This window comes from Dialister sp. i34-0019-2H8 (assembly GCF_042846925.1).
Lineage (GTDB): Bacteria > Bacillota > Negativicutes > Veillonellales > Dialisteraceae > Dialister.
In genome coordinates this window covers 1-57671 of sequence record NZ_BAABYQ010000002.1, presented here as the reverse complement: position 1 = coordinate 57671, position 57671 = coordinate 1, and the positions used below count along the sequence as shown (strand labels likewise).

The 57671-nt window shown below is 39.9% G+C and carries 58 protein-coding genes (1 of these 58 running past the window's edge); 24 read left to right on the top strand and 34 right to left on the bottom strand.

Features of this window, described 5'->3' with window-relative positions; genetic code table 11:
• The 24 genes from ACGG9R_RS11190 to ACGG9R_RS11075 form a co-directional block, all read right to left on the bottom strand.
• Positions 1-139, bottom strand: partial view of a hypothetical protein gene (locus tag ACGG9R_RS11190; protein ID WP_390155329.1) — the start only. The gene continues 179 nt to the left of window position 1, outside the view; only the first 139 of its 318 coding nucleotides appear in the window; it begins with the start codon at positions 137-139; its stop codon lies off the left edge, out of view.
• Positions 140-141: 2 nt separating this feature from the next.
• Complete coding sequence (locus ACGG9R_RS11185) at positions 142-2247, bottom strand: type IV secretory system conjugative DNA transfer family protein (RefSeq protein WP_390155326.1); 2106 nt, start codon at positions 2245-2247, stop codon at positions 142-144.
• A gap of 412 nt (positions 2248-2659) precedes the next feature.
• Entirely contained in the window at positions 2660-3085 is a 426-nt protein-coding gene (locus ACGG9R_RS11180; RefSeq protein WP_390155323.1) for a M23 family metallopeptidase, read from the bottom strand.
• A gap of 22 nt (positions 3086-3107) precedes the next feature.
• Positions 3108-3584 carry a prepilin peptidase gene (locus ACGG9R_RS11175; RefSeq protein WP_390155320.1) on the bottom strand — a complete coding sequence of 159 codons (477 nt, stop codon included), beginning with the start codon at positions 3582-3584 and terminating at the stop codon, positions 3108-3110.
• 2 nt (positions 3585-3586) lie between these two features.
• Positions 3587-3964, bottom strand: a complete 378-nt coding sequence (locus ACGG9R_RS11170; protein ID WP_390155317.1) for a hypothetical protein — start codon at positions 3962-3964, stop codon at positions 3587-3589.
• Positions 3965-3990: 26 nt separating this feature from the next.
• Positions 3991-4917 (bottom strand): phage tail protein, encoded by a 927-nt coding sequence (locus tag ACGG9R_RS11165; protein ID WP_390155314.1) that lies wholly within the window; start codon positions 4915-4917, stop codon positions 3991-3993.
• Complete coding sequence (locus tag ACGG9R_RS11160; protein WP_390155311.1) at positions 4917-5771, bottom strand: phage tail protein; 855 nt, start codon at positions 5769-5771, stop codon at positions 4917-4919. Before ACGG9R_RS11160 ends, ACGG9R_RS11165 begins: the two co-directional genes overlap by 1 nt.
• A 33-nt stretch (positions 5772-5804) precedes the next feature.
• Positions 5805-6662, bottom strand: a complete 858-nt coding sequence (locus ACGG9R_RS11155) for a phage tail protein (protein WP_390155308.1) — start codon at positions 6660-6662, stop codon at positions 5805-5807.
• Positions 6663-6675: 13 nt separating this feature from the next.
• Positions 6676-7497: a hypothetical protein gene (locus ACGG9R_RS11150; protein WP_390155305.1), complete on the bottom strand. Its 822-nt coding sequence runs from the start codon at positions 7495-7497 to the stop codon at positions 6676-6678.
• A gap of 106 nt (positions 7498-7603) precedes the next feature.
• Entirely contained in the window at positions 7604-8383 is a 780-nt protein-coding gene (locus ACGG9R_RS11145) for a hypothetical protein (RefSeq protein WP_390155302.1), read from the bottom strand.
• A gap of 97 nt (positions 8384-8480) precedes the next feature.
• The gene (locus ACGG9R_RS11140) at positions 8481-9077 is read right to left on the bottom strand and encodes a hypothetical protein (RefSeq protein WP_390155300.1); all 597 of its coding nucleotides are present in this window, start codon (positions 9075-9077) and stop codon (positions 8481-8483) included.
• A gap of 381 nt (positions 9078-9458) precedes the next feature.
• A complete protein-coding gene (locus ACGG9R_RS11135; RefSeq protein ID WP_390155297.1) occupies positions 9459-9926 on the bottom strand; it encodes a type II secretion system protein in 468 nt (155 codons plus the stop codon).
• Between the two features lie 23 nt (positions 9927-9949).
• Positions 9950-10381 (bottom strand): type II secretion system protein GspG, encoded by a 432-nt coding sequence (locus tag ACGG9R_RS11130; protein WP_390155338.1) that lies wholly within the window; start codon positions 10379-10381, stop codon positions 9950-9952.
• Positions 10382-10444: 63 nt separating this feature from the next.
• On the bottom strand, positions 10445-11527 hold the full coding sequence (locus tag ACGG9R_RS11125) for a type II secretion system F family protein (protein ID WP_390155294.1): 1083 nt from the start codon (positions 11525-11527) through the stop codon (positions 10445-10447).
• Positions 11528-11530: 3 nt separating this feature from the next.
• On the bottom strand, positions 11531-13105 hold the full coding sequence (locus ACGG9R_RS11120; RefSeq protein ID WP_390155292.1) for a GspE/PulE family protein: 1575 nt from the start codon (positions 13103-13105) through the stop codon (positions 11531-11533).
• A 5-nt stretch (positions 13106-13110) separates the two neighbouring features.
• On the bottom strand, positions 13111-15099 hold the full coding sequence (locus ACGG9R_RS11115; RefSeq protein ID WP_390155290.1) for a type II secretion system protein GspD: 1989 nt from the start codon (positions 15097-15099) through the stop codon (positions 13111-13113).
• A 14-nt stretch (positions 15100-15113) separates the two neighbouring features.
• A complete protein-coding gene (locus ACGG9R_RS11110; RefSeq protein ID WP_390155287.1) occupies positions 15114-15674 on the bottom strand; it encodes a hypothetical protein in 561 nt (186 codons plus the stop codon).
• On the bottom strand, positions 15649-16188 hold the full coding sequence (locus ACGG9R_RS11105; protein WP_390155285.1) for a hypothetical protein: 540 nt from the start codon (positions 16186-16188) through the stop codon (positions 15649-15651). The genes ACGG9R_RS11110 and ACGG9R_RS11105 overlap by 26 nt, the downstream gene beginning before the upstream one ends.
• The gene (locus ACGG9R_RS11100; protein ID WP_390155282.1) at positions 16188-16721 is read right to left on the bottom strand and encodes a hypothetical protein; all 534 of its coding nucleotides are present in this window, start codon (positions 16719-16721) and stop codon (positions 16188-16190) included. Before ACGG9R_RS11100 ends, ACGG9R_RS11105 begins: the two co-directional genes overlap by 1 nt.
• A complete protein-coding gene (locus tag ACGG9R_RS11095) occupies positions 16708-17607 on the bottom strand; it encodes a hypothetical protein (protein WP_390155279.1) in 900 nt (299 codons plus the stop codon). The genes ACGG9R_RS11100 and ACGG9R_RS11095 overlap by 14 nt, the downstream gene beginning before the upstream one ends.
• Before the next feature lie 334 nt (positions 17608-17941).
• Entirely contained in the window at positions 17942-18688 is a 747-nt protein-coding gene (locus ACGG9R_RS11090) for a TrbI/VirB10 family protein (RefSeq protein WP_390155276.1), read from the bottom strand.
• Between the two features lie 3 nt (positions 18689-18691).
• Positions 18692-19552, bottom strand: a complete 861-nt coding sequence (locus ACGG9R_RS11085) for a hypothetical protein (protein WP_390155273.1) — start codon at positions 19550-19552, stop codon at positions 18692-18694.
• Positions 19549-20643 carry a TrbG/VirB9 family P-type conjugative transfer protein gene (locus tag ACGG9R_RS11080; RefSeq protein ID WP_390155271.1) on the bottom strand — a complete coding sequence of 365 codons (1095 nt, stop codon included), beginning with the start codon at positions 20641-20643 and terminating at the stop codon, positions 19549-19551. The genes ACGG9R_RS11085 and ACGG9R_RS11080 overlap by 4 nt, the downstream gene beginning before the upstream one ends.
• Positions 20643-21335, bottom strand: a complete 693-nt coding sequence (locus ACGG9R_RS11075; protein WP_390155268.1) for a VirB8/TrbF family protein — start codon at positions 21333-21335, stop codon at positions 20643-20645. Before ACGG9R_RS11075 ends, ACGG9R_RS11080 begins: the two co-directional genes overlap by 1 nt.
• Positions 21336-21763: 428 nt before the next feature.
• Between ACGG9R_RS11075 and ACGG9R_RS11070 the strand changes: the two genes are divergently transcribed.
• From ACGG9R_RS11070 to ACGG9R_RS11020, 11 genes are all read left to right on the top strand, one after another.
• Positions 21764-25102, top strand: coding sequence for a MobA/MobL family protein (locus ACGG9R_RS11070; protein ID WP_390155265.1), 3339 nt, complete (start codon positions 21764-21766; stop codon positions 25100-25102).
• A 40-nt stretch (positions 25103-25142) separates the two neighbouring features.
• Positions 25143-27251, top strand: a complete 2109-nt coding sequence (topB, locus tag ACGG9R_RS11065) for a DNA topoisomerase III (protein WP_390155263.1) — start codon at positions 25143-25145, stop codon at positions 27249-27251.
• Positions 27252-27345: 94 nt separating this feature from the next.
• Positions 27346-27564: a hypothetical protein gene (locus tag ACGG9R_RS11060; RefSeq protein WP_390155260.1), complete on the top strand. Its 219-nt coding sequence runs from the start codon at positions 27346-27348 to the stop codon at positions 27562-27564.
• A 74-nt stretch (positions 27565-27638) separates the two neighbouring features.
• Positions 27639-29330 carry an ArdC-like ssDNA-binding domain-containing protein gene (locus tag ACGG9R_RS11055; protein ID WP_390155257.1) on the top strand — a complete coding sequence of 564 codons (1692 nt, stop codon included), beginning with the start codon at positions 27639-27641 and terminating at the stop codon, positions 29328-29330.
• 99 nt (positions 29331-29429) lie between these two features.
• The gene (locus ACGG9R_RS11050) at positions 29430-29798 is read left to right on the top strand and encodes a hypothetical protein (RefSeq protein ID WP_390155255.1); all 369 of its coding nucleotides are present in this window, start codon (positions 29430-29432) and stop codon (positions 29796-29798) included.
• Positions 29799-29834: 36 nt separating this feature from the next.
• Positions 29835-30617 carry a hypothetical protein gene (locus ACGG9R_RS11045; RefSeq protein WP_390155252.1) on the top strand — a complete coding sequence of 261 codons (783 nt, stop codon included), beginning with the start codon at positions 29835-29837 and terminating at the stop codon, positions 30615-30617.
• Positions 30618-30631: 14 nt separating this feature from the next.
• Positions 30632-31297, top strand: a complete 666-nt coding sequence (locus tag ACGG9R_RS11040; RefSeq protein WP_390155249.1) for a transglycosylase SLT domain-containing protein — start codon at positions 30632-30634, stop codon at positions 31295-31297.
• Positions 31298-33292: 1995 nt separating this feature from the next.
• A complete protein-coding gene (locus tag ACGG9R_RS11035; RefSeq protein WP_390155246.1) occupies positions 33293-33829 on the top strand; it encodes a hypothetical protein in 537 nt (178 codons plus the stop codon).
• A gap of 162 nt (positions 33830-33991) precedes the next feature.
• Positions 33992-34495, top strand: a complete 504-nt coding sequence (locus ACGG9R_RS11030; protein ID WP_390155243.1) for a hypothetical protein — start codon at positions 33992-33994, stop codon at positions 34493-34495.
• 681 nt (positions 34496-35176) lie between these two features.
• Positions 35177-35251, top strand: a complete 75-nt coding sequence (locus ACGG9R_RS11025; RefSeq protein WP_390155335.1) for a putative holin-like toxin — start codon at positions 35177-35179, stop codon at positions 35249-35251.
• Between the two features lie 180 nt (positions 35252-35431).
• Positions 35432-36016: a recombinase family protein gene (locus ACGG9R_RS11020; protein WP_390155240.1), complete on the top strand. Its 585-nt coding sequence runs from the start codon at positions 35432-35434 to the stop codon at positions 36014-36016.
• 175 nt (positions 36017-36191) lie between these two features.
• On the opposite strand, the gene ACGG9R_RS11015 is transcribed toward ACGG9R_RS11020, so the two are convergent.
• The 3 genes from ACGG9R_RS11015 to ACGG9R_RS11005 all read right to left on the bottom strand — a co-directional run bounded on the left by ACGG9R_RS11015 (position 36192) and on the right by ACGG9R_RS11005 (position 37762).
• On the bottom strand, positions 36192-36437 hold the full coding sequence (locus ACGG9R_RS11015) for a hypothetical protein (protein WP_390155237.1): 246 nt from the start codon (positions 36435-36437) through the stop codon (positions 36192-36194).
• 50 nt (positions 36438-36487) lie between these two features.
• Positions 36488-36787 (bottom strand): hypothetical protein, encoded by a 300-nt coding sequence (locus ACGG9R_RS11010; protein ID WP_390155234.1) that lies wholly within the window; start codon positions 36785-36787, stop codon positions 36488-36490.
• Between the two features lie 75 nt (positions 36788-36862).
• On the bottom strand, positions 36863-37762 hold the full coding sequence (locus tag ACGG9R_RS11005; RefSeq protein WP_390155231.1) for a M48 family metalloprotease: 900 nt from the start codon (positions 37760-37762) through the stop codon (positions 36863-36865).
• A gap of 1304 nt (positions 37763-39066) precedes the next feature.
• Here ACGG9R_RS11005 and ACGG9R_RS11000 point away from each other — a divergent pair.
• The 13 genes from ACGG9R_RS11000 (at position 39067) to ACGG9R_RS10940 (ending at position 49122) form a co-directional block, all read left to right on the top strand.
• A complete protein-coding gene (locus tag ACGG9R_RS11000) occupies positions 39067-39264 on the top strand; it encodes a hypothetical protein (protein ID WP_390155229.1) in 198 nt (65 codons plus the stop codon).
• Positions 39261-39758, top strand: coding sequence for a hypothetical protein (locus ACGG9R_RS10995; RefSeq protein ID WP_390155226.1), 498 nt, complete (start codon positions 39261-39263; stop codon positions 39756-39758). Before ACGG9R_RS11000 ends, ACGG9R_RS10995 begins: the two co-directional genes overlap by 4 nt.
• Positions 39759-39829: 71 nt before the next feature.
• Positions 39830-40609, top strand: a complete 780-nt coding sequence (locus ACGG9R_RS10990; RefSeq protein WP_390155223.1) for a DUF3560 domain-containing protein — start codon at positions 39830-39832, stop codon at positions 40607-40609.
• Between the two features lie 126 nt (positions 40610-40735).
• Entirely contained in the window at positions 40736-40930 is a 195-nt protein-coding gene (locus ACGG9R_RS10985) for a hypothetical protein (RefSeq protein ID WP_390155220.1), read from the top strand.
• 12 nt (positions 40931-40942) lie between these two features.
• Entirely contained in the window at positions 40943-41149 is a 207-nt protein-coding gene (locus tag ACGG9R_RS10980; RefSeq protein WP_390155217.1) for a hypothetical protein, read from the top strand.
• A gap of 126 nt (positions 41150-41275) precedes the next feature.
• A complete protein-coding gene (locus ACGG9R_RS10975; RefSeq protein ID WP_390155214.1) occupies positions 41276-41665 on the top strand; it encodes a single-stranded DNA-binding protein in 390 nt (129 codons plus the stop codon).
• Between the two features lie 184 nt (positions 41666-41849).
• A complete protein-coding gene (locus ACGG9R_RS10970; RefSeq protein ID WP_390155211.1) occupies positions 41850-42485 on the top strand; it encodes a ParA family protein in 636 nt (211 codons plus the stop codon).
• A 2-nt stretch (positions 42486-42487) separates the two neighbouring features.
• The gene (locus tag ACGG9R_RS10965) at positions 42488-42931 is read left to right on the top strand and encodes a helix-turn-helix domain-containing protein (protein WP_390155208.1); all 444 of its coding nucleotides are present in this window, start codon (positions 42488-42490) and stop codon (positions 42929-42931) included.
• Positions 42932-43449: 518 nt separating this feature from the next.
• A complete protein-coding gene (locus tag ACGG9R_RS10960) occupies positions 43450-44538 on the top strand; it encodes a replication initiation protein (RefSeq protein ID WP_390155206.1) in 1089 nt (362 codons plus the stop codon).
• Positions 44531-45406: a hypothetical protein gene (locus tag ACGG9R_RS10955; RefSeq protein ID WP_390155203.1), complete on the top strand. Its 876-nt coding sequence runs from the start codon at positions 44531-44533 to the stop codon at positions 45404-45406. Before ACGG9R_RS10960 ends, ACGG9R_RS10955 begins: the two co-directional genes overlap by 8 nt.
• A gap of 16 nt (positions 45407-45422) precedes the next feature.
• Positions 45423-45944 carry a hypothetical protein gene (locus tag ACGG9R_RS10950; protein WP_390155200.1) on the top strand — a complete coding sequence of 174 codons (522 nt, stop codon included), beginning with the start codon at positions 45423-45425 and terminating at the stop codon, positions 45942-45944.
• Positions 45945-46542: 598 nt separating this feature from the next.
• Entirely contained in the window at positions 46543-47769 is a 1227-nt protein-coding gene (locus ACGG9R_RS10945) for an RNA-guided endonuclease TnpB family protein (protein WP_390155197.1), read from the top strand.
• Positions 47770-47952: 183 nt separating this feature from the next.
• Positions 47953-49122, top strand: coding sequence for a HipA domain-containing protein (locus ACGG9R_RS10940; RefSeq protein WP_390155194.1), 1170 nt, complete (start codon positions 47953-47955; stop codon positions 49120-49122).
• Between the two features lie 613 nt (positions 49123-49735).
• Here ACGG9R_RS10940 and ACGG9R_RS10935 read toward each other — a convergent pair.
• From ACGG9R_RS10935 to ACGG9R_RS10905, 7 genes are read right to left on the bottom strand one after another with little or no spacing between them, the layout of a single operon-like run.
• Positions 49736-50596, bottom strand: a complete 861-nt coding sequence (locus ACGG9R_RS10935; protein WP_390155191.1) for a replication protein RepA — start codon at positions 50594-50596, stop codon at positions 49736-49738.
• Positions 50597-50601: 5 nt separating this feature from the next.
• Positions 50602-51384, bottom strand: a complete 783-nt coding sequence (locus ACGG9R_RS10930) for a hypothetical protein (RefSeq protein ID WP_390155188.1) — start codon at positions 51382-51384, stop codon at positions 50602-50604.
• A gap of 14 nt (positions 51385-51398) precedes the next feature.
• Positions 51399-52751 (bottom strand): peptidoglycan DD-metalloendopeptidase family protein, encoded by a 1353-nt coding sequence (locus tag ACGG9R_RS10925; protein ID WP_390155185.1) that lies wholly within the window; start codon positions 52749-52751, stop codon positions 51399-51401.
• A 15-nt stretch (positions 52752-52766) separates the two neighbouring features.
• Positions 52767-53795 carry a type IV secretion system protein gene (locus ACGG9R_RS10920; protein WP_390155182.1) on the bottom strand — a complete coding sequence of 343 codons (1029 nt, stop codon included), beginning with the start codon at positions 53793-53795 and terminating at the stop codon, positions 52767-52769.
• Positions 53795-54604: a type IV secretion system protein gene (locus ACGG9R_RS10915; protein WP_390155179.1), complete on the bottom strand. Its 810-nt coding sequence runs from the start codon at positions 54602-54604 to the stop codon at positions 53795-53797. Before ACGG9R_RS10915 ends, ACGG9R_RS10920 begins: the two co-directional genes overlap by 1 nt.
• Before the next feature lie 4 nt (positions 54605-54608).
• The gene (locus tag ACGG9R_RS10910) at positions 54609-57098 is read right to left on the bottom strand and encodes a zonular occludens toxin domain-containing protein (protein WP_390155176.1); all 2490 of its coding nucleotides are present in this window, start codon (positions 57096-57098) and stop codon (positions 54609-54611) included.
• A 16-nt stretch (positions 57099-57114) separates the two neighbouring features.
• On the bottom strand, positions 57115-57351 hold the full coding sequence (locus tag ACGG9R_RS10905) for a VirB3 family type IV secretion system protein (RefSeq protein WP_390155173.1): 237 nt from the start codon (positions 57349-57351) through the stop codon (positions 57115-57117).
• Between the last annotated feature and the right edge of the window lie 320 nt (positions 57352-57671).

The window sequence follows — 57671 nt, the reverse complement described above, 5'->3', positions numbered from 1 at the left end:
TATTAGCTGCTCTCTCTTTATCGTTAGCTTCTTTGGACTTTTTATTAGCTTCATCCCTGAGATCCTTGACTGTTTTCAAGTCTTTGTTGAGATCTGCCAATTTTTCTGCAAAAGATTTAACCTTTTTTGAAGTAGGCATTATTAATCACCTCCTTTACTTTGAGGGCGAAGCCCTACCTGATTTTTTTTATCCAACGCATGGCCTTTATCTATCTTTGACATCAGATCATGCATGAGGAAAAACTTATTTTTAGGACTGAGTACCAGCAACCCTTCCAGCTGCATGGCCGATTTATCTGAAAGGAACGTAGATGTTTCATCTGGCCTGAGAAGGGGCCGTTCCTGTTCAATATAGGTATAGTTCTTTTTGGCCAGGAAACCTTCGGGAGAGGATTTCTGTTTCACAAGAATGGTCTGGTTCCCCAGAAGTTCACTCAGATGTTTTCTGGTATCATTATCGTTAGGGCCAAAGTAAACCTGTGTCTGACAGTTTGTCAGCAAATCCAGGTTCTTATAAATCTTTTTCAGCTGTTCAAGGCCCTGAATAATCATGAGGGCTTTCAAACCATAACCAGCGATATAACCAAGTTCGGCCAGAAGGTTATCCATCTTACCAAAGGCCGGAAATTCATCGATGAGAAACAAACATTTATATTTATCTCCTGTGAGCTTTTGGGTAGAAGTAACTACCATAAGTTCAATGATAAGTCGGAACAATTTCCCTACACGAGCCAGGTCAGAGGGGGGAGTAACCAGAAACAGATCTACAGGAGTATCACTGTTCCGGATATCTCTAAGGCAGAAATCCGAGGTAATGGTATTGTCGATAATCGTTTTTTCCGAGAAAATCATGAAAGCCGTAACGGCTGTAGAAAGCACGGAACCGGCTTCATTGGCTGGTTTGCCAATGAAGGAATTAAATTTCGCAACAACAACCGGATGCAAATGAGGAGTTTTCATGGCTTCCGGAGTGAAATGGGTCACATCATGTGCCCTTTCAGGAGTAACACGAATTTTTAAGGGAGCATCGGAAGATGTACCATAGGGATTACGAACTTCAAATACCACGCCTTCGTCAGGGAAATGCTGCACTCCAGGCTTAGGGGGAATCCCTTTTTCATCGTTACCTTTCACTCCAAAAAGTTCCTCTTTGAGAACTTTTCTGAAACCAGTAGGAGCATTTGGATTATCGTCTTCTTCTTCATCATTATCATCGTCCATGTCGGCCGTCATGCCGGCTGCCATGAACTGGTACACATCGTACATACAGGTTTCTTTATAGCCTTTATCCCCTGGATGTAAACCGTGAATGGTATTATATACAGCATCTTTATATTTCAAATGGGTGATACACCCAATGATTAAGTCTTTAGCATTATCTACCCAGTGTTTATCACTACCAGTTCCTTCACCTACAAGACTTTGCACAATGTTGGAAACGTCTCGCCCTTCGTTAGGAGTTCCCCAGCGAATTTCATTGATAGGGTTCCAGCGATAGAAGTTACCGGCTTCTGCCGGATCAAACTTTATCACTTTATGGCCCATTACTTTTTCTCGATAAGCACCACAGGTATCAATGTTTTCACCTTTTGGATCCGCAACAACCATACTTTCCTGCCAGTTAAGACAGGTAGGAATAACTACCCCGATACCTTTACCACTTCGGGATGGGGCACACATCAGGATATGTGTTTTTTCGTTATCTACGATGTAATAGCGTTTACCTGGAATCAATTTCATCCATTGCCACTTATCCAATCGATTCAGAAGAGGTATTTTAGAAAGTTTTTCAGCTAACTTCATTCGATCGTCATAGGACATTGGAATTAGACCGTGATGATCCCAGGCTCCCACTATTACTCCGTCTTTCGGATAGTCAGGATCAGACAGAAGATTCTTTTTCTTCAGTTCTGTTTCCGTAGCCCATCTAGCTGTACCTTTTGAGGTAAGATGCTTACTGTTATTGTCATTGGCATATTTGAAGAGATAGATAAGCAAAATGGAGCCTAATAAACCAGTCATAGCAATACCAAAAGAAGCATTCAGCAAGGCGGGAGCCATCTTGTGATAACGGATATATACGATCAAGAAATAGTAAGGGGGATAAAAAACACTTTCTCCAATTTGAAAGCTAGTTAGAAAGGAAGGCGAGCCACCCAACTTATAAATGAAATTCATCAAAGCATAGTGGCAAGTGATAAGGTTCACCATAAGAACTGTGACTACATAAAACAAAGCATTTTTCAAAAATCCCCATCTCCTTACTTTTCGTTATTTGCAAACTTTGAAAAAGTGAATCAAAAAATCAAATGTTATTTATCTTAAATTGCGAATGAGACAGATAAAAAAGAGATTTACAGGTGTAAGAACAGAACAGATCTCTTTTATCTCGTGGATTGTAAATTTTTACTTCTTTGCCACAGTACTGACAGGTAAACTTGCGAAGAACTGGACGACTGGCACTACGAGTGCCGAGTGTTATTGTTTTCATAAGCCCTCCGAAAATGTTGAAAAAAGTGTCCATAGGGGCATTTCTGCCCCTTAGACAATAGGTGAGAAAATAACAATTAGGTAAGTCACTGAAAAAACAAAGATGAATTACCAAAAACAAGAGAATATTTCAAACTAGAAAATCTAGTCCGAAAACAAAATAAGAAAATTAAGACCAAAGACATAGAGGATCACAATATTCACCGTTATGCCACCATTCCAGATGAAGATGAGGGCCGGTAGAATTTCCGGTAGAACCAACAGCTGCAATGACCTGACCTTGTTCCACATAATCCCCATAGGAGACATAAATTTGAGAACAGTGACCATACAGCGTATGATCGCCACCGTCATGTTCAAGAATTACACAATTTCCATAACCGCCCCATTCGGCAGCATATACAACTCTTCCAGGAAGCATAGCCACAATATCTGTACCGTACTCATATCCAATATCTATACCGGAATGAAATGCCCATTCACCAGATATGGGATGAATACGCCAGCCGAAAGGAGAAGTAACAGGTGCAGCTAATGCAGATGAACCACAACAAAACAGGAAAACAACCAACAAAAATGAAATAATTCTCTTCAAAAAACCATCTCTTTCTACAGTTTTAAAGAAAAGACTGAAATAATAAAATGATAGACGGCCTACCGGCCAATATATATATAGGCACCCAAACCAGAAGGAGAGGGGCCAGGGGAATTTCTAACTTTGATACTTTTTCATATCCCATGAATGGGATTAAAAACATAATGATAAAACCACTAATCATCAAGGTAAGACCTAGATAATTCAAAAAATGACTGGAAAACAACAAACCTAGAACTCCAAATAAGAGAACATCACCTAGGCCAAAAGCTTCAAAACCATAGAAATAATAAGCAGTCAGGAAAATAGCAAAACCAATCAACAAACCGATAACAGCAAAGAGAATCGAATCCCAGAGGTTAAAACAAAGATACTGATATATCCCTATCAACAAAGCAGATATCCATATATCCCTGTCATAGATGGCATGTTCTTTATAGTCTGTATAAGCAATTTTGAGGAAAATACAGGCTATCAGAAAATAAATGATATATTCCATAGCTATTTACTTGGTGTAGTACTATAAGAAGCAAGATCCGGCAAATCCTTATTGGAATTAGCACTATACAATTTGCTCTTATTAGACAACGTAGCAACCAGGGTGAATTTGTTATCTGCTATTTTGGTATAGGTCAGGTTATTAACGTCCATATCTTCCAAGCCCATAATCTTGATTACATTCACATCAATATGATCCGGAACGACACCGGAATGATGGCAGTACCAGGAAACGATCGCAGAATCGAGAATGACCGTATTCGTTTCAATCTCCTTGTCTGAAATAGAAGAGCGAAGAGATTTGATAGAAAACCCATCAATTCCGGATCCGGCAAAAAACATCACAGCAAGTGCCATGGCAAGAAGAAGACGAACAAACATAAAAATCACCTCAAAATGAATTTTGTTTACGCCGCTTTGATGAAATAACGGACCGCACGATTGATGGGACGGTCTTCAACCGCGGTGGGAACAACGTATGATGCATTGAAACTAACCAAACAACCATTCCAAGACTCATGAGAACGAGCATCATAATACGCACTTCCAACAACTTTGAATGCTCCATTGGGAGAATATTGACTGTTATAACCGCCATTGCCAACTATATCATCGACGACGAAACGTCCATAAATATTCCGAATCGCATCCCCCTGTAGAGTGCCAAGTGCTGCGCTCTGGTGCTGCACGGTTCCGTAATGCGTAGAAGTCACACTGCCAAGCCCTCGAAGAAATACTCCGCGATAATCGGGTACTGTATCGGATCCAAGCACCTTCACAAGATCCGGATACGCCGCGCAAGATTGCCCATTACATTCAAGCCATGTTCCGTTTTCATTCGGATTGTTTGCGCTCGCCCAAGTAATGACGGTTCCAACGGGAACGCCGCTTGCCTGATTTTCTTCTTTGGCGAGACGGGTGATGGAGAGTGTCGCGCGGGGAATTGTTTCGCTGCCGCTATAGACATTCACGGTGCAGTCCTTCTTTTTGATATCTTCCTTGTAAGCGGTCTCTGCGCCGACAGTGACTTCCTCATAGAAATGGGTTCCCGCAATTTGAGTCTTTGCCTTAGAAGACAAATCATCATAAGGAGTATTTCGCACGATATCTGCCTGCGTTTGTGCATATTGCAAAGCCTGAGCAGAGGTTTTGGACGAAGAAAGGGAGCTGTTTGTTGCTTGAGAGACCTTGGCAGACGCAAGCCCCATCAAGGAAGAAAAAATTCCGCAGACTATGACAAGAGCTAAAACAGCAGAGCCTTTATGACTACTGCAAATAAATTTTCGGGGGGGGGAGACAAGAGGTAAGGAATCGCATAACACCACACCTTTCATTAAAGAGCTTTGATAAAATAACGGACTGTCACAGCAGGGGGCTGAACAGTCGAAGAACGACCATAAATCGAATTAGAGAGAGAAGCCTGAAACAACACAGTATTCCCATTATTAGAATCACGACCAGCAGAAGGACGGCACCAGGACTGTATAATTTTAAAAGCTCCAGACGTTCTTTTTCCGCCTCTCCCATTATCTCCATCTTGGTCATGACCATGATTACCAAAAGTACCAGAAATGTCAGGAAGTCCCGCTTCTAATACTGTTCTTGGTGTGGTGCTGCCTTCGAGGAACCGGTTCCTAAAGTCCGGAACAGTACTTGTCCCAAGCACGCCGCAAAGTTCAAGATACTCCGAACATGTTCGACCATCACACTCAAGCCAGACGCCATCCGTCGGATCATGTAGGCTTGCCCACGCAATGATCGTCCCAATCGGAACGCCACTTGCTTTCTGTTCAGCAGAATACCGGGTAAGACGAAGTTCGCTTCTAGGATTTGTTTCAGTGCCTTGAAACACCTTAATGGTGACTGTTTTCTGCTTGACGGAAGCATTGTAATCACTTTCGGAAGACACTATCGTTTCATGCTGAAAGGGTGTTCCTTCCACAGCCTTCCGGGAGCTGGGAGCCAGGTCGTGATAACTGACAGAACGAAGAAGCTCCGCATCGCTTTGCGCAATTTGAGAAGCCTCAGCCAAGATCTGGTTAGAGGAGGTCCCGTTCATCGCTGCCTGTGTGACTTTTGCCGTAGAAAGCCCAAGCATGGAAGAAGCCAAAGCCAATACAATGACACAAGCAAGTGCCGCGGAGCCTTTATGTTTTGGTAATAGAATTTTTCGGGGGGGGGTAGACAATAGGTAAGGAATCGCATAACATCACACCTTTCTTTAAGCAGCTTTGATGAAATAACGAACGGTCACAGCAGGGGGCTGAACGGTCGAAGAACGACCATAAATGGAACTAGAACGAGAAGCGTCAAAAAAAATATTTTGTCCATCCCAGTCGGTTTTTTCTTTCGTATGACCACCAGATCCAAGATTAGAAAAAGCACCAGAAACAGGATTACCCTGAAAAACTGCTACAAATCTTCCTGTGATATTTGGAAGTCCTGCTTCCAGTATCGTTCCTGATGTGGTATTGCCTTCCAAAAACCGGTTCCTATAATCGGGCAGTGTACTCTTCCCAAGCACGGAAACAAGTTTTGGATACGCAGCGCAGGATCGCCCGTTGCATTCGAGCCAGGTTCCATCATTAGAAGGACTTCCGTTTCCTGCAAAAGCAATCACAGTACCGATGGGAATCACAGAGATTGTCTCGGGTTCGACAGAATAACGATCAACAGCAAGACTAGCCCTCGGAACAGTTTCGTTTCCATAGTAAATATGAATCGTTGCCGTCCGTTTCTTTGCCGCATCAGTATAATTGCTTTCAGGAGAAAGCGAGGTTTCCGTAAAATAAGAGGAATTGGGGATTTCAGCTTTGGCAGAGGCTTTGAGATCGGAATAAGGAACAGCCTGCAAGAGAGCCGCTTCACTGACCGCGTATTGCTGCGCCTGAAGAGAAGTCTTGTTAGAAGAAGTCCCATTCATTGCCGCCTGCGTGACTTTCGCACTTCCAAGAGAAAACAGGGAAGAAACGATAGCCATCACAAGAACCAACGCCAGAAAAGCAGATCCTTTGTGCCTATAAGCTAAGGATATAGCACAAATTTTCGGGGGGGGGTAGATGAATAATGCATAATACACCTCAAAAAGAGAATTATTCCAATTTCATGATAAAGAACAAAGCATAATAGGGAGGACGGTTTTCATGGGAGTAATTCAATCCCTGTGATTTGACCATTTTACTGCCATCAAATTTTACAATGAATTCAGTACGGTTATCATCAGCGTTACCTTCCGAACGAAGACCAGATTCAACAACAGAGAACACCCCACTAGCAGCAGCAGAGCCTAAAGTCTTTGATTTAGATTTATTTACAGAAGCAGAACTCCACGTATTATAAAAAGTATTAGAACGACTCCGGAAATAACCAATAGCATTTTGAGCATCATGATTATGAGCCGGTAATTCATCAACCGTTAAAGCATGGCGATTCTCCCCACCGATATCCCCTAACTTATACGCATCCCCCGCACCTACGAGAAAACGGTCTCGAAGATCAGGAGTGCCATTCTTTCCATCACAAAGTGCAAAACCATCGGGAATGTTCGCAAGATTTCCATACCATGGGATAATAGAACCGGCAGGAACGCTGGAACCAGAAGAGACAGAATAACGTTTGAATGTAAGAGAGGCACGAGGCGTTGTCTCGCTGCCTTCGTAAACATTCACTACACACGTTTTCTGCTTGATATTCGTATCTCCAGGCATCGATGTTTCATTCCCGACAATAACTTCCTCATAAAAACTAGAACCGGCGATATTGGTTTTTGCCTGCGAGGCTAGTTCGGTATAAGACATACCTTCAATGAGTTCTGCCTTACTGTTCGCATAATGCTGTGCTTGGGATGCCACTTTGGAAGAGCCAAGTGTATTCATTGTTATCTGGGAAACTTTGGCTGAAGCCAGTCCCATCATGGAAGAAAGGATCCCGCAGACTACGACAACAGCTAGAATGGCGCTGCCGTTATGGCGAAAATATTTTCGGGGGGGGTGAAACGTATCATGAAAACCTCAAAAATCACTAAGCTGCTTTGATTAACCATCGCACCGTAACCGCCGGGGGCTGCACGGTGGTAGATTTACCATAGATAGAAGAACACCGAGAAGCGTCAAAATAGACCCAATAAGCTGAAAATCCATCGTATTTACCGGCAGAAGTTTTCGGATTCTCAACTTCATAAGTGAATGGTCCAGATGGCGTAGCAAAAGGGCGATACAATACGTTCCAAGTGTGACCACTAATATTTGGCAGCCCTGCTTCCAGTATCGTTCCCGGTGTGGTACTGCCCTCAAGAAACCTATGGGTATAATCCGGCACTGTGCTTTTCCCCAGAATGCTGACGAGTTCAGCATATCCGGCGCAGGATTGCCCATTGCAGTCAAGCCATGTCCCATCCGTGGGATTCTTTGCACTCGCCCAAGCAATGATGGTGCCGATCGGAACACCACTGGATTCCTGCTTTTCTACGCTATAGCGAGTAACCTGTAAGGTAGATCGAGGAATAGATTCATCGCCCTTATATACGTTAATAGTCGCTATTTTCTGCTTAATGGTATCGGTATAACTGCTTTCATTAGACAGAAGCGTTTCATGCTGAAACGCTGTACCAGAAACAGTACTGCGGTTACTGGCTGTCAAATCTTCATAATTCACTGCATGAAGCAGAGCAGCGTCACTGGACGCTATATTTGATGCTTGCATAGCAATCGTATTAGAAGCAGTAGCACTCATGCCAGCCTGCCCGATTTTCGCAAGCGACAAGCCAATCATAGAGCTTATAATCGCAAGAACAATAACCATGACGAGTAAGGCACTGCCTTTGTGACGAACATGCTTTTGTAAATTGGGGGGGTGAAATGTTTAGTCATAGGGGGAACTCCTTTCACCTGTAAATGTTTTAACTGCCTAAGATAACCGTAATGGTACTGGTATCCATACGACTACTGCTGGAGAGTTTCACATCAATGGCAGTACCTTTCACGATATTGGCATTCACTGTTTTTTGATTGGTTACACTGGTTTTAGTGCCCCAGTAGTGGCCTTTGGAACCACCTTTGTGGGTAACCGATGTACAGGTTAGATTACCTAAAGACGCACCATCTACAGCAATGTTATAGGTGGCTTTCCCTGTCCAACCGCCATCAAGAGGGATAAATATAGCAGAGGAAATCACAGTAACTGATTTATAACTACCGTTAGCAGTAAAGGAAACATTGTTGGCGCCTGTCACAATCTGGCATCCACCGGCTTCTTCAGCCACTTTATACCGGGTTAAGACCATATCTGCACGGGGAAGTTCTTCATTTTCATGGTAGATCTTTATATCTACGTTCCTTTGCTTGATATTTCCTGAATAATCTGATTCTTCACCTAAAGTGACTTCTTTTTTGAAACCAGATTTTCCTATGTCTGTTTTTCCTGAGTTTTTGAGGTCTGAATAAGAAATGGAACGGACAAGTTCGGCTTCGGTCTCAGCATACTGCTGAGCCTGCATGGTAATTTTGTTGGAAGAGGAACTATTAATGCTTGCCTGGCTGATTTTTGCGGTAGAAAAGCCAAGCATAGAGGTAACAAGAGTGAGGACAACTACAATGACAAGGACACCGCTTCCTTTATGCTTTGTTTTTAGATTATATCGGGGGGGGTAAACAATAGTTTCTCATGGCTTTTCACTCCTTACGTAAAATAGAGAAGATATATTTATAGAAACGCTTATTAAGTGAAGAAGAATCACAAAAGCGATATATTTCAATGTTAAGGTTTTAACTTTCAGGTTTTATAAAAAAAATAGGAAAGGCGGTGACGGTGAAGCCACCGCCTTTTCACTTAAATGAGATGTATTCAAAAATTATTATTGTTGTTTTGGCTTGAAATATTAGAAGTGACGAGTTACAGCCTGGCTGTAAGAAGCACCGGAAGGATCTTTCGGTGTGCATTCAACAGTACGAGCAGAAGCATCATAGGAATAAGCAGTGCCCCATGGATCCAATACATCATTGGTGGAAGTGGTATTACCTTTAACCTGTGTCAGGAAGGTATGAGCAGCACCATCAACGGATTCATCAGCGGTTAGACCGGTGATCAAAGCCTGGATGGAAGCTGGCGGAGTGGAATCAAGGCTCATAGCTTCATAGGAAAGGGCAGCATTGGTGATAGCTTCCATATCCTGGTTCATTTGGGCGATTTTTCTTGTCTGCTGTGCCTGCTGGTAAGCAAAGAAGGCACCTACGGACAAAGCAATGATGATAGCACAAGCTACCAGAATTTCCATCAGCGTGAAACCTTTACGTTTAGCAGATTTTTTGAATTTGTCGCGGAAAAGAGAAATTTTTTCAGAGATCATAATGAAATATCCTTTCTTTAAAATTAATGTCCCATAATACCAATATCATCACCGGAAATAGAATCATTAAATGAACCGGTATCATTGGTTTTGTTGTGTCCATTGCTCCAAACAGCAAAACGACCAGTAGACGTATTGACACTAAAGTGGTAATCGTTACCCCATGGATCTTTCAAGATATCACTGGAAAGATAGGGGCCATACTGACCATCCTTTTTTGTCAGATCTTCAATGCTTTTTGGAAAAGAACCAAGTTCAAATTTGTACTGACCAATCGCTGTAGAAATCGTGGCAGTATCGGTTTTGGCCTTGTTATACCGGCCGTTATCCAGAATGGCACTACCAAGGAAAATAGCACCAACTGCAAGAGCAATAATAATGGAACAGGCAACTAAAATTTCGACAAACGTGAATCCTTGTTTTTTACTACAGAAAAAATTTGAAGAATCGTACATCAACCAATAGAATCACCCCCTCCCTCAATGACGAACAACCTTTATAAATGAACATGGACAGGGTTAAACACCAGAAACCTTACCCATGTAATCAAACATTGGAACCAGCGTGAAGAGGAACATCATAACAATAAGAAGACCCATTGGAAGCATAACAATGAGTGTAATTTTGGTAGATACCGGATCAATCATGTTGTTAATCATTCGCTCATAGTACTTACAATCATGGTCAAGAGCCAGTGTCATATGATTGGATTTTTCACCGGCATTGATAGAAGCTAAAAGCATGGAATCAAAGATACCGGAGCTGTTATTCCGATTCATAGCACTCGCCAGAGTATTGCCTTTGGCAATATCTTCACGAGTACGGTCAATGGCATGGGCCATATGACTGTTATCTACCACTTTGGATGCCTGCGTTAAGCTGTCTGATATGGTCAGACCAGAGGAAAGCATAAGACCCATAATAGAAGACATCTGATGCTGTAAAAACGCATGATGGAGCTTTTTATAAATCGGAATTTTGAGTTTCCAACCGTCAATCAGGGAAATATGAGTAGAGCTAAACCATTTCCAGAGTTTGAAACATCCAAACAAAACAACCAGAGTAATAGGCCAGTAATCGACCAGACCATTGACACAACCTGTAATGAAACCAACAATCCAGGGGAGCTGAATCCCTGATTCGTCATACAGTTTGATATATTCCGGGATCGCGATCTTAATATAGGCGATCGTCATGATCGTCATCATGACAGCAGCAATTTTCGGTACAAACAACGCATTTTTCACCTTGCTGTACAGGTTATGCTGCAACCACATGAGTTCAGAAAGACGAAGGAAAGTATCTGTCAAACGCCCTGCTCGATCCCCAGCTTCAATAGTCGGGGCAATCATACGAGGGAAAACATCTTCCTTCTTAAAAGCTGCACCAGTAGTTACACCACCGGAAAGGTTACGAGAGATATTTTTAAGGGCTGTACCCAATTTCTTATTAGTCTGCACATCTGCAATATCAAGGAAGGCCTGCTGCATATTACTTCCGGAATTAAGAAGCATATACAGCTGGTCAAAACAGGCATACAAATCAGACAGGCTCGGCTTATCTGCACCAAGGAAGGAATTAATTTTATCCAACAAACTCATGATTTAATTCCCCCTTTTTAACATTTCACCGGACAAATCTTCATCCGGTTCAATACGGCTGAGAAGTTCTTTCAGTGATACGGAGCCATCGGCCACATGACTGATACCCTTATCCCAGAGGGATTTGAAATGAATCGTCTTGCGAAGATAAATTTCAATATCGATAAGACCATGTTTTTCAGAGAAATAATCACGTAGGTAGTTATTGAATGGGATAATCTCAATAATCGGGATACGACCTGCAATGCCTGTAGAATCACATTCACTGCAACCATCAGCAACATAGGAAATGGGATCACCGTCTGAATCCTTTTGAAGCAGAGCGATATCCTGCTTTCTAAGGAGCTGTAGCATATCCTTTGGAATCTTTACTGCATGCTTGCAGTGAGGGCAGAGAGTAGAAAGAAGTCGCTGAGACGCAATCCCTACGATTTGTTCTGAAAAGCCTGATACATTGACCCCGATATCCTGCAAACGTCTAAAAACAGATACAGAATTGCGGACATGAAGGGTAGTGAAAATCAAATGACCTGTCTGAGCAGCCTGAACAGCTGTCAACGCTGTTTCGGCATCTCGTGTTTCGCCAACCAGCATAACGTCAGGATCCTGACGTAAACTGGAACGAAGCCCTCTTTGAAAGGTATAATTGGTTCTTTCATCTTCGGCATAATGTACCTGAGACTGAGCAATCCCATCAATATACCGTTCGATCGGATCTTCAAAGGTAGTAATAATATAGTCATTCGTCTGATTCAGTTCATTAATCAGGGCATACAAGGTAGTAGTTTTACCTTCCCCAGTAGGGCCACAGATGAGAATAATGCCGGAAGGCTTGTAAATAAGGCTTTCCAACATCTGACCTTCTTCTTTAGAGAAGCCCAGATCATAAATGGAAGGAATCGTATCACTGGTAGACAAAATACGAAGAACCACTTTATTTCTTTCTCCATCACCGCCAAAGGGCATAGTGGAAAGACGAATATTTTTACCCAGGAAAGTGAAGCGACCATCTTGCGGAATCAGGTTATTGACGTTGATCTTTGCATTTGTCTTATAAATACGACAAATCATGAGTTCATCTTCCCTTGAAAAAGTGAAACCACTGTCACGTAATTTACCGTCAATACGGTAAATTACGCTGGCACCGTTACGGTTTGGCGTGATATGAATATCACTGGCACCCAGTGTGATAGCACGTGAGATGATATCTTCACTCTTTTTAGTCTGTTCTGTAGTAACTTTAGCTTCACTTTTAACAGTGACCTGCTGGCCCGAAAGGGTAGGGATGAAGTTCTTTTTGTAATGAGCGACATAACCGGCATAAAAGTTGTTGTACTCACAGGAAAGAAACTTCACTGATGTAACTTCTGGGAATTTCTTCCGAACAATTTGAAGAATGACCTGAGAATCAAGGAAATTCTGTTCAAACTGAGAAGTAACGATAGTCAGAAGATGAGACGTTTCATCATAGGACAGGGGCATCATATACCGCTTATCCATAATGCTGTCGTCCAACATACCCAGAACTTTAGGTGGAATCACTTCACTGGCGAGCATACCTTTGTATTCATCAATCATGGCAATCACCTCGGCAGTTCTGATTCATCAAGATTATCCAGAAGTTGTTCAATGTAAGGAATCAGTTCATCCAGATCGGTTTTATCCGAATCACTGGTCGGTTTAGCTTTCAGTTTCTTCGCATAATCCTTATTGGTAGATGATTTAGAAGAATCCTTCTTCACTGTTTCTTTCTGTGTGAAAGGAACATTCTTAACAGAATCTTCCTTAACAGCTACAACTTTTTCATTTGCCGGAGCAACCGTTTTGCTGCCTTTAGGAGCAGAAGATTTTTCAGAACCTTCGGACTTCACCATGGTGACGGTTTTAGTCGGATTATTCGCATCGGTATTATTAATAATTTCAACCTTCACGGCATCCGATTCGTCTGCCTGTTTAGATATCACTTTTTTCTCAGTTTTCGGTTCTGCTTTAGTAACTGCCTTTGGTTCAGCTTTCTGCTGAACTTCCTGCTTTGGAGTGGCATTGTCTGTCTTGTTGATAGCCGGAACTCTGGTTTTCAGGATATAGGAACGATTCACGTTAGGTTTACTGGCATTTGTCTTTTCAGAAGACGATTTTTTCTTATCTGACGATTTCACCGTTTCTTTTGAACTGGAAGCAAAGCCAGGTTCCAGTTCTTTCACAATGACTGTAGAAGAATCATTTTTTACAGTATTCACTGGCTTTTTCTTTGCCAGTTTTGCTTTTTCCTGTTCTGCTTTGGCACGTTCAATTTCATAATTGGCATCCATATCTGTACGAGGATTATTCATTTCGTTCATTCTTTCTGCACGGAGTTTGTTTAATGTGTCATGCAGATTTTTAGTGGAAGTCTGTGTTTCTACTCTCGGACGGCCAAATTCGTCATAAACAATCTTCGGCGTGATAGCGATAACGACTTCAGTATCTTTCTTCTCAGTAGAATGGGACTTGAACAATTCACCCAGAATCGGGATTTTAGATAAGAATGGAATCTGTTTGATGGATTTGATTTCTTCATTCTTGAGAAGACCACCGATCAGAATGGTTTCACCATTCTTCACACGTACCGTAGTTTCTGCACTACGTTCAGAAATCTGCGGTGCTTTGTTGTTACCGCTTTCAACCCACTGTGAAATAGTAGAAACAGACGGTTTAATCACCAGTGTGATAGTCTGTTTATCCATTTCGTTGATTCTCGGCAGAACTTCCAGTTTAACGCCGACTTCTTTGTATTCGACCGTCATCGTCGTAGAAGAATCGGAATCCGACGAATCGGAAGAAGAGGTAAAGACAGGCACTTTATCGCCCATCAAAATAGTGGCTTTTCTACCATCAAATACAGTAACATTCGGACGAGCCAGGACTTTACCATTAGACAACGTTTCTTCATGTTGACCGGAAACTGAGAATTTAAAGCCGTTATAACCGCCAATAGAAGTGTCCTTACTCCATGGATTGGAAAGATAGGAGAGTCCAAGATTACGGCTGTTTCCTTTAGACAATTCAACAACCATAGCCTGAATATTGACCTGCTGAGAAGCTACATCTACTTTTTCAAGTTCCTGTCTAACCTGATACAGCAGACTGGAAGAACCGGAAACTGTCAGTGTGTGATTTTCCTTGTCTGCCATCACCTTATCTGCTTCCGTCAAAAGAGCGATCTGTTTAGCAGCGGTTTCCGGATCGATATGTTTGAGTTTAAAAGTCTCAATAGAAGACATGGAATCTGTCGGAGCAATAAGTACCGTCTGCTTACTATCGTCAAGATATTCATAGGAAAAGTCATTACTACGGGATAAAGCACGAAGAACGGTATCAAAATCAGTATCTTCCATATGCATAGCAATGGTGCCGTCCAGATCACCATTAACAATTAGATTTTTATTGCTTTTGTAACCCAAAGCTCGAAGAGCTTCCACCAGCGGAGTTCCCGGAGCAAAATCAACAGAAAATGCCAGAACTGAAGTGGAAATATTACAAGTCAGCATTAACGCTGCCAATGCAGCGGCTGTAAACTTACCAGGTTTCATAAATAAGTTCCTCCCTATTTAAGTGCAATAAAGTTGCCATCCACATAGGCACCTTTAGCAGTAACCGCACCAACCGTACCAAATGCCGTATCACTGCCACTTCTTGCAGTAACCGTCTGATTACCACGGCCCAAAACAACCACATCAGGGGGCAGTACGCCGATAACATTCACTTCATTTGATTCGGTATAATTAACACCAACGTTACCTTCAAAACCCTCAGAACGAGGTGTAAACGGCATAGGTGGAACGCCTGGGGGAGTAGGAGTACTGACACCTTGTGTGCCACCCATACCCATTCTTGCAACCCCGGCACCAGCACCAGTTACACTGATTGTTCCAAATGGATTTGCACTTTCGGCATAATCTGTAGAAGAAATAACAGGAGAAATGGTATCAAGATTAATAACCGGAATCTCAGGAACACTGGATGGTGTAACGCTGAGAAGCATATTGTAAGAACCAAAAATACCAATAGATAAAACCATGCTGGAAGCATAAGCAACGATTTTCGGAGTAAAACCTATTTTTCTCAAAGCAAATGCCCCCTTACTGGAAATAAATATTGTATTCAAGAGTAGCTTTCATAAGACCGCTGGCACTTGAAGACTTTTCATCATTCAAAGAGAAAGAAGAATTGGTAATGACCACCAGATGATTCTTTTCAAATTCATTCAGAGCAGACATTAAATCATTCCATGTACCTGTCAGAACTACCGTACTCTTTCTATATTTGACCGGAATTTTCTTATCCGGTTTATCTGTCGGAGCGTCATTCTTGACAGATAAAATAGTCAAATTATGAGTTTTGAGTAGAGATAACTGCTCAGATTGAACAGAATCAATATCCGAGAGCTTACATGGCTTCAAAACCATGTTATAGAGCTTCGTAGCGTCCTTATAATCAAACTTCTGGAACCAGTTGCTTTGAGCGGTATATTCTGCTTTCTGGTGTTCATTTTCGGCTATTTTTGTTGAATAAATCTGGGAAAGGAACACAGAAGAACCGACAGAAACAACAGACAGAAGAACCATCATCATCAATTTCTTTTTAAAAGGGGACTGATCTTGCATAAATGCATTAAACATTATTTATTCGCCCCCTTATTCTGTGGCGAAGCAGGTGCTTTAGCAGGTGCTTTCACTTTAGAAACCGCATCAATGGTAAAGGAGTAAACGCCTTTATCAAAAGAAGACTGTGTGACAACACACTGGAAGCCTTTCCCAAAATCCATGCTCGAAGCGAATGTATCTGCCGATTCCTGGGAATTAGCAAATCCTTTCACTGTATAATGGCCCGGAATGATTTTTATGTTTTCAATCATCACGTCACCAGGCTTGCTTTCAGAAATCTTCGCAATAACGGCGATGGTATTAATCTCATCAGGGCGAGCCTGTTTCATCGTAGCAATGCCTTTGGAAAGGTTTGTATTAAGCGTCTGTGCCCTGTTAAACATATCCTGAGAGAACGTAGGAGCCGGATCAGACAGATACGCATAGGCACATAAAGCACCGGTAACAACTGCACCGGTAAAGCAGAAAATTGTCAAAGTAGAAACTACAAAGCTAATGATGGGACGATTAAACTCATAACGAGCTTTTTCAGTTTCACTTTTTCTCAAAAAGTTTCCGTAGTTTACCGAAAGCACTGTTTACTTCACTTCCTTCCGTCTCTCTATTCGTACCTTTTGTTTTTACGGTACTCATATCTACAACACAACCCGCAGACACCAGAGCGTCTTCTGTATCAGATAAAGATTCATTCGCAAGATTAATTTTCAAAAACTCTTCCGATCTCTCAATAATGACCAAATGGCTATGTTCAAGAGCAGCCTGTAAAGGGAAATACTTTTCTGTAAGACCGGCAAAGTATTGAAGCATAGCATCATTACATGTTTCCGGTAAAAGCCAGCTCATAGAGCCAAATTCATTCATAGCAGTGATTAATCCATTACTATGAATAAAAAGTTGTCCCCGACTGGTATCAAAGATAGGAAGAAAAGTGCTGGAAACATCAGTCACCTTGAACAACGTAAGACCCAGATTGTTACAAGCCGTCTTCAAATTATCCAGGAAGACCGTAGGGATATAACAGGAAGAAGCGGTACAGGTATCGTCTTCATAACAGCTGACAAAAGATGGTGTGTAACTGTCATACAGTTCCGTTAAACCGTCCGGCAGATTATCTGTGCAGAGAGAAAGAACTCTATCTTCCTTATCTGCCAGCGTCTTATCTGAAACATCTCTAAAAGAAGACAACGCAGCTTGCCATGTCTTATACACCAGACCACTTCCAGGAGCGAAGACAACAAAGAATCTACATTCTTTGTCTTTCTCGACATTAAGCACAGACTGAAAAACAGTCTGTGTTCGTTCCGCATCGCTCAGATCGTCCAGCAGAGCAGCATGGTTATAATTCGTGTGATCAACAACAGTCACATTGTTTCCCTTAGCGTTTAGTCGTGTAACAGATAATGTGCCATTTCGTAAAATGAGTACAATATCCAACCCAATCCCCCCTTGGCTTTCTACATAAAGTAAGAAAAGAAATAACATTCATAATAAACAGAATTGAAATATACTCATGATTCAAATGAATCATTTTCTTTGAAAATATGTTTCATTGAGGTGTCCATGGCTTTTACCTCATATGTAAAATTCTTTTTTTAGAGTTAGAGTTATAGTTATATATTTTTATTCTTACGATTCCACTCACAGGAGATGAATGAGTGGAACGTAAGAATAGGAAAAGAGGTGCATAAACCGGATGGGAGGTCCGGTTATATATAAATCAATTACGGAATTTCCGTAATTGATTAACAGAGGGTATTATGACGATTCGCTAGAACGTTTCATCATAAGGACGAATACGAATATCCGTATTCAGAATGACATTGAACTGAAACCCTTCACGAACGGTTCCAGTAGGTCGAAGGTCTTTATTGTTTTCCTTTACCATGTCATTAATACCGGAAAGCAATTCAGAAATAGCAGCTTTCTTGGCATCCGTACCAGCAGACGTATTATCATCATCGCTGGAAGAATCAGAGCGGTCATAGGAGAACCCATCAACGGCCCCAGCCATAATCGCACCTTCCAAAATGCCACGCATTTTCATCCAGGAATGACGAGTGTATTTATCTTTCAATCCGGAATACCCGACACCATCAATCGCACGATAATCCGGTAAATCAACGGAATGACCATTAGGGAAAATGATACGATTGAACGAAATATCTATACGCCGTCCATTCATACTCATCGGATCCCCGATGAGTTTTGAACCGGCCGGAATGAGAAGATGATCACCGGTTACACTGTCAAAAACGTCCTGACGGACGATAGCAATAATGGTGGTTGTCATGTTATCTGAAATCACCGGAGTGAGAAGAGTGGCCGGAATGACTGTACCGGCCTGGAGTACTTCGGAAGCACTCACCAGCTCGTTGTAAGTGCCACGATAATACGAATTGCGAGAATAGGTATTCCGATTGTTATACCCATAAGCACTGACAGGAGAGGAGAGAACAGGCATGGCAATCGCAATAGAAGCCCCCAGCATCAAAGGAATAAAAATCTTTTTCAGCATGAATTACCACCGCCTTGAACCATAACCATAGTTATTAGAAGAACCATTATTCACGACCTGGATGTAATCATCCTGGAAGTTATTCTGGCCGTCCGAATCTTCTGTAACGCCATCGTTGTAATACTGATTGGCCGGACTTTCGTAAGAGTTATTTCTTCGATTACTGGAAGAATTTCTTGACTGACGATCCTCTTTCATATCAAAAAAAATATCACTCTGATTGGCTTTTCTTTCCTCAGTGTAGGAACGCTGTTCATCGGCAAGCTGGCGTTTATAGTACGCAGCCTGAGAATCACTCTGGTACTTTTCGTATGGGGTTAAAGGGGCCGGTTGAGAAGGAGCAGATGGAGCCGAAACGGAAGGACTGCCACCACGAGACGAATAGGAGCTAGAGGAACGATTATACGTAGAAGGACGAGTTCGTTCTTTCGGCACAGCCCTTGTATTTCCGTTTTCATCCACGTAGTAATCATTGCTATCAGGTAGGCTATCGGACGAACCAGTACTGCCATTCCTGCTTGCCTGCTTCCCTGATTTGGCCCCATTATTTTTTGTATTTCCTTTTTGATTTCTGGCTCTTTCTTCGGCTTTCTGTAAGTCACCTTCGCTGAACACATCACTGGCGGTCTGTTTCGTTTCTATTGGTTCCTTTGGTTTGGAATGACCGCAGGAACGGAAGGTAATACCGACACCGACAATCATAAAAATGCCAACTACATACACCAGTAATTTGTTGATACGTTTTGCTTTTTCTGATTGCGGAGAAAGATCAACGCCTTCTTCTGGCTGTTCTTCCTTAGATGGAAATTCAACCTTTTCTTCATCCGGGGGTTCCGGTTTTTTGAAGCGATTCATGAAACTCATCGAGTGCCACCCCCTTGTCTATCAGGAGAACGATCCGGTGCATTTTCATCCTCTTGTCCTTCGTCCTCAAGGATGTTTGCAAGGCGATTTAAGGAATCATCTGCCGGAGCCGGATTACTTGCTTTAATAATGTCCAGCTGTTCTTTTTTCTGCTTTGCTTCCATCTTCTGTTTCAAAGAAATAGGAGCCGTTTCATGGAAATCTACTTTCTGATTCTGCTTCCTTCCAGAAGAAACAGACTTCGCAGCAAGCACCACATTCGGATCCTTGTTCAGCTTAATTTCATCAGGAGAAGGAACCTTATTGGACTTATCATCCTTTTCAAAAATGAGGTAAGACTTCTGGCTGAATACCATAATGATTCGATCCATCACCCGGTCAACTTCCATGAAATTTCCTTTGAGACGATAGTTCACCATTTGAAGTTTCGACTTGTCGTATTCATCAAAGTAGAAGAGTACTGGCATGTTCTGAGTGTTGTCTTTGGAAATCTCAATGTATGTCTTTCGGCCATCATCAAAAACAGAAAGTGGAATGTACTTATTAACTACATTCTTGTTCTTTTTCACTTCATAATGCTTATTGATGAGCTTTGCACGACGAATCGTTTTTAGTACTGCCTGGAGTTTTGCCTGCTCTTCTTCTGTCTTCTTTCTGAGGGCCAGAAGGCGAGCCTGCTCATCTTCGGCCGGGTAATTCCACTTAACGATAAATGCCAAATCATTGTTATATGTAGTTACAATTAAGCGGTAACTTCTCTGGTTAGTATTGATGATAAAGTTGGTGGCAGACTGGGAACTCGGCTTGATATACACATGGCTGGTTCCAGCTACACTGTCCTTTTCTACAGACCACTGTACAGTATTGCCAGAAGCAATTTTCTGTACTTCTTCACCAGGTTTCAGTTCAATGTCTGTCACGTATCCAAGCCGTGCATTGACAAGAAACTGGTTCACCGGGGAGTACTCATAGACAACCGCTGTACCATCTTTAGATACAGGATCATTAATCAATCCTGCTTCATTAGCAGAAGCGGAACCGGCCATCAAAAGAGAAGTCAAAACAAGAGAAACAAGAAGTTTATTCTTCATTATTTCTTGCCCCCTTCCTGTTCTTTGGCATAGTGGAAATCCGAAATAAATAATCCGATCGGGTTCAAAGCCAATTCCTCTTTTTTGGTAATTGGCTTATTTTCAATGGTAAAATTTCCGGAGTAATAATAGTCAGTTGGGTTAGGGCTGGCACCGGAAGTTTTGGTTTCTTTCCAGCGGACAGCATACACATTTTTCTGTCCAGAAACAGGCAGACAGGAAAGAACAGTTACACGAGAAATGGTATTTCCGATCTCGCCGGTAAAGGAATCAAGGTACAGCTTTTTATACTTCCCGGCTGCTTCTGGTGTCATGAATTTAACGGCTCGATTGACGTTAGACTGCATGACTTTTTTGTCCATCGGAATACTTCTCATGTTCTCTACAAACCTGGAAAGGAAGTAAGAAATTTCCGCATCAGTAGGTTGAACATTCTTCTGGGTAAGGGCACCTAATGACTGTACATAACCGGTTTCTTCATCCACATGAATCACGTATGGAATGAAAGTTGATTTCGTCCCAATGTAGGTAATACAGAGAACTGACAAGGCCACACAAGCCATCCCTGTATAAGCAATACGCTGCCATTTCACGATCTGACGATCCTTCATGGCGAAAATTTGTGAAAAGGCTTGAAGCCCTTTGTCTTCATTCTCTGCATAAGAGAAATCAGACTTCTTACTCTCTCCCATAAGACACCTTCCTTTTGGAAAATAAGAACTAGAGACGTGAATATTTATTTTGACATTGTATCTCTATCGTGCTACCATCTTGTTAGAAAATTTATTAACTACGCTCAAAATCACGAGTTAAATCTTACCTGAATTATACGCTAACTACCGAAGAAAAATAAAGTCTAATAAAATTGACTTGAAACATAAAAACAAGGGGAATGATATATATATTTAGAATATAAAGATTTCATAAATTATTGGCGGTAGGCTGAATTAGTAGCAACTACCGAAGAAAAATAAAGTCTAATAAAATTGACTTGAAACATAAAAACAAGGGGAATGCCCACTGATGCACAGAACGCCCTTTCCCCAATATTTCATATTGAGGAAAGGGCGTTCTATGCGTGGGCCCCCCATTGCATGGAGCTTACGGCTGTACCAGCCGTTTGAAGTTACGTCTGCTAATCGCAGACAGAAAAAAAGGTGCAATCATGGGATTCTACTCATCACATATTGAAATGGTAAGACCTAATGTTATGATGTCTCACTACGGATACATCACCCGAAAAGGCAAATACGCCAATCGCCATGATTTCGTTTTTTCTGAATCAGGAAACATGCCCAAATGGGCTAAAGACGAAACCGATTACTGGCAAACCGTTAGCGATAAAGAGATGGATCTTGAACAAAAGATAAGAGAAGGAAAACGAAGAGAAGCTAACTACGCAGTAAGAAAAATTATCTTCGCACTCCCCAATGAAATGACTGAACAGGAAATGATTCAGTTCACCAGAGACTACCTGGAAGCCAACTACAAAGACCTTCCCTATACCTTCGTCATACACAAAAAAGATTCTGCAATTTATGGCATTGAAAACCCTCATGTACATGTCATTTTTTCAGATTATGTAAATAACGAAAGAACAGAAAACCTTGATCGAGATACCTACTTTAAGAAGCATGGTGTAAGCAAAGCAGGGAATGAATATGGTGGTGCTTATCGAACTAGAGACTATACTGCACGCCCACCAAGAGCCTACCGAAGAGCGAGGAAAGATTTAGCGGAACGCATCAATGCCTACTATGAAGAAAAAGGTATAGATAAGAGAGTAAGCGAGAAGTCACTGGAAGCTCAAATCAAGGAAGCATTACAACAGGGAGACTATCTAACAGCTGAAATATTGAAACGATCAAAGCCATTCCGGTTAAGTCCAAGGAAGTTCAAAAAATACGGAAAACTGATTCAACAAAAAGTTTTGGCTGGATGGCGAAATGTAAAAAACCTGGACGATGTACCTGATCCAGAAGTCAGAAATCGGATAGTCCAGGAATTTGAAAAACAACTCAAAGAAGAATTTGCAAACTACACAAAAACCTTTGATAAGCAACCCAGCGATCTGGATAAAATTCATGCCATTGAAGCCAAAATGGATGAACTACAAACCTTCAAGAAATTCGCCCCTAACCGTAATACCCATGTCATGGCTCGCAATGAAAAACGACTGGAAGAACTGGAAAAACAAAAGAACTGGATTCTTCTCAGAGTGTCTAATCAGTCCAGTGATAACTACTACCTTTCCAAGAAGTATGAAAGTGAAATTACTCAAAAATACCGCAATGAAGAAATCACTCATCTCATGAACGCCAGCCCGGAAGAGAAGATCAAAGAGTATGCCATAGCAGCCTATTCCATCCGAGAAATGCATAAACGCATTAACACGCTCATGAAAGAAAAAGAAGAAGTTATCCTCTTAAAGAAGCTCAGTAAACGGACTGATGGAGAAGCCGAAGCCCTGAAGAAAAAACTGGAAAGCAAGGAAAGTCTTCTCCGGTATCTGGAAAAAAATAAGAAGGATACCGAGGATATCCAGGCAGACATTGAAGAGCTTAAAACCCGAATCGATGATCTGGCCGAACGAGTACTCACACCAGAAGAAAAAAAAGAAATTTCAGACCACTTCACCAAAAACTGCAATGAAATATACAAGCTCAAAGAGATTTCTTCTTCCTATGCAACTCGCATAAAGGACGCTGGAATTGATGAAAAGTTCAGGGAAGAACATAAGAAGGAAATCTTTGAATACCTGAAAAATCTGGAACGACTAAACAAATATGACATTAATGAAAAAGCTCAAGAATCACTTTCATCCAAGAAGGGCAAAACACCGTCTTTCAAGGATGAAAGACGGTTACAGGCTGTCAACGATGCCGTACTAAAACGCATCGATCAATTCCAAACAAGCCTAAAAGAGGAAATAGCGAAGAACTGGGATCAGGCCTACGAGAAAGCGTTGAATGATATCACCAATGGCCTGATAGAAAAGTTCAAAAAAGAAAATCGCTTCCTTACCAGGCAGCTCAAAAATCTTGCTCCCTATGAAGAAGATAAGAGAAAAAACATCCAGAATCGATTAACTGAAAACCAGAAAGATATCCAAAAAATAACCAGGATAAACGGACAAAAAGCAGAAGAAAAGGCCAAAGAAATTTTGAAGTACTGGCGTAAAGATAGAAGTAAAAAAGTGGCTGACCTGGCTTCGCTGCAAAAGCAGCTTGCCAAGGACAGCCACCGGAAATACCTGAACCCGGACATTGCTCAAAAGGCCAGAGATGTACTCAAAGGTTCCAACTGGAAGATTGATTACATCAAGGTAAGAGACGGCCATTCTCGCTTTGAAGAAGAACGACTGAGACAACTGGAAGAAGGGTACAAGAATGAGAACTTGACTTTCATGAAAGCCTACAACAATCTCATTCCTCATACCCAGAAGTACTACCTGGAACAACTCGTAGATGAAGAAAGCGGTAAACAACTTACCAGTCTGAAAACCCAGATCAGAGAGGAAGAAAAGAAAAAAGTTTCCATTTCTTTCCCTGATCCACCCATCGATGCAGAACTTAAACGACTTAACCGTCAGTTAGAAAGAACGATCGAAAAATACCGTACTCCGGAAATAATGGAGAAGGCCAGAATCTTAAGTGAAGCCAGCGTAAAACGCTGGCCCCAGAATAGAGCAAAAGCCAAAAAGCTGGTTAAGAAATTCAAAGCCAGAATCGCCAAAGCTCACCTTTCTCAATCTGAAAAACGAAGAAAAAACAAGATTCTATCCTACGCCAAATACCAGTTATCCAGAAGAAAGCTACTCAATGATACCGTAAGCACTCGAATACTGGAATTTAAAGACAAAGTACTCAGAACCATTCCAAGAAAAGAAGATTTCTACATTCATCAAATCATCAATGAAAGAACCAATAATGAATTGATGAAAAAAGAATCGCTCATCAAACAATCCGAAAAAATACTAAAAGATCTTTCTTCAAAATATCCGAAAACCGATCCATCAGTAGTAAAAGCACAGGCACAGGTAGACGCTTTAAAACAGGAAAGAGACCTTTCCCTGAAAGCACAAACCACCAATGAAGTATTAGAGGAAGCAAAGGTAAGACGGCAGGCAGCCATTGACCATGCAGAAGTCAATCTAAATGCTTTGAAGGAAGAACACAAAGCACTTATGAAAGATGCAAACCGTAAACACCTATCCCCAGGAACAAAAGAAAAAGTACAAAGAGACATGGGCATGATGGGCAAACTGCTCAAACGTCAGCAGAAACAAAATGAAAGAGCCAAAGAAATGCTCAGACAAACAATGCAGATGTTTAATCATTCTTCGACCAATGGACTGGATGAAGCAGAACAAGCTATGTATAGTCTGGAAAATATGGCCGGGAACGGATTTAAGAGAGCCAATATCAAGATCTATGGCAATGATGGAATGGGCATGTAACCCAATTCCAGATTTCTAAAAAAACAAAGGAGATATTGAAATGACAGACGAACAACTTTATATCACAGAAAAGCCAAGTGTAGCACTGGCCCTGGCAGATTACTTTGAACGCCATGGAACCCCGCTGACAAAAGAAATGGGGCACTATATCAACACGGAAAAAAACATTGTAATCACCTGGCTGTACGGTCATATTCTGACGGCTTACGAACCAGAAGACTATAACGAAGAATGGAAAACCTGGTGGAAAGCTCCACTTCCAATGGTTCCAGATAAGTTCCTGAAAAGACCAGCTCCTCAGTATAAAGATCACTATAAGCATATCCTTCTTTTATTGAAAGATGCCCATACAGTAATCAACGCTGCCGACCCGGATAGAGAAGGACAGGTATTGTGTGATGAAGTCACAGAAGGACATGTAGAAGGAAAAATTTACAAAAGACTTCTCCTCAATGCCCTGGATGATACATCCATCACACGTGCCCTGGAACACATGGAAGACAATGAAAAATTCAAGAAGTTATATGAAGCTGGACAAACAAGAGAAAACATCGACTGGCTTATCGGTATGAACCTGACACGGTTCTTTACCAATAAAGCCAAAGATGCCCACATTGAAGGTGTAGAATCAATCGGCCGAGTAAAAAGCCCGGCCACCAATATGGTAGTAGAGAGAGAACTGGAAATTGAAAACTTCAAGCCAGAACCCTATTTCAACATCTTTGCTTATCTCAACATTAACGGACAGACAATCAAAGCAGAATTTGAAACAAAGAAAAAGGTAAAAATTCTTTCCGAAGCCGACGCCATTGTAAGTCACTGCTCCGGAAAAGACTTCACAGTACAAGAAGTCAACAATGAAACCAAAGAAGAAAAAGTAAACCAGCTGTACTCCCTTGATACCTTACAGATTGATGCAGACAAGGTATACGGTATCAGTGCCAAAGATACCCTGGCTGCACTCCAAAAACTCTATGAAGCTAAACTGACCAGTTACCCAAGATCAGACTGCAAATACCTTCCGGAAAGCCAGAGAAAAGACGCTCCGGAAATTGCAAAGCTCCTCAATGACAAACTGGCAATGGAAATTGGCCTTATCCCTGTCCAGGCCAATAATGAAAACCTGAATAACTCCACTGTCTTCAACGATAAAAAGATCACAGCCCATCATGCAATCATCCCGACCAAAAATGTACCGGACTTGAAAACGCTGAAAGATACAGAAAAGCAAATCTACCTTCTGATTGTAAGAAAATACGCTGGCATTTTTGTAAAACCATACAAATACACAATTACCAATGTACAAGGAAAGATTGAAGGATATCCATTCAAATTCCGCTGCAAAAAAGTTATTGATGGTGGTTTCACCTTGTATGAACCGAAAAAAGAAAGTGCCAAAGAAAAAGAAGATATTGAACTGAAATCTCCACTGGCAACCGGCCAGCGTTTGCCAGTGACAAAAGCTGAAAAAGAAGCCAAAACAACAGAACCGCCAAAGCGATATACCGAAGGTTCTTTAATCCAGGCCATGACAAATGCAAAAAGCGATGATCCGGAATTAAGTAAAATCCTGACCAAAGTAAAAGGCATTGGTACACCGGCCACCAGAGCAGACATTATCAACAAAATCATAAAGGTAGATAAGCACATTCAAAAGAAAGGGAAAAGCCTTTACCCGACAGTCAAAGGCCGAACCCTTATAGAAATCCTTCCTAACATTCTGAAAAAGCCTGATTACACAGCCATGATGGAACAGAAACTCACAGGAATTGAGGAAGGTACATACACGAGACAACAGCTACTCAAAGATGTAGTTGCTTTCGTCCAGGATATTGTAGGTTCAGATTTCAAAATCATTAACAAACAATACCCATGTCCGAAGTGCCATAACGGTTATCTGCAATATAGAAAATTCAAAGATAAATATACCGGTGATATGAAAGAAATCTTCTTCTGTAACAGCTGCGGCATTGGCTTCCCAGCAGAAGACCAAAAACCAAAAGTTGTTATTTGCCCAGAATGTAAAAAAGGCCTTCTCATAGAAAAGAAAGGCAAATATGGAAAATTCTACGGCTGCACCAATTACCCGGATTGTAAATATGGCATCCGAAAACCTGAATATGACAAATTAAAAGGTTCTAAGTTTTGATTTCATGATTCACTTTTTCAAAAGATGCCAGGCTTACCGCCTGTTTATCTCATAGATTCCTATTCACAATACATTTAGAAAAGAGGTGATAACTGTGGACGATGAAGAATTTGAAAACCCTGATCTGATTATTCCACCAAACATCAAAATCATTGATCCGGAAACACTCAGTGATGAGGAGAAAAAAGAGCTGCAAAGAATCATCGAAGAGACAGGTGATGAACCATCTACCGATGATATGCCACCAGAACTCTACCCTGAATATGAAGTAGAAGATCCGTTGCTTGCAAATCTTGAAGATACCAACGAATAAACCAATTACTCACTATATTCTCTATAGTTCGCCCCGAACAATACACAGATTCGGGGTAGAAAGGAAAGATTACCATGAAATACTCTATGACCGATAACGCAAAAACCACCAGACAGAATGTCAATGCAGAAATCATCAAAACCCTGAGAGAAGGCGTATATTCTGACAGCAAATTCAGAACAAATATGAATGAACTGAAAGGTGTACTGTACAACCCAATCACTCAGACCGCTATCGGTGATAAAAAAGTCATTGAAATTCTGGCACAGGCTGAAAAAGTCACCGACCCACGCTTTGTAACCTTTAATCAAGCTAAAGAACACGGCATGCACGTTGTCAAAGGAGCCAAATCCATTGATACCGTCAACTTCACAGTTGAAGAAAAAACCAACGAAGATGGTAAAAAAGAAGAAATCGCCAAAGGTAGAACAGTCAAATACTTTGACGCTAAACAGGTAAGCGGTATGAAAGAACTCGGTGAACCGCTTGGTGCATACAGTGCCATGGATGTAATTAAACTGACCAATAATCTGAATAACCGTGTAAATGAAGTATACAACGGTCAGGTAAAAGGCTATGAAAGAAGCGAAAAAAACGGTGAACATAGAAATCCACCAATGCCACTCGTACCAGCCAAACTCCAGGAATTTATGGATAAAATGGACGAAAAGATGAGAAAAGCCTACGTGGTATACACCTATTCCATGAGAAACACCCAGGAATTTATGGGCATGAACAAACAGTTTGATAAAGAATACCTGTCTGGCAAAGAAGGGGAAAAATCCGAAGCTCATAACATTGAACCGGAAGAAAGAGAAATCCGTAAAGAGTTCCGTGAAGTTCTGGGAGCATCTCTTCTGGCACGTGAAATCGGAGATAAACCCATTTTCGATGCGTATCTGAAAAATAGAGAAGTCGTAGCAGATAAACTGGCTTCTATCTACGAAAAGAACCCGGAAAAACTCTCTCATGATATGCAGGCTGCCATTAAATCCAAAGAAATGGTCAAAGAAAAGGTCATGTTCATGACTAGATCCAGAAAAAGCAAAGAAGAAATCAAGGCCATGGAAGAAGATTTCAAAAACAACCCGGAAAACAACGGTAAAACTCTTTCCGCAACCGACTACTACCACTACACCGCTATTGATGTACAGAAAGCAGAAGACCGCATTAAGAGCAATGATGCTATGAAGTCCGTAGTAGAAACCAAAGCCATCCAGAAAGCTAAAGAAACCTACGCCAAAACCCTTGATTCCCAGGTTAAAAACCTGGAACTCGCCGGGCCGAATATTGCAAAAATCAGCACCGCACTGGTCAATAAAATTGCTGAATCCAGAAAGAATATCGGCCTTGAATCTGATCCGAAGAAATTCATGAAGGACTATACCGAAATTACCGAAAACAATTTCGACACAGACAAATTCGGTAAAGAAACCATGAATACCAAATCCATGAGCTACTTCAAAGTCAATGAACAGGAAATCACCGAAAAGAATATGACCCATGAACAGATCCTCAACCGCTTTGCCAACGGCAAGGAAGGAGAATCTGTAGATATCATGTCTCAGGTCAAAGTAGACCAGGCAAAGAAAGCCGAAGTAAATGCTATCAAGAAACTCCAGAGACAGGCTGGTGACGCTGCCAGAGCCAAAGCAAGTGCCAAAGCTAAGGCGAAACAGAACTGGAAAAGCAATGAAGTCGCTAAAGCCAAAACAGCCACCAGAAAGCCAAGAAAAGTAAGATCTGCCGGTAAAGGCATGGAATAACAGTCACACTCCTTGTCACGATGTATTTCAAAGCGTTACATGCAGCGTTACGTAACGCTGCATGTAACGCTTTTATTTTTTATAAGGAGATTTTGCTCAATGAATCACAATCTATGGCTACTGAAACATTGGCCGAAGGAAGACCAGCCAAACCTTGATCCGATCATTTACTGTCTGGAAGAAGAATTTAACGAAGAACAGGCCCTAAAAGTCCTGAAAGCCAATGAAAAGCCTCACTATCTGGCTGTTCTCGTGGAAATTGTCGGCTTTGACACCTTCCAGGAATGTCTTGAGGCCGTAAACGGCCCGGAACCCCTTCCAGCAAAACTTCAAACCGAAGACAACACAAATAAACTCATGTACAAAGGAAAAGCCTACTACTTCCCAAGAATGACCCTTTTACCAGTTCCAACAACCAACAAATTCAACTTCCTTTTCAAACTAAAAAAATTAGGAGAACCCAAATGAAATTTGAAGAAGAAAGGAAATAACATCATGGCATTTATGGATAACGCAGTAAAACCACAGAACCCAGAAGAAGTAAAACCAGATGTAGCAGAAGAAGATGATCCGACCATCCCGAAAAAGGAAAAAGATGCAGCAAAAGAAAAAGAAGCAGATAAAAAATCTGCTTCCGAAGAAAAACCCCAAAACCCATTAAAACCGGAATCGGTTTTAATGCCCCTGTCTGCTGTACAGGAACTCACAAAATCGATCATGAGACTTTCAAATACAACACTGGAACTCAAAATGCTCATGTCTGATTCTCATTCCGATGTGTCAATTCTAAAGAACTCCTACTTCCAGATCCGGGAAGATGCCAGAGATATGGCCGACAATGTACAGGAATTTAAGAATATGCTTCCTGTCTTTGACGAAATGGCCCTCAATATCGCTAACATCAAAATCAAATGGGATATGACAATAAACCCTATCACCGATCAGGAAATCCAGGACGGAATTAATAAATCAAAATACAAAGAGGAATATACCAAACTGAACAATATACTTAGTGAAATAAATGACCTGAAAAAGACCATAGAAAAGCAAATGTTCGACATGCAGAGAGAGAATCCCACCGGCTACGCAAGAACCGATGAGTACAGAGATTTATATAGCCTAGGCATGATCGTAATGCGTCTCTTCAATCAATGGCCCCAGGAAATGAAGTACTTCAAAAAAGACGGCCCGGCTCCGCTGGAAATGACAAAAGCCATGGCCGAGCGTTTAGATGTAACCGATGGTAGAGAAAAAGCCAAACAGGAAGAGTGGATGAATCAGGAATAAACGAGGTGATAAGGTTGAAGACGGATATTTTCAAATATTTTTTACTTACTTCTATTTGTTTTTCGTCTTGTGTGAGTGCCCAAGCGATGAGTTTAGAGGAATACATCGCTCAGGAAAATCCGCAGGATGCTCCGTATATTGCCCAGGCGATTTATGATACGTCAAGTATGTATGGTGTCGATCCGCTGGTGATGGCTAGTATTTTCTATGTGGAAAGCCGGTATCATAACAACGCTGTATCGCCAGCAGGTGCTTTGGGTATTGCCCAGCTTATGCCTGGTACGGCTTCCGATCTAGGGGTAAATCCCTATGATATTTACCAGAATATCGAAGGCGGTACACGGTATTTTAAAGAGCTTCTGGATTCTCAGAATCCGTCTGATCCGTACCGGTATAATCTGGCCCTGTCAAGTTATAATGCCGGGCCGGGGAATGTGAACGGTTATAGTCCTACGTATACCTATGACTATATACGAACGGTTACGGACGTTTATAACGATATTGTGCAGCACGTAGATCCTACGACTCCTGTAAAAAGTACTCCGAGACTGGAATATACACCTTCTTCTGATAGCCAGGTATGGACATATCATAAGAAGAGTAAAAAAGAACGTCTGGCTAAGGCGATTCATAAGCTGAAAGACGAGAAGAAGCATGGAAGAGCAAGAGAACGCTATTGATAATTTCCGTATATTCGCCAGATCCCTATAGAACAGCATTTGGGCCACGAAGGATTTATTTCCCTTCCCGGCTGTCTACCGTGTTCGCCTGGTTCTACTGTCTTTTATCGGGAAAGTGATGAAGGTGCGTTTCATTGTCCGATTTGTCTGCTTTCTCACTTTCCTCATTATTTTTTTCTTCTTTCTTTTCCTTTTTCTTTCCATGTTTCCTGGTTTACGGATAGTGTCTATCTTTTTTGGAGACACTGCAATGATGAGACACGAATCATAAAAAGAAACGGCCTTCTCCTATGCAGACTGAGTATATGTTAGACCACGAGTATTAGAAGCTCGAATAGCAAAGACTATTGATTAACGTTTACTTGACGAAAACAAACCACCTACTGATACACCCCACCCATCTCCCCTTAAAATTAAAAAGAAACTGACATGGAAGACCGAAAGAGAGAACCAGTTCCGTTCCTTCGTCCCTACACTGCTTTCTCTTTCCGTCTTCCATGTATTTTTGATTTACTTCTTTTTAGTTACTGGCAGCCAGATAACTTTTCCAAAGCTATCGGCTGCTATTTTAATCTGAAAGATCACTTTCTTCTTTCAAAATTATTTTCTCATAGAGAAAAGCCAGGCTTCCGGTTCTAGTCCCTCGCTCCTGCGTTCCATCAGAAAATAACTCCTATACGCTCCGGCCCTCTATTTTCATCTTATAGATTTCTTATAGGAATCAGATGGCCTACGCTCCTATCCGTTTTTTCCTGATGAGACTTGTCGCTCAGTCCTTCCACCTACAGCCGTCTTTTCTCCATGATATTCAAATATTTTCAATTATTTTTTACTTATTTTTATTTAAAGCAAATCTGGCACGTTATGACGGCCTATACTCCGTAAAGGCCGTCCGTGCCTGATAATATACTATTTTCTTTAAAGTAAAAGGCACCTGTCAAAGCTCCTTACTCCGTAGGACTTTGACAAGTGCCCAAAGAACAAACCTTTTTTGATTTCCTGATTCACTAAATCAAAAAAGAGAACCTGAAAGCGGTGCCGGGCAACAGTATAAAGGCCCTGCTTTTTCCTATTTCACAATACTGTTTTATGTCATTCAAAAGAAACCTGGCACACTAACGGCTACGCCGTTTCCGTATTCCATGCCTACGGCATTACATACCGACCGTGTGCATCCAGAGATACTGCTCTTAAATAACCCAATTCCTATCACAGGAAATACCATTCGTTCCAATGCCCTATTCTGGCTTCACTCCGGATCAAATAGAAAAGGAAAGCAGCTATCTGATTTCCTACATATAGGAATCTGCTTCCCTTTTCATCCGATCCTACGCTCGCCAGAATTTGCCGGGCATCTCCACTTCTGGTATTTCCTATGACACGAATAATAAATATTTTCAATTATTTTTTACTTACTTTTATTTAAAAGCAGGGGCACAAAACATGACCGTCTAAGACTTTGCTTAGACCGTCTGTGCCCTGATAACAGAATACTTTCTTTTAAATTAGCTGCACCTGTCAAAGCTCCTTACTTCGTAGGACTTTGACAAGTGCAAGGAAAAAACAAACCATGATTGATCCATTGAATCAATTACCAGGACAAACCGAAAAGGTGCCGGGCAACAGAAAAAGGCCCGGCCCAATTTATATACCGGTACATTGTACCGGTACTTTTTTATTATCCAAAACAAACCTATTGCTAAAAAGGGAAGTACGTGTGGGGACGGTGCGTGCGGTGTCAACTGGGGGGAGTTCCTGCTGTGTCCTAGAGCTTGCTTGACATGGGACTAACGTCCCATATTGCGTGCAAGTTACTTGCACAAAATGCATAACATGTATGCAATATTCATATGGCTAAATTATGTAAAAATATGTAATATTTACTTGTTTTTACTTTCTTTTAACACTATAATCTGCTATAATAGAACTATAGGAAAGCCCGATAAATACAGAGCTTTCAAGAGTTTTTCATAGTTTTTAAAAGGAGCGAATACCATGAACACCAAAAAGAAAATCTGCTTTGAAAATATCATTTGTTTATACGGAATGATGAATGAAATTGCAAGCAAAAAAATGACCGCTTATAAAAGCGATTTGGAAATTGATTTCGAGGATATGAAAGCACGTGAAAAAGACGGCTTTTCATTCCTTTGGGCTGTTCGTGAGACTGGCACATGGTTCAGACCATTTCAGACGAACGGCGAATGTAATTTTGACAATAAAGAGGACTATAAAACATTTATGTATAGTGTCCTTGATTTAGAGGGATATATTGGAATCCACCAGGATTATTATATTATCAACGTGAATTATCACGGTGAATACAGTGTCCAACATGTATCTAAACTAAACGCTAAAAAGGCGATTGATACATGTCTTGAGAACTTCAACAAATACCGCCTTGATATCGTTTGGAACGGTGAAATTATTGATTCCACTGCACCGACCAAGGGCGTTGCGGAACAACTTACGAAAGAATACAAGACCGTATTTCACGGCAGTGACTTTGATATCAAAGCGGTAGCGATTTAATGAAAAGGGCGGGCAAGCCCGCCCCCCCCCCCGACTTACGTCGGGAAAAGATAGAAGACCATGACTCCCAATAGAAGGAATTGTAGAGGACGGAGTGGGCGAAGGATGCCTTCTGATCGGATATAGCAATTTAGAGACTTGCTTTAAGTGGAGGAATAAGAAATGAGAATTTGTTGGCGCATTAAAAGAGATAAGAAAACAGCGGCAGACCTTAAACCTGCATCCATTATTGAAATGTTTGTTAGCGGGATAACTACTAAAATTCTTGTAACTGATCAGGATTTGGCAGATATTATTACTACTGCATTTTATGGAGGAATTAACTACTGGTGTGAGCGTGCTTATCCCAAAGGCGGACACTGGATGGGAAATCCTGAAAATCACATACCCAATGGTGGCGTAATTATCTTATATGATATTGACGGCGAAGAGCGTTATGAACTGAATAAGCTCAAGCTCCTCAGAGGGATTACCGGCTTAATTGAGGGAGACAACTGGGATCTCTCTCAATTAGGGTTCGAGAATGAGGACGCCTATTATGTTGATGCAGATAATACGCAATGCATCTTGAGAGCAGGTCACCGTCTCGAAACCGGAGATATTGATGCTGATATTGCTGATTTAATTGTACAGTATGGAATTTTTGGAAAGCAGGTGTTTGGATAATCTGCCCTTTTCGGGCAGGGGCTTTTTTTACAATTCCTCTTTTCACTGTAAAAGCCTACCAGACAAGTGAGTTAAAAGAAAAAGGATAGAGGCATGTATTCTATGTGAATACATGCCTCTATCCTTCCTCTCAACTCTCATGAGATTAGTTTAGCATATTCTGACAACTAAATCTTTTTAATTTCATGCGTTTTCCAATTAACTTCATAACGCTGATACCAAAAAGATACATCCTATGGTTGCCATGAAAGAACTCGCTAAAAACGATTTTAGACGCATTTTGATCACTCCGGTTTCTTTTCTAAGAGAGAAGCCAGTGCAAAGTATTTTGCACTGGCTTCTCTCAACTCCCCCTTAATTACATTATATTTTAGAGGCTGCGGAAAACTGCTGGCTTTTTTCTTTTGATTATTGTCAACCTTTATACCGCTAATGGCGGCGGCTAGCAATGCCAGCCGAATAAAGTTTAAGATGTTACCTAAATTATTAAAAAGAAAGGTATATTTTATTTTCCACTCCCGCTAGTTAAAATGATAAATTGATTTTTGGATTCATTATAAAAATTTCTTGTAAGTTTTAGATGTTTTATTGAAGTCAACCATCAAAAATGATATAATAGTAATAGGAACGAGGTAGAAGGATAGATAACCGGGCTAACCCTCTTCGAGAGGGGGTGGCACAATGAGTACCTATGAAACATTAACCTTAATGATTGCATTTGGAATCTTAATTGCTACCATCATGTCAAAGAAGTAATTTTTTTGACATGAAAAAAGCCCCCTAGGGCTAGGCGGCTTTCTTCAAACTTCAAATTTAGAGGGAGCCGGTCCTGACCAAGGAAATTATTTATCCGACTGTCTCGTTTCCACCATTATACCACAAAAAACCAAAAAATAAAATCACCATGCAAATATAAAGAAAGGAAGGAAGCAGCCAATGAACATCGCATATGTCAGAGTATCAACCATTGAACAAAATCCAGGCCGTCAATATGAAGATTTGAAAAAATTCAATATTGATAAATGGTTTGAAGAAAAAGCATCCGCTAAAAATACTGACCGCCCTGTTTTAAATGAAATGCTTTCTTTCGCGAGAGATGGAGATACCATTTACATTGAATCATTTTCCAGATTAGCAAGAAACACCGCTGATCTTCTTAAAATCATAGATGACTTAAAAAAGAAAAATGTAAAAATCATCAGTCAGAAAGAAAATCTCGATTCTGACACACCGACAGGAAAAATGATGATAACCATGATCGGTGCAATCGCCACCTTTGAACGAGAATTAATTCTTGAAAGACAACGTGAAGGCATTGAGTTAGCTAAAAGAGCAGGCAAATATAAAAAAGTAGGCCGAACTGCTATGGAAATGCCAGCCAACTTCAAAGACCTTTATGAACTCTATATGATGCGAAGAATTAAAACAAAAGGCGAACTGGCTAAAAGATGCAAATGCAGCCGTCCAATCCTTGAACGCTTTATTGAGGAATATCAAAAAGCTAAAACAGAAAGAACTTAACTCATGAAAAAAAGAAAAGGACTGCTCGTCAGCAGTCCTTTTCTTTTCCATAGCTTATAAAAGCCATGAACACCATATATATAATACCACACGCAAACCAAAAGTGCCATAAAAGCAAAAACGAATATTTTTAAGCAAATAATATTTGAAATTATTTGCTTTTCATTGTATATATTCATTTGGCGAAGGATTTGCCCGTTCTTTCATTTTCTTCCTCCTTGTAAATTTCCCAATCATCTGCGAATATATCGTCCCAGATTAAATCCTCCAAACCTTCCTTTCCTAAAGTTCCGTAGTGCGTTATAAGAGCCGGATTGCAAAAGCGTGACTCATCCTTGAAGCTATACATATTAGCCGCCCACCACCTTCTCCGGATCTTCTTTCCCTCGTCCGCTGCCTTCAGGGCTTCCCATGTTTTCATCTTTTCTTTCTCTTCCTTTCTTCCCCCCCATGAAACTATGAAAAAGTGGTTCACTTTTTCATAGTTTCATTATACACCTTATCAAGAATAAAGCCAAGTGTTACGTCCTTAACTTCTTTTTCAACATTCATTGCTTTTAAAACTGCTTCCTGATGAGGAATTTCCTGTCCTTTGTATTTACTTACTTCCTTCCATGCAGCATTAATCTTACGTATCTCACTTAATGCTTCCTTCACAAATTGATACTCTAAAGTAGTACAATACACACTACGCCGTTTCTTCGGAATTTCATTAGGTTTACGACCAGATCCTTTACGATATCCACCACGATTATCATTCTTGTCTTCCATATCACTCACATCTCCATATAAAGTGAAAATCAAATAAAAACGAATGTTATTTATTTCTTTTTATTTGATTTTCACTTAAATCACTTCAATTTTCTGCTTATCCTTTTCCATCATTTTTTCAATTCTTTTAATTCGTTTCTTAGTTCCAGGATGATCCGAAACAAACCAATCCAGGAAAAACCAATTATCACCATCAATTTTTAGCAAATGCTCAAATCCCTTAATCAATTCCGGGCCAAGGCCTAATTTATATGCGTAAGCATCTGCCTGATATTCCTGGCTACGATATCCCAGAATGGTTATAAAATTCATAGGGATATTCAGTACCCAGGAGAAAATAACATGCTGCCAATTAATCAGAATCATAATGATAGCAGCAAACCAACCCAGAAATGGAATCCAATGAATCAACCGCACAAAGAAATTTGCACATCTATAAACCAACCAAATTACACGGGAAAACCAGTTCATCCCAACACAAAGCAAACGGGCAAAAGTATGCCTGTAATGCAAATGCCCCAGTTCATGAGCAAGTATGCCTTCGATTTCCTCATCATCCATAAGCTTTAAAGTACCAAGATTTACGGTAATATGTTTATCCCCAAGAGCATATGCATTGATGGTCTGATCTTTATTTACATACAAACTGTATCTGGATGGATCTGTATTTTCACGTCTACACAAATCTTGAAGAATTTTATATAGCCGATCATAATCTGCTCCTTTAGCATCACGAGCCCCGGTAGAATAAACAAAAATCCATTGCATGAAACCAAAGGTAGAAAAAATAGCAGGAATCAAAATAGCCAGACAGGTTAATTCAGTCAAAAAGATAACCTGATCATTACCTGTTAAAAACTTCTCCGCTGGCATGAAATAATAAGCAAACTGATAACCAATCCAAAAAAACGGAAAGTCTAAAATAAAGTTCACAATAAACGTCAATACAATTAAAATAGCCGAAACAACTGCCATAAAATCATCCCCTATACCTCCCAAACATTTTTGATTTCTTTAACCACTTTATCAAAAATGTTATACTCTGTCAAGAGAAAAATACCTATTGTCTCCCCTCCCCCACCGTTATGAAAGTTTACAATTATTGTATATTGGATGAAAATCCAATAAAATTAAATATTTTTTATTTGATTTTATTGGAAAATGGTACAGACCACCTATGCTCCGCAAGGTCGTCTGTACCATGAAACAATATACTTCCTTTTATATTAACTGCACCTGTCAAAGCTCCTACGCTTCACTTCGGACTTTGACAAGTGCAAAAAAATATGATTGATCCATTAAATCAATCACCAAGGCAATCCCAAAAGGTGCCGAGCATAAGAATAAAAGCCCGGCCAGATATTTATATGCCGGTACATTGTACCGACAATTTTATGAGAGATAAATATACAGGTGAAAAGCAAATAAAAACAAATATAATATATTTATTTTTATTTGTTCCTTTCATAGAGAAAAGCCAGGCTTCCGGTTCCAGTCCCTCGCTCCTGCGTCCCATCAGAAAATAACTCCTATACGCTCCGGCCCTCTCTTTTCATCTTATAGATTTCTTATAGGAATCAGAGGGCCTACGCTCCTATCCGTTTTTTCCTGATGAGACTTGTCACTCAGTCCTTCCACCTACAGCCGTCTTTTCTCCATGATATTCAAGTATTTTCAATTATTTTTTACTTATTTTTATTTAAAGCAAACCTGGCACGTTATGACCGCCTATACTCCGTAAAGGCCGTCCGTGCCTGATAATATACTATTTTCTTTAAAGTAAAAGGCACCTGTCAAAGCTCCTTACTCCGTAGGACTTTGACAAGTGCAAGGAAAAAACAAGCCATGATTGATCCATTGAATCAATCACCAGGACAAACCGAAAAGGTGCCGGGCAATAGAAAAAGGCCCGGCCCAAAATTTATATACCGGTACATTATACCGGTACTTTTTTATTATCCAAAACAAACCTGTTGCTAAAAAGGGAAGTACGTGTGGGGACGGTGCGTGCTGTTGTGTCTACTGGGGGGAGTTCCTGCTGCGTCTTTCAGAGCTTGCTTTGCATGGGACTAACGTCCCATATTGCGTGCAAGTTACTTGCACAAAATGCATAACATGTATGCAATATTCATATGGCTAAATTATGTAAAAGCATGTAATATTTACTCGCTTTTACTTGCTTTTAACCCTATAATCTGCTATAATAGAACCATAGAAAGCACGATAAATACAGAGCTTTCAAGAGTTTTTCATAGTTTTGAAAGGAGTAAAGAAAGACCATGAACACCAAAATGAAATTTCTTTTTTCTCTCATTTTCCCCATTGAATTGATTCTCTTTTATGCAATGTATACCGCATATTATACAGGCGGTGCAACTGGTTGCAGAGTGGTAGGTATTGCCGGTTTGGTTCTTCTTCTTCCCTTGCTTTGGGAAGTTCTGAAAGAAGGAATAAAGAGTGAGGTAAATGAAAAATGAAAAAATATTTTGACGGTATCACGAAACTTGATGAACTGAGAAAAGCATATAAAAAATGGGCTATGGAACTCCACCCAGACCACGGCGGAACAAATGAAGAATTTAGATCCATGGCCGATGAATATCATAGAATGATTCCTCTTATGAAGAATCACGACGGCGAAACCGTCAATGATACCGAAAATGTAAAGGTATCAGCAGAAGCCGAGAAATTCAAAGAAATTATTGATATTCTTCTTAACCTTGACGGCGTAGAAGTCGAATTGTGCGGTAACTGGCTTTGGATTTCAGGAGATACAAGACAGTATAAAGACCGCTTAAAGGCCCTTGGTTGCCGATGGGCCCCGAAAAAAATGAAATGGTACTGGATGCCCGAAGAAGAACGACACGCAAGACACTACAGAGGGAAAAGCACTATGGCAGAAATTCGTAATAAATATGGCTCGACCCGATTTGTTAAAGGCGATGACAACAAAAAAGCCATTACCGCTTAAATTCATAATTTCATAGGGCCGTGAGAAACGGCCCCGGCCATTGGCCGAACGTAAAGAAAGGAAAACAAACCATGAACACCTACGAAGAAAAACAGGAAGCAAGAAAAGCCAGATTTGAAGAATTGGCTATGAACGCTAGAAGAGAAGCAGACGCATTAGCTCGCCAGTCTAGCGATATGCTGAAAGGTATTCCCTTTGGGCAGCCCATCATGGGAGAACGTGACCGCCGTTTCAGAAATAGAGCAGGGGCAAAAATGGACAAAGCCATAGAAGCCAGCAAAAAAGCTGAATATTACGAACAGAAAGCGGAAAGCGTCGGCAAAGGCGGTATTTCTGGACTTGACCCCGAAGCCATCACGAAACTTGAAAAACAGCTTGAACAGTTGACAGCCCATCAAGAACGGATGAAAGCAGCCAACAAGGCAGTAAGAATGAAGAACCAGGAAAAAGGAAACTTGAAATTAAAGGAATTAGGCTATAGTGATAAAGAAATCGAGGTTTTGAGAACTCCCAACTTCCTTGGCCGTCTCGGCTATCCTAACTATGAACTCACGAATAATAACGCTAATATCCGAAGAATTAAGCAGAGAATTGAAGAACTGAAAGAACTTTCAGAAATGAAAGTAGAAACGGAAACCAATTCCCTTTATGAATTTTTCATGGACGAAGGAAGACTCCAGTTCTCTTTTGATGGAAAACCATCAGGGGAAATCAGAGACATTTTAAAAAGCTATGGTTTTAAGTGGTCGCCGTCTCGCTCCACATGGGTAAGACAGGCAAACAGAAATGGCTTTTGGTCGGCTGACCAAATCAAAAAACAACTTGCTCCTTTTGTAGAAAGCAAGGTATAAGATATATATTTTTGATTTCCCCTATTGGGGATTATATCTCGATGAATTGGAATCAGTCGAATTTAAATAAAAATACAGAAAGAAGCCGGGGTGATCTCCCGGCTTGGCCCCCGGCCAGGTGGAAATATGATTAGATTTGAAGTTATAGCGAGTGCATTAACCGAATGGGATTTACTGGAAAAGTTAAAAGATGTTTACGAAAACCCCCACCTGAATTTATATATGGGCTATGTGGTGGATATGGAAACAGGAGAGGTATTTCCTGGAAACTTGAGACTTAATAAAGGAAAATATGAAGTTTTCAAAGTCGTTGCAGATTGAAAGGAATAGAAAATGAAATCAAGAAAAGTGGCCGAAATCAACGGCAGAAATATTATTTTAGTAGACCAGGAATATAAAGATACAAAATGGATTCAATGGGTAGTAAGTCGTACCTATGATGAAACGCAACCGGAAAATCAAAAATGGGATAGCGGTGTATACTTTGATTCACTAACCGATGCCGTCAATTACTCAACAGGGAAATTTTTAAAACAGTAACTCACGAAACACTTAGAAAAGTTTCAATCGAGACTTTTCTAAGTGTTTCGTGATATGATAAAAAATCGGAGCCGGGCCATTGGCCCGGCCTACTATCTATTCTTTAGTTATAAATGGGAGAAACTTATGAATAACGTCTCTATTACCGGAAGAATCACAAGAATGATTGATTCTAAAAGCACTGATGGTTATACCATTCTAAACTTTTCCATTGCAGATAATAAGACGGCCAAACAAACTGGACGTTCCCAATTCTTTAATTGTGTCATTTTCAGACAGGGAGCCGACACTATGAAGAAATATGCCAAAGTGGGCGATCGGATTTCTATCACTGGAACAATGCAATGGCAAGACTGGAATAAAAGTAATTTTAAAAAAGATGTACTGAAAATTATCGTTGACCGCTTTGAATTATGCGGTAAAGCAGAAAATGAAATTACTCCGGAAAAAGAACAGGAAAACACATTGGATAACCTACCATTTCCAAAAGATTTCTCCCCAAAAGTTACTTTTTAAACCTGGGCTGGCATTGCCATCCCTTCCTAATATTTAATTTAAAAGCGAATAATTCCAAATAACAATTACTTGCTTTTATTTGAAATTATTCGTTTTTTCATGGTATAATTAAGGCGAAAAACAAATAATTCTGAACAACACTTATTTGTTTTTATTCGTTTCTTCTCTTTGAAAGGAGTACATTATGATTATCAATGTAGCTCATACTAAAGGCGGTGTGGGTAAAACCACCATTGCAGTAAACCTGGCGATTGAAATGCACGCTGATCTGTTCGACCTGGATAATCAGAACAGCAGCTATAATTTCTCTTTACTGAATGAAGACATCCAAAGACCAATTCATTTTTGGAAAGATAGAAACCTTTTAAAAGAAATCATTGAAACTTACAAAGACAAACCAGATAAACACATCATCATTGATAGTGGTGGTTACGATTCCAATGTTTCTCGTGAAATCATTTTGAACAGTAATCTGATCATAACTCCGATCACTGTCAGTCAGACCGAAGTAGATGGATTACAGAAGTTCAATTCTGAAAACGTTGAAATCGCTCTACAATCCAATCCTGAAATTAAACCTTATATCCTTCTGAATAAGATTTCTCACTATGATAAAAAGGATGCCGAAGACCTGATTGAATACATTCATGACCAGGTAACTGACTACAAAGTACTTCATACCATGTTAGGAGCAAGAAAAGACTATAAGAAAGCATTTTCAGAAGGAAAGTCAGTCAATGAATATAATCGAACCAGCCCGGCAGCCAAAGAAATGACCGAACTTGTGAATGAAATTTTTGAAATTATCAAGGAGATTTGAAAATGAAATTTACAAATACAAAGAAAAAAGAGGAAGAAGCAAAACAGGAATATATCAATAATGCCCCATTATCTGAAAAGAAACGGAAAACTACCAGCGTAACCATTGCGATTAACGAAAAAGAACGTGAAATGCTGGATAGTTACCTGGAAACCACCAAAAACGAAACTGGCAGAAAGATTTCAAGAAGTACATTCTTCAGAAATTGTGCCATGGAAAACATCAAGAAAAAGGTAAATGTAGTTTCTGAAGATGTATGGGGTGGTGAACCATTCACTATAGCAGAAGCATCTCTTAAATTTAATGTACCAGAAGAAACAATCACATCCGCTTTAAATAGTGGACGGTTCATGAAAAATGAAGCTAAAATCCTTAATATAAAACAGGCACGTGTATGGGTAGTTACTCGAAATGGTATGGAAAGAGTATTTAATCGAATCAAATGAAAAAAAGGATCCTCTGTATACCAGGGGATTCTTTTTTCATTTTCAAAATAAGAAAAATAATAAAAGTTCAAAAAAGTTTACAATGTGGGAAAATGTACTCATAACAAATCTATTGAATTTTGAATTACATTGATAGGATCGGACATCTCAAAATCAAAAACGTGGGAAAATGTACTTAGAAGAACATTTTCCCACGTTTTTAGATCCTAACTATTGTTATTTATTGAATAATGTTAAGAAGTTAAAAGAGTTAAGAGAGCCTGAAACAACCGATAATATCTAGCTTTTTTAGGATATTTAAGTACAAATTACCACGCTCATGAGTACATTTTCCCACGTTACGAGAACATTTTACCACGCTTTTAGCTTTCCTAAGTACAAATTACCACGTTTTCAAGTACATTTTACCACGCTTATGAGTACATGCCTCAAAACGGTGTACTTATAAGTACACAAAAATTTATTATATACTTATAAGTACAAAACGTGATATAATGTACTTATAAGGAGTGATACCCATGGACATTGTAAAATACGACAACGAATTTAATCTGACGAAAAACTTCAATAAGTTATCGCAGGTGGAACAGGATATCTTCTTCACTATAACATCAGAATTTACCAAAAACAAGAAGACCCATCTCACACTGACTGCAAACTTTATCCGTCAGAAAATCAACATGAAAGGGAAATACAGACCCAGTGAAGTAACAACCTTCCTGAAAGATTTATCCTTGAAATTATCTGAAATTCCATTTATCATCGAAAGTGATAATGATATCATCGTAACCCCGATCTTTGCTAAGTTTCATGTAGATAAGACCACACAGGAAACCGAAATCATTCTGAATGACCAGTTTCTCAGCTACTTCTATGACATCCCGATTTCATTCACGCAGTTTGAGTTATCTAAGTTTGTCAACTTAAACTCAAAGTATGCAAAAACACTGTTCCGCTATCTGCTGGACTTGAAGCACTATGCTCACGAAAGAAAAGACGGTGTGAGAATCTGGACGATAGACTTTGAAGAGTTCAAGAAAATCATGGTTTTCCCAAAGTCATACCAGACCACTTCTATCATGAGAACTTTGAACAAAAGTGTTGAGGAAATCAACAAAAGTGGTTACATCACAAACCTGACCTATGACAAGGAATTTTGGGTAGAGAAAAAAGGAAAGCCTGTAAAGTCTTTGATTTTCTCGTACCAAATTGCCAAAAGGGAATCTCTTGTAGTTCCTAAAGAACAACCGCAACCACAGGAAGCTCCATTCCCAGAAGATACCGAAACTGCTAAAAGTGCTAAACCACAAAAACTGTTCTGTCCTTACTGCCATAAGGAAGTTGTTAAGAAAAACGGCAAGAACGGCTCATTTTACGGCCACAAGTATTATAAGCAGACCACGTGTAAACACTCATGGACTAGCCTGGAAGACCTTATGACTGAAATCAACATGGTTCAGCAAGCTAATAAAGACCGGGAAGCACAAAAACAGAAAAACGCTGAAAATATGGAGTACCTGGAAAAACAGCGAGACCAGTTATTTCATAACATGGGATTGATGGAAGAATCAGAAGAATACAACAAGAAAGGAGAAGCTGATGAATGATGATTATTTGCAAGACCTGATGATACGATTTGCCTACAACAGTACCGCTTTAAACGGCAATGCTGCTACCGAGGAAGAAACCCGAAGCATACTGCTAAGTGAATATATCTCAAAACCAATCGCACTCCGGGAACTTTATGAAATCCTGAACTACAAGGATCTGATGAAGTTCCTGGAAGCTCATCAAGAGGAAGAGATCAAAGCTCAGACTATTATCGAAATCAACCGCATAATCACGGAAAATCTCGATAGTAATCAAAATCTTACCAATAACGAAAAAGCAAAATTGGAAAAATGGGCTGCCGATCTGACCTGGCGATTAAAGTTCTGCACCAGTGATGAGGAACGATTTAAAGTACTCATAGAGCAACATGCTGAATTTAAAAAGCTCAATGTCTTTGATAGCGAGAATGATAGTACCGGACGTGCCCTGCTCCTCTTGTCATGCATGCATGACAAGATACCCCCGATCATTTTTGAAAAATATCAGGAAGAACGGTATGAACTGGCAATGGAAAATCAGGATATCGAAGAACTGTGCATTTTGGCAGCAGAGGGAAAAAAGAAAGAGAAAAAACGACTGGCCGAATATGATGAAGAGTATCAAATCGATGTAAAACTGCTTAAAACGCTTTCTGACGAGTTGGAAGAAGCTCATAGTACATTTTATCAAGATGAGGTACTCGAAGACGAATACGGCCAAAATAGAGCGTTTTTAGACAGCGTTAAAACGAAAAGAGACCAGGAACAAATCAAATTCAGGGTTAGAGACTATAAAGAACACTGCCAGGATATTTCAAAAGATCGTTGTGCTGCTCGCACCAACCGAACCAGATATGATGATTATGATGAAGGACGGCATTTGTAAAAGGGGGAAACCTACTATGAAAATGAAAAAAATGATTTGTGCTGCATTTTGCGGGTTAGCTGTACTGACTATGGCCGGATGCGGTGAATTGAAACCTGACCAGGTAAATGGTGTATACAAAAATAACAACAACACCTACGTATTTGTCTATGATACTGAAATAGAACTAGCAAACAAAGAAAAAGCAATGCAGTTCAAAGTCTATGAAACTGACCCAAAATCTGTTTATGACAACAAACAAATTTACAGTAAATCTGAGTTCCTGTTAGATAAGGACGGAAATATTTATCAACCTGACTTAACAGGAGCAAAAGTAATGTATGGCAAATTCAAAGATAATACCATAAATTTCAACAAAGAACTAAAAGCCAACAGTATTGTAGTTGGTGAATATAAGAAATCATCCGATCCTACACCAAGCGATGAAGAATTGAGTTATGATGGTTGGAAAGTAGAATCTGATAAAATGAAAAATTATCTAGCCAAGAAAAAAGCCGAAGGCCCCAAACCATCTGCTTTTGATAAGTTCAAAAAATAAGACTAGAAGTAAGAATTAAATACCTAAAGGATGGGAAGAAATCATATCTTTCTTCCTGTCCTTTTTTCATGGATAAAAAACAAAAAATAATGAGGAAATTTGAGATAGCAGGCCATTCACAGAAATATGCCCCTCTACTACAGGAATACTACAGGTAACTACAGGTAACTACAGGGGGGAGCCGATGAGACCAGACGGTATCGAAGAAAAAAGGGGGTAGGCGTTTCCGTTTATGCGTAAAAGCGTTTCCGTTTATGCGTAAAAGCGTTTCCGTTTATGCGTAAAAGCGTTTCCGTTTATGCGTGAATAACTTTTTAATTCACATAGTTAATCACATGTTATTCACGCATTACGATGGCTGAATAAAAAAATATATTATTCAATGAAACCCAAATAAAAACAAGTAAAAAATACATAGTTTTGCTTAAATTTAATTTGAAAGCATTTCATTGAAATGCGGGCAGGATACTCCGACCTCTTAGGTCGGGGAGGAATGCCCGCCTCACCTCACTTTCTTAAAACATTAGGTTTTCAGCAAAAAATATGATATAATATCTTTGATGAAAGTAATATAACTTTAGAAAGGCAGGTGAAAAAGATGTCCTACTTAACCAAAACTATAAAAATTCGCCTCAATGTTTCTAAAAAACAAGAAATGTTGTTTCGTCAAATGACTGAACAGTATCGACAAGCTTGCAACTTTGTATCAAAGCATATTTTTGACAACCAGTTTAACTTGGCTTATCAAAGCCTTAATAAAGAGTTGTACAGCGACCTTCGTGGTCGATTTGGTTTAAAGTCACAGCTCGCACAGTCGTCAATCAAGACAGCTGTCGCCCGTTACAAAACAGTCAAACGTCAGCTTGTTCAAAATCCATATAAATACAAGGACGAAAAAGGCAGCTGGAAATACATTCCAAAAACGCTTGAATGGCTTTGGAAGCCTGTATTTTTCAGCCGTCCGCAAGCTGATTTGGTTCGCAACCGTGACTACAGCTTCGTTGATGATGGACAGACTCTATCCATTAATACACTGGGAAAACGAATAAAATGCACCTTTGAGGGCAAACACTTCACCGGATATCTTGATGGCTCGTGGAATCTTGGCACAGCAAAGCTGGTCGAATTCAAAGGCTTGTGGTATCTGCACATTCCTGTTACCAAGGCTGTCGAAGATTTCCAGAAAGGTAACGTCCGTCACGTTGTCGGTATTGACCGTGGATTGCGTTTTTTAACTGTCAGCTACGACGAACAGGGCAAGACTGAATTTATCTCTGGGCGAAAAATTGCCACAAAACGGCATAAATTCCAAGAAGTTCGCTGCCAGTTACAATCAAAAGGCACGAAATCCGCAAAGCGCAGACTAAAAGCCATCTCAGGACGAGAGAACCGTTGGATGTCCGATGTAAACCATCAGATTTCTAAGACACTCGTGCAAAAATACGGCAAAGATACACTGTTTGTGCTTGAAGATTTAACAGGCGTCAGTTTTGAAGAATCAAATCTTTCGCGAACTGCAAGGCAGAAATATGACCTGCGAAGCTGGTCATTCTATCAGTTAGAGCAATTTCTGACTTATAAAGCCCACGAAAATTGTTCAGAGGTGCTGAAAGTTTCAGCAAGATACACATCACAGCGTTGTCCAAAGTGTGGAACTATCCACAAAGGAAACCGTAATCATCACAAACATATGTATAGTTGCCAATGCGGTTACAAATCTAATGATGACCGTATCGGTGCTATGAACATACAGCTCCTTGGAACTATGTGGATTTCTGGTGACAACAATCCTCGGTATGAAAGAATAACAATTGCCTCGGAGTAAACTCCTTGGCAAAACGGGCATTGTCAATTGCCCGATGATGTAGGCAGAATTAGGGAGGTATTATTTAGATACCGCTACTACCTATGCTTATCTGACTTACAAGCTCCCGCTTCGATAAGCGGGAGTGATTGACATATACTTCTAGGAAAGAAACAATCAAATTTACCGAAAAGGAAGTAGCTTATGAATTACTATTTAATGCAGCAAAATAATGGCGTAGCTAATATTGATATAAATATTCAAACAGGTAGAATTGTTCAGATAAATGAAATCTATTCATTTGAACGATTGCCTGTTTTTACAACAGAAAACAATTTCAACGAATTAAAAGATTCACTGAATAAATGGATCTCTCACCGCAGCATTTCAGAATCACGAAAAGATTTACCCCAAATCTTGCATGATAACCACGTTAGAACTCCAGAAGCCCTGGCTTTAAAAACACTGGGATTATCATTGTCCGATCAATATTGGTTTAGACCCGAAAATACAATGTATAATTGGTTAAACGTCAATCTGTATGACAATGATTTTAAACAAATGAAATTATTAAATACAGCCGAAAGTAATTTATCTGCTTCCGACAGTACTTTAAATGGACAACTGACCAAATATTGGAAAATTGAAAATGATACAAGATATTTGTTCAAACAAAGTACCTTTCCATTTATGCAACAAGCATATAATGAAGTATTTGCATCCGAATTGCTTAAAAAGATGAAAATCCCGCACGTAACATATTCAATCGTAGAAAAAGGGGATATGCCTTATAGTGTATGCCCAATGTTCACAGATAGAAATACAGAATATGTACCAGCTGGTGCAATATTGGATATTAAACCAAAATTGAATCATGAAAGTGCCTATATGCACTTTATGAATTGTGTAAACACCTTACATATACCAGTAGAAAAATCACAAATCGATACTATGCTTGCTTTTGACTACCTGATTAATAACAGTGACCGACATTATGGAAACTTTGGTTTTTTGAGAAATGCAGAAACTATGAAATTTATTGGAATGGCACCTTTATTTGACCATGGAAATTCAATGTGGTTTAATAACCTGAATTATGACATCAAACTAAGTCAGCAACCAGCCAAACCATTCAAAGATGAACAAGAAGCTCAAATTAAATTGGCAAAAGAGCAAAAATTACCAACCAATTTAATTTCAGAAACATGGATCAAAGAAAAAATAGAACAAATCTATACTCAAAACCCACGTTGTGATCAAGAACGACGTACACTCTTTTTTGAAAGAGTATTAGCAAGGAAAAGATCACTTGAAATGTCACACACTAGAAAGAAAAGAAAAAACAGAACTTATACCCAAGACTATTCAAGATAACAAAAAGGTACTAAAGAGAAACATGAAATCTCTTTAGTACCTTTTTGTATAAGTAATATAATATAAAAGATGCTATCAGCAAACACGGTAGCGGTATGTTTTCTGCCCCTGCGTACTATACAAAGGGAATGATGCCAATGACTGTATATGATTTTTTAACAGTTGTGGTTTATCTAACCCTCTGCATCGTAGCAATACGACGTTAATTTCATTCCATTCATTTCTCATCAACAGAAAAAACGCCCTACCCTGACAAAGTTAAGCGGTTAATCTGTTGACTTTTTCTAGGGGCCTACCGTTGCCGTTTAGCACCTCTTCTTTTTATATTATAGCATGAAAATTCATATGATATAATTAAATCACCTTCCTTGAAGGGAGGTGATTCCCATGGAAGGATTTACTTCTGTTCTGGCTTCGTTGTGGGCGACCCTGCTCGCCCCTGGTTTAGTAGCTTTATTTTCATGGTGGCTAAACCAGAAAAGTAAAAAATAGGCAGGAAAAAAGGGTGGCTGGCAACCACCCTTTTTCTGTTCTCCCGGTTATCCCATGAAGAACTTACTTCTGTTCAGTACCTAAATTATATCACTACATAACTAAAAAAGAAAGCAGATTACTAATTCTTTTTCATACCAATACTAGGCTTAGAAGGATATAAAATAAAATACTTTGAATCCATATCATAATATTTTAATTCAGGATAATACTTCTTGATTTGAGCTAGATGTTTCCGGAAATACAATTTAAAAAGACGAATATTTTTACAGTTAGATCCAAATTGCAAAGCGAGATCTTCCCAGGCAATACGACTACTGGCTTTCAGATAGCTTGCTCGATATGTCACCCAGCAGTAGATATCTACTGCCATAGGCGATTTTTTCAGCTTCATGATGATATCCATATCCACAGGAACAGGAGACTTGATAGCTGAATTATAGAATGATTCTGAAAGCACTACGTAAGAACGAAATTTGCCGGTTTCATCAAAAAGAGAATGAGGTTCCCACCAGAGAGCAGATTTGTCCGCAATCACCATATTGGCCGTAGTCTTAATTTTCCCTGACTTAACATTATCTATAGCAGAACAGGAAATGTAGCAGCTGAATAAAGAATCCAACTGCTTACGTAACCTGGTAATAGAGCCATTCTTTCCACCGGTACAGCCCAAATCTAACTTGTTAAGAAAATCTCTCAGGTTTTCTCCCAGGTAAATAGTCCGTGTTTTCTGGCGTACCGCTTCCGTAACCAGGAAAGCAATAACAATCCGGGGAATAGAACCATATGGAAGACCAGAGGGGGAATATAAAGTAAGCTGAAAATTGCCATTTTTGCGTATAAACTTGTCCGTTTTGGTATCGGTGTATGGAAATGTAGCCTGCACAAAGAGAAGGGGCATAAAGCCCAAATTCTGAGAATTTGGGGCATATGCCAAAAGACTATCTGACAGATCTTGTGGAAAAAATACATCTTTAGCCATATCAACTACCTAGGCAACTCTTTCATACGAACCTGATCAGCACGACGCTTATAAAATTCATTCTGGCTATCCGGAATATAAATTTCCTGTTCCTTTGCAGCCAGTTCTTCGTTATCTTCAGCATTTTGCTGACGAATACTACCTTCAATATCCGTTATCAGCTTTTGAGCTTTTGTCTGTACGTTCTGGATATTTGCCATAACTTTGTAAGCGTTTATTGCGACCTGCTTTTGCTTAAAGGCATAGCCGTTACCTGACTGATCTTCTACCGTATCAGCTACAGCATTATTAATCTCTTCGGATAACTTTTCACTGTTCTGAGCTACTTTCAAAGTGTTCTTGAATTCTTCCTCATGAATCGCATTAAAACGATCCATATTGTACTTACGACCTTCCTTTGTGTTTCCGTAGTTGTTATACAGAAAATCAAACTTCGTTCGTTCATCAAACACGGCATACACATCTTCACCAGTGATTTCACTTCCTGTAGATAAGAGCCTGGAAATAGGATTTTCTGCCATGGTAGTTTCAACAGTACTATGAAGATCATCAAGAGCAGAAGAAAAATTCCCCCAAATTTCACGCATCTCATCGTAATCACTTTTTATCTGCTTATATTGCAAATAGATTTCAGACTGTTTAGCAGTTTCAAGAGCCTGTTTAATTTCATTAGCGATGTCTTCTATGTCACCACCTCTGAAATGGAACTTAGCAAAAGCCACCGGAGCGGAAAAAAGAAGCAATGTACAACATAGCAAAGCTACTTTTTTAGACCTACAGAATATCATGCATATCACTCCTTTTATTCCCACAAAGTCATAAATGCTTCAATCGAACGATTGGTAAAGGATGGAATAAAGAAAACCAATGCTCCCCAACAAAAAGCAAAAAGGACTAAACTGCTTACAGAATCTTTAGGAATCGGTTCCATAGCACCAATTTCATTTGAAATAAAGACAAATATGAAAGCTGTTACTATCAAATCAAAACAAGAAGATAAGATCCCAGAAATAAAATTCTTTCCGTATTGTTCCATTTGAGGGAGAAAATACAGGGGAATACCAAGAACCCCCATACTGCACATGAGATAAAACATAACGAGCTTATACATCAAGTAGAAAGTAGCCAGGATCGTAAGAACTAAAATCACAGTTACCAAAATACATACGAAAATAGCGGTCATAAAACTGAAACTCTTATCTACATGAATAAAAGCACTGATAATGTGAGCAATATTTACAAATAACTCATCGAAATGCAAGAACGAAGATTGACTGATTTCCGTACCGGAAAATGTCGAAGATATATTTTCAACAAATGGAATAAATAACTGATTCACTAATGTATGCCAGGACATAAAAAGAGCAAACCAGAATCCATACCGAATCATACGAACAATCAAACCACTCATATTCTGCCGAGTAGTCAAATTGAGTAAAACCGGAAACATAAACCAGGTAAAATCTAGCGTCATTAAGACCGTAAGGAACGTTACCAGATTATTTTCCGCAAAATCAAAAGTTGGAATAATCTTTTCAAGAATTGCCTTCATGAAAGTTTCCAAAAATTCCGAAGGTGAAAAATAAGTAGAAAAATCAATATCGATAGATGGAATCATCTTTCTGACTGCTACACCGATATGACCACCAATAGTGTTATTAGAAATATCTCCATTAACATGAAAAAATGGGCAGCTATTGATAGTATCAGTAGGATCCAAAATAGCAGCTCCAGAATAAGGGGCACCAGCAAAAACCTGAACGTGAAGATGAGGGCCAGTAGAACGACCTTCATTTCCGACTTCACCTACCGGATCACCCATGTCTACATGTTGACCGGATTCGACATAAATAGATTGCACATGGCCATATACATATCCAATGGATCCATCATCAGAAATAACGGCAATCATATTGCCATAACCACCAGGGTTAATACCATACCCAGTTTGATCACCATAAACTGTACCGGAAATTAAAGAAGGAATAACCGTGCCATAGTCCGCACCAAAATCTACACCATTATGCCAGGAAGAGCCACGCCAATCACTAGGACCATAAGGATCCGTTACAGGAGCAGAAAAATCAACTGCCTGTGATTGAAAACCTAAAAAAGTGAAAAGTAAGAAAAAAGCAACAACTAAACGCTTAAACAAACTCATCACTCCTTTTTAACCAACGTAATTCTGCCACCAGCCAATCGCCTTTTGTGCTGCACGCCCAGTTGCGTTATATGCATTTCTGGCTGTATTGTAACCATTTCTTAACCCAGTAAGCGTATCTTTACCAGCCTGATAGGATATGGCAGGGGAACGTTTAACAGAACCAATAGCAGAACCTAACTTACCACCATAATTTTGAAGATCTCTACCAGCATTAGGAATAGCATGAATGATGTTATTCGTAGAAACAACAGCACCAGTAGTCATAGCCCCAGCCAGATCAACGGCCTGAGCAGAAAGGAACGAAAGGAAAATAAGAGAAGCAGCAGAGGTTAAGAACCCAGCCACATTCTTACTAACATCTGTATCGGTAACACTAAAAGCAGCAGTGATTTCATTCTGAATCAAACTAACCATAAAAACAGCAACCATGAGCTTGACAGCCGAAGTAAGAAGGATTCCCCATGTCTTTTCAGCAATCGATCTTGTCCACTTAGTAATTCCAAAAGGAATTAAAACGAGAGACAATGATCCCAAAATAAGAAACTCAGCATTCGCCATAAATAAAGTAAAAGCAATACGAAAAATAGCGTACATAGCTATACATAAGGCAATAAGAGCCAAAATGTAAGCAGCTACAGAACCACCGGACGTAAAACTGGGAAAAGAAGAAATAATATGCTGAAAAGAATCAAAAATTGATTCACAAGTTTCACCAATAAGACCAGTAGGAGTATAAGTAGCATCTGCACCACCAGCCGTCATACCCAAAATCTGACCAGTTTCTTTAATAGCTACCATAAGCATGCCCCAGTTCTGAATCATGGCAGCTAGAAATCCTATATGCATAAGGCGAACAATCATATTACCAAAATTGAAAGCTGGGCCAAAAAACATATCAAATTCCGTAGCAATAGAAATAACAGCCAAGGTAGCCAGTAAAGCCAAAAGAGGTGACTGGAGATTAGTGATTCCAGTAGCACAAGCCTGATCGATATGAGTACTTACATTATCCAAAAGGGCTAAAGCACTATCCATTAAAACCACCCTTTCTTCTTAAAATATTCCTCAAAATAAGGAGAAAGGGTAGTCACTTTACCCTGCTTATCAGAATATTCCTTCATAGCTTTACCTGTTTTTTCAAAATCGCTGGCAAAGGTTTCATTCATCTTTTCCGCTGCATCGGCTTCCAGTTTCTTTGTTTCTTCGTTAATAACCTTGAGTTTGGCGTTCAAAGATTCAATGTCATTGGTGAGATCTGTACAATAAGCGTTCTCTGCTGAAATCAGGGCGTTAAGCTGTGCTGTATCTTTTTCTCCGTGAACGTTCTTTAACATTTCCTGATATTTAGCGATTCTTTCTTTAGAAGCATCCAGCTCTTTCTGTTTGTGATTGATGAGCTTTATCGTATCTCGATTGAGCTTTGCAATCTGAGATCGGTTCTGGTTCATTCGATTCTTCAATCCTTGATAAGATTCAGTTTCTGGATCAAAGGTATCAAAAGACTTAAAAGTATCAGTAAAACTCTTTTCCACATCATCCACACTGGATAAAATGCCACCAGTACTATCACGAAGATTTTTATAATCTTCCTGTACCTGTTTCATTTCCTGCCAGTACGGCTGGATTTTACCCCAGCCAAGGTCATACAAATGCTGTTTCTGTAAAGCAATTTGAGCATTGATGGTATTAATCTGTTCCGTTACCTTTGCAACCTGAGCTACAATTTCAGCATATACTTTAGCATCGTGAACTGGATAAACAGCCAAAGCCTGATCGCCACCAACAGCTACCCCAAAGAGCAGAACAGGTACAATAATAAGTTTTTTAGTTTCCGGTAAGTTCATGGTATTAGCCCCCTGACACATGTTTAAGAGCCTTCCAACGCTGCGAAAAATCGGCCGGAGAAAGGTTATCCAGTTTGGAAACATTGATCTGATCCTCTTTAGAAGTGGCCCCCAGAAAAGCAATTTCCAAAGGGGAAAGAGTCAAATCAAAAATACGAGTACCAAGAGAAGATTTATAGAAATACTGCCGTTTTGGTTTCATCCATTCAAGGATACTGATTTCTGTATCATTGAGATCAAACCGTTCATACATATTTCTGGCCAAGTCATTGATAGATGTATTGGGTAAAAAAATCTTTGTCAGACAGTTGGCCGAAACGACCGGAAGCAAATGATCATCAATGTCTGAAAGGTTCTGTGTAGCCATTACGACAGAACAGTTCTTCTTACGAAGATCTTTCAGATATTCCACAATCTTGTTTCTAAATGCTTCATTTCTTAGGAAAAGCCAACATTCATCCAGAATCATAAGGGCCGGAGAACCATCCAGCTGTGATTCAATACGATGGAAAAGATAATCCAAGGTCGGAGCCACAATGCGGTTATTTTCCATGAGTTTTTCCATTTCAAATACCTGCCAGCGACCGGCCCCGAATTTATCTACATTGGAATCAAAGAGAGAACCGTAAGCACCGTTAATAGATAAATCCCTCAAACTACTACGGATCTCTTCGTCCTGCAAGTAGGTAATCAGGGCGGTGATGGTTCGTTCTTCTATCGGTGATTCAGCAACGCTGCCAAGGGCATTTAAAATGGTATTTCTTTTTTGTGGTGTCATTTTTACGTTGCTGGCTTCTAGGTAATTCACGAGCCATTCCAAAACCCATGTCTTTTCAGTAGTTTCATCAATATGGGCCAAAGGCTGGAAGGAAATAGAGCTATTATCTACTAAAAGATTATAGAAATTACCGCCTATAGCTTTCGTAAGTACCCTTGAGGAAGCAGATTTATCAAAGACAAAAACCTTACAGTTTGGGTACTTTCTAAAGGAAGCGGAAATGGTATTCAGCAATACCGATTTCCCGGCCCCTGTAGGGCCTACCACAAGAGTATGCCCTACGTCACCGACATGAAGGTTGAAGTAAAAAGGCAGATGTTCTGGTGTAGAACATTGAATGAGCGGATCATCAATGAATGTCATTCCTTCTCGATGGATAGTTTCGGCGAGTTCGGCAAAATGTTTATTTTTTTTTTGACCATCGTAATAGGCACCCATAGGAGCGATATTACAGAAGTTTGTAGAATTGACGAGATACCGTCTAACATTATTTTCAAAGTTAGGTGGAATAGTAGAAAACCAGGCAGCGGTTGCATTGTCTTTTTCAATTTCCGCTATAAACTGCAAATCATTTACGATAGTACGAACTTCGGAAAGTTTTTCTTTTAAAACTTTCTGATTTTCATTCAGAAGAACAATATCAAAGGAAAGATAGCCAAAGCCAACTTCCCCAGCCTGTAAGAGATCCAGAGCTTCTTTAGCATCTTCGGCATCACGAACGGCTTCACGATCCACTTTAGGTGATTCCTGGCCTTTGATCGCTTCAAAAACCATAGTAATAAAACTCTTCTGCCGTTGTTCATGTTGTGCAGTGATAGTTTTTAATTCACGGACGGCCTGATCTTTACCAAGGGCGATGTATCTCACAACAAATCTATACTCACAGGAAAGAGAATTAAGGCGGTCAAACATAAAATCCACAGTATCGGATGGGAAATCTTTCACACCAACAATACCTACGTATTTATCTCCTAGCTTAGGAAACCGGCCACCCATGAAATGGCTGTCCTTTAATCGCTGTGTGATAAGAGAGCGAATATCTGCTTTCACTTCTACATGATGATCGGAGATGCAATCATGGAGATAAGTGAGTGTTTCCTGTTGTGTACAGGGTTCAATTTCTACAAAATAATCTTTTAAACCGCTGGTAATGACTTCACATTCGTCAAGGAATTTAGCTTCCATATCACCAAAATGCTTTGCCGTAGTTGCATAATCCTTGAGAAGTTCATTTACATCGGACTGAATCGGATTGAAAAGACGTACAAACTCTTTCATGGCCGATTTCAGTTCTTTCCAGACTTCCTTATTGGACTTATCCAGCATGCGAGACGCACGCTGTAACGCTTCTGACGGCCAGCGATAGCAGATAGTGAGATAAAAGGCATTACCGTAAATCTGATGCTTTGAGATATTCTTTTCACGCTCCTGTTCAAATTCATTCAACAGAGGATCAGTGAAAGAAGAATGAACAATATCTCTGGAAATCTGCTTATGCATTTCTGCAAAAACATAGTAATTATCTTTCATACGAAGAAAGATATTGTTAAGACCCACATAATAGTTATTTACATCGTTTTCTGTCATGTTGGATCCGTCATCACCACGAAAAACATAGGTTTTCTGAAATGTACCGTTCAGATTGAAAACTACATTATTGTCTGTCATATATCCCCAGGTGATGATATCTTCCAGACGGGCCAATTTATTTGCCATACAAACACCTCATTTCTCAATAATAGTGAGATTTAAATTTCAAGGATTCTTTGAGAATACCGAAAATACGATGATCATTCTTTACCAGGAAAAGTAAAAAGGAATAAACAAAGAAAAGCGGAATCAAAGCCTTTAAAGACCGGAAAACAAACACCATTAAGATACTAAGCATCAAAATACAGATGAAAACATTTCGAGGAAGACCACCCCAGTACACTGGACGAGACAGGGATTTAAAAACATGGGCACGCATACCAAAACCACCTTTCCTTGCGATAAAACCGAAAAAGATTGATAGAAAACACCACTTTAATAAGACATGGAAAATAAGTATTTTTAAATAGTAAATATTTACTTTTGTTTAAAAATGATGTTTTCTATCAACCCTTTTCCAAGGATTGATAGAAAAAGTATTAAACCCCTTCAACAACGTAGCTGACAAACTGAGATGCCCACATTACACAGGAAAGAGCAATGATAACAATCAGAATACGTCTAACACCATCACCAAGCTGGCCGGTAAACAGACCAAAACCAAGAATAGCAATACCGAGAACTGCCAGAACAGGAGCC

What these genes read in the sequence shown, in the direction of transcription:
- ACGG9R_RS11175 (WP_390155320.1), bottom strand. Translation starts at nt 3,584, where the DNA reads ATGGAATATATCATTTATTTTCTGATAGCCTGTATTTTCCTCAAAATT.
- ACGG9R_RS11170 (WP_390155317.1), bottom strand. Translation starts at nt 3,964, where the DNA reads ATGTTTGTTCGTCTTCTTCTTGCCATGGCACTTGCTGTGATGTTTTTT.
- ACGG9R_RS11165 (WP_390155314.1), bottom strand. Translation starts at nt 4,917, where the DNA reads ATGAAAGGTGTGGTGTTATGCGATTCCTTACCTCTTGTCTCCCCCCCC.
- ACGG9R_RS11150 (WP_390155305.1), bottom strand. Translation starts at nt 7,497, where the DNA reads ATGATGGGACTGGCTTCAGCCAAAGTTTCCCAGATAACAATGAATACA.
- ACGG9R_RS11145 (WP_390155302.1), bottom strand. Translation starts at nt 8,383, where the DNA reads ATGGTTATTGTTCTTGCGATTATAAGCTCTATGATTGGCTTGTCGCTT.
- ACGG9R_RS11140 (WP_390155300.1), bottom strand. Translation starts at nt 9,077, where the DNA reads ATGCAGGCTCAGCAGTATGCTGAGACCGAAGCCGAACTTGTCCGTTCC.
- ACGG9R_RS11135 (WP_390155297.1), bottom strand. Translation starts at nt 9,926, where the DNA reads ATGATCTCTGAAAAAATTTCTCTTTTCCGCGACAAATTCAAAAAATCT.
- ACGG9R_RS11130 (WP_390155338.1), bottom strand. Translation starts at nt 10,381, where the DNA reads ATGTACGATTCTTCAAATTTTTTCTGTAGTAAAAAACAAGGATTCACG.
- ACGG9R_RS11125 (WP_390155294.1), bottom strand. Translation starts at nt 11,527, where the DNA reads ATGAGTTTGTTGGATAAAATTAATTCCTTCCTTGGTGCAGATAAGCCG.
- ACGG9R_RS11120 (WP_390155292.1), bottom strand. Translation starts at nt 13,105, where the DNA reads ATGATTGATGAATACAAAGGTATGCTCGCCAGTGAAGTGATTCCACCT.
- ACGG9R_RS11115 (WP_390155290.1), bottom strand. Translation starts at nt 15,099, where the DNA reads ATGAAACCTGGTAAGTTTACAGCCGCTGCATTGGCAGCGTTAATGCTG.
- ACGG9R_RS11105 (WP_390155285.1), bottom strand. Translation starts at nt 16,188, where the DNA reads ATGTTTAATGCATTTATGCAAGATCAGTCCCCTTTTAAAAAGAAATTG.
- ACGG9R_RS11090 (WP_390155276.1), bottom strand. Translation starts at nt 18,688, where the DNA reads ATGCTGAAAAAGATTTTTATTCCTTTGATGCTGGGGGCTTCTATTGCG.
- ACGG9R_RS11085 (WP_390155273.1), bottom strand. Translation starts at nt 19,552, where the DNA reads ATGAGTTTCATGAATCGCTTCAAAAAACCGGAACCCCCGGATGAAGAA.
- ACGG9R_RS11080 (WP_390155271.1), bottom strand. Translation starts at nt 20,643, where the DNA reads ATGAAGAATAAACTTCTTGTTTCTCTTGTTTTGACTTCTCTTTTGATG.
- ACGG9R_RS11075 (WP_390155268.1), bottom strand. Translation starts at nt 21,335, where the DNA reads ATGGGAGAGAGTAAGAAGTCTGATTTCTCTTATGCAGAGAATGAAGAC.
- topB (WP_390155263.1), top strand. Translation starts at nt 25,143, where the DNA reads ATGACAGACGAACAACTTTATATCACAGAAAAGCCAAGTGTAGCACTG.
- ACGG9R_RS11055 (WP_390155257.1), top strand. Translation starts at nt 27,639, where the DNA reads ATGAAATACTCTATGACCGATAACGCAAAAACCACCAGACAGAATGTC.
- ACGG9R_RS11050 (WP_390155255.1), top strand. Translation starts at nt 29,430, where the DNA reads ATGAATCACAATCTATGGCTACTGAAACATTGGCCGAAGGAAGACCAG.
- ACGG9R_RS11045 (WP_390155252.1), top strand. Translation starts at nt 29,835, where the DNA reads ATGGATAACGCAGTAAAACCACAGAACCCAGAAGAAGTAAAACCAGAT.
- ACGG9R_RS11035 (WP_390155246.1), top strand. Translation starts at nt 33,293, where the DNA reads ATGAACACCAAAAAGAAAATCTGCTTTGAAAATATCATTTGTTTATAC.
- ACGG9R_RS11030 (WP_390155243.1), top strand. Translation starts at nt 33,992, where the DNA reads ATGAGAATTTGTTGGCGCATTAAAAGAGATAAGAAAACAGCGGCAGAC.
- ACGG9R_RS11020 (WP_390155240.1), top strand. Translation starts at nt 35,432, where the DNA reads ATGAACATCGCATATGTCAGAGTATCAACCATTGAACAAAATCCAGGC.
- ACGG9R_RS11015 (WP_390155237.1), bottom strand. Translation starts at nt 36,437, where the DNA reads ATGAAAACATGGGAAGCCCTGAAGGCAGCGGACGAGGGAAAGAAGATC.
- ACGG9R_RS11010 (WP_390155234.1), bottom strand. Translation starts at nt 36,787, where the DNA reads ATGGAAGACAAGAATGATAATCGTGGTGGATATCGTAAAGGATCTGGT.
- ACGG9R_RS11005 (WP_390155231.1), bottom strand. Translation starts at nt 37,762, where the DNA reads ATGGCAGTTGTTTCGGCTATTTTAATTGTATTGACGTTTATTGTGAAC.
- ACGG9R_RS11000 (WP_390155229.1), top strand. Translation starts at nt 39,067, where the DNA reads ATGAACACCAAAATGAAATTTCTTTTTTCTCTCATTTTCCCCATTGAA.
- ACGG9R_RS10995 (WP_390155226.1), top strand. Translation starts at nt 39,261, where the DNA reads ATGAAAAAATATTTTGACGGTATCACGAAACTTGATGAACTGAGAAAA.
- ACGG9R_RS10990 (WP_390155223.1), top strand. Translation starts at nt 39,830, where the DNA reads ATGAACACCTACGAAGAAAAACAGGAAGCAAGAAAAGCCAGATTTGAA.
- ACGG9R_RS10985 (WP_390155220.1), top strand. Translation starts at nt 40,736, where the DNA reads ATGATTAGATTTGAAGTTATAGCGAGTGCATTAACCGAATGGGATTTA.
- ACGG9R_RS10980 (WP_390155217.1), top strand. Translation starts at nt 40,943, where the DNA reads ATGAAATCAAGAAAAGTGGCCGAAATCAACGGCAGAAATATTATTTTA.
- ACGG9R_RS10975 (WP_390155214.1), top strand. Translation starts at nt 41,276, where the DNA reads ATGAATAACGTCTCTATTACCGGAAGAATCACAAGAATGATTGATTCT.
- ACGG9R_RS10970 (WP_390155211.1), top strand. Translation starts at nt 41,850, where the DNA reads ATGATTATCAATGTAGCTCATACTAAAGGCGGTGTGGGTAAAACCACC.
- ACGG9R_RS10965 (WP_390155208.1), top strand. Translation starts at nt 42,488, where the DNA reads ATGAAATTTACAAATACAAAGAAAAAAGAGGAAGAAGCAAAACAGGAA.
- ACGG9R_RS10960 (WP_390155206.1), top strand. Translation starts at nt 43,450, where the DNA reads ATGGACATTGTAAAATACGACAACGAATTTAATCTGACGAAAAACTTC.
- ACGG9R_RS10955 (WP_390155203.1), top strand. Translation starts at nt 44,531, where the DNA reads ATGAATGATGATTATTTGCAAGACCTGATGATACGATTTGCCTACAAC.
- ACGG9R_RS10950 (WP_390155200.1), top strand. Translation starts at nt 45,423, where the DNA reads ATGAAAATGAAAAAAATGATTTGTGCTGCATTTTGCGGGTTAGCTGTA.
- ACGG9R_RS10945 (WP_390155197.1), top strand. Translation starts at nt 46,543, where the DNA reads ATGTCCTACTTAACCAAAACTATAAAAATTCGCCTCAATGTTTCTAAA.
- ACGG9R_RS10940 (WP_390155194.1), top strand. Translation starts at nt 47,953, where the DNA reads ATGAATTACTATTTAATGCAGCAAAATAATGGCGTAGCTAATATTGAT.
- ACGG9R_RS10935 (WP_390155191.1), bottom strand. Translation starts at nt 50,596, where the DNA reads ATGGCTAAAGATGTATTTTTTCCACAAGATCTGTCAGATAGTCTTTTG.
- ACGG9R_RS10930 (WP_390155188.1), bottom strand. Translation starts at nt 51,384, where the DNA reads ATGATATTCTGTAGGTCTAAAAAAGTAGCTTTGCTATGTTGTACATTG.
- ACGG9R_RS10920 (WP_390155182.1), bottom strand. Translation starts at nt 53,795, where the DNA reads ATGGATAGTGCTTTAGCCCTTTTGGATAATGTAAGTACTCATATCGAT.
- ACGG9R_RS10915 (WP_390155179.1), bottom strand. Translation starts at nt 54,604, where the DNA reads ATGAACTTACCGGAAACTAAAAAACTTATTATTGTACCTGTTCTGCTC.
- ACGG9R_RS10910 (WP_390155176.1), bottom strand. Translation starts at nt 57,098, where the DNA reads ATGGCAAATAAATTGGCCCGTCTGGAAGATATCATCACCTGGGGATAT.
- ACGG9R_RS10905 (WP_390155173.1), bottom strand. Translation starts at nt 57,351, where the DNA reads ATGCGTGCCCATGTTTTTAAATCCCTGTCTCGTCCAGTGTACTGGGGT.